This is a genomic window from Halioglobus sp. HI00S01, from assembly GCF_001635445.1.
Classification (GTDB): Bacteria; Pseudomonadota; Gammaproteobacteria; order Pseudomonadales; family Halieaceae; genus Halioglobus; species Halioglobus japonicus.
In genome coordinates this window covers 114012-168838 of record NZ_LWEE01000030.1, presented here as the reverse complement: position 1 = coordinate 168838, position 54827 = coordinate 114012, and the positions used below count along the sequence as shown (strand labels likewise).

62 protein-coding genes and 2 tRNA genes (2 of these 64 cut by a window edge) are annotated in these 54827 nt (G+C 57.8%); 37 read left to right on the top strand and 27 right to left on the bottom strand.

The features are described 5' to 3' along the window. A protein-coding gene (locus A3709_RS07485; protein ID WP_066052627.1) for a DMT family transporter crosses the window boundary here: on the bottom strand, window positions 1-420 show its beginning. 468 nt of this gene lie to the left of the window's left edge; only the first 420 of its 888 coding nucleotides appear in the window; the start codon lies at window positions 418-420; its stop codon lies off the left edge, out of view. Window positions 421-607: 187 nt separating this feature from the next. Here A3709_RS07485 and A3709_RS07480 point away from each other — a divergent pair, with 187 nt between their 5' ends. The 4 genes from A3709_RS07480 (at window position 608) to A3709_RS07460 (ending at window position 2858) form a co-directional block, all read left to right on the top strand. Then, a complete protein-coding gene (locus tag A3709_RS07480; protein WP_066052427.1) occupies window positions 608-1045 on the top strand; it encodes a DUF2141 domain-containing protein in 438 nt (145 codons plus the stop codon). A gap of 329 nt (window positions 1046-1374) precedes the next feature. Beyond that, the gene (locus tag A3709_RS07470) at window positions 1375-1833 is read left to right on the top strand and encodes a DUF3291 domain-containing protein (protein ID WP_066052422.1); all 459 of its coding nucleotides are present in this window, start codon (window positions 1375-1377) and stop codon (window positions 1831-1833) included. 64 nt (window positions 1834-1897) lie between these two features. Then, complete coding sequence (locus A3709_RS07465) at window positions 1898-2545, top strand: hypothetical protein (RefSeq protein WP_066052419.1); 648 nt, start codon at window positions 1898-1900, stop codon at window positions 2543-2545. A 4-nt stretch (window positions 2546-2549) separates the two neighbouring features. After that, the gene (locus A3709_RS07460) at window positions 2550-2858 is read left to right on the top strand and encodes a DUF1272 domain-containing protein (protein WP_066052416.1); all 309 of its coding nucleotides are present in this window, start codon (window positions 2550-2552) and stop codon (window positions 2856-2858) included. Between the two features lie 51 nt (window positions 2859-2909). On the opposite strand, the gene A3709_RS07455 is transcribed toward A3709_RS07460, so the two are convergent. After that, complete coding sequence (locus tag A3709_RS07455; protein ID WP_197484112.1) at window positions 2910-3920, bottom strand: AraC family transcriptional regulator; 1011 nt, start codon at window positions 3918-3920, stop codon at window positions 2910-2912. 116 nt (window positions 3921-4036) lie between these two features. On the opposite strand from A3709_RS07455, the gene A3709_RS07450 reads away from it, so the two are divergent. Next, complete coding sequence (locus tag A3709_RS07450; RefSeq protein WP_066052410.1) at window positions 4037-4951, top strand: fatty acid desaturase; 915 nt, start codon at window positions 4037-4039, stop codon at window positions 4949-4951. 6 nt (window positions 4952-4957) lie between these two features. Here the strand turns inward: A3709_RS07450 and A3709_RS07445 are convergent, their stop codons facing one another. The 7 genes from A3709_RS07445 to A3709_RS07420 form a co-directional block, all read right to left on the bottom strand. Further along, complete coding sequence (locus A3709_RS07445) at window positions 4958-5686, bottom strand: hypothetical protein (protein WP_066052407.1); 729 nt, start codon at window positions 5684-5686, stop codon at window positions 4958-4960. Between the two features lie 6 nt (window positions 5687-5692). After that, complete coding sequence (locus tag A3709_RS22520) at window positions 5693-5854, bottom strand: YqaE/Pmp3 family membrane protein (RefSeq protein ID WP_082849972.1); 162 nt, start codon at window positions 5852-5854, stop codon at window positions 5693-5695. Window positions 5855-5971: 117 nt separating this feature from the next. Next, a complete protein-coding gene (locus A3709_RS07440) occupies window positions 5972-6541 on the bottom strand; it encodes an NTP transferase domain-containing protein (RefSeq protein WP_066052404.1) in 570 nt (189 codons plus the stop codon). A gap of 52 nt (window positions 6542-6593) precedes the next feature. Continuing rightward, a complete protein-coding gene (gene fdxA, locus A3709_RS07435; protein ID WP_066052401.1) occupies window positions 6594-6917 on the bottom strand; it encodes a ferredoxin FdxA in 324 nt (107 codons plus the stop codon). A gap of 139 nt (window positions 6918-7056) precedes the next feature. Then, entirely contained in the window at window positions 7057-9597 is a 2541-nt protein-coding gene (gene mutS / locus A3709_RS07430; protein WP_066052398.1) for a DNA mismatch repair protein MutS, read from the bottom strand. 94 nt (window positions 9598-9691) lie between these two features. Further along, a complete protein-coding gene (locus A3709_RS23075) occupies window positions 9692-10030 on the bottom strand; it encodes a hypothetical protein (RefSeq protein WP_156507606.1) in 339 nt (112 codons plus the stop codon). A 30-nt stretch (window positions 10031-10060) separates the two neighbouring features. Beyond that, the gene (locus A3709_RS07420; protein ID WP_066052392.1) at window positions 10061-10393 is read right to left on the bottom strand and encodes a hypothetical protein; all 333 of its coding nucleotides are present in this window, start codon (window positions 10391-10393) and stop codon (window positions 10061-10063) included. Window positions 10394-10512: 119 nt separating this feature from the next. Between A3709_RS07420 and A3709_RS07415 the strand changes: the two genes are divergently transcribed. Further along, window positions 10513-11424 carry a sterol desaturase family protein gene (locus A3709_RS07415; protein WP_197484111.1) on the top strand — a complete coding sequence of 304 codons (912 nt, stop codon included), beginning with the start codon at window positions 10513-10515 and terminating at the stop codon, window positions 11422-11424. Window positions 11425-11430: 6 nt separating this feature from the next. Here A3709_RS07415 and A3709_RS07410 read toward each other — a convergent pair whose 3' ends face one another. Further along, window positions 11431-12003 carry a peroxiredoxin gene (locus tag A3709_RS07410; protein WP_066052385.1) on the bottom strand — a complete coding sequence of 191 codons (573 nt, stop codon included), beginning with the start codon at window positions 12001-12003 and terminating at the stop codon, window positions 11431-11433. 336 nt (window positions 12004-12339) lie between these two features. Between A3709_RS07410 and A3709_RS07405 the strand changes: the two genes are divergently transcribed. From A3709_RS07405 to A3709_RS07385, 5 genes are all read left to right on the top strand, one after another. Then, complete coding sequence (locus A3709_RS07405) at window positions 12340-12804, top strand: MaoC family dehydratase (protein ID WP_066052382.1); 465 nt, start codon at window positions 12340-12342, stop codon at window positions 12802-12804. Between the two features lie 35 nt (window positions 12805-12839). Beyond that, window positions 12840-13760, top strand: coding sequence for an SDR family NAD(P)-dependent oxidoreductase (locus A3709_RS07400; RefSeq protein WP_066052379.1), 921 nt, complete (start codon window positions 12840-12842; stop codon window positions 13758-13760). 5 nt (window positions 13761-13765) lie between these two features. Then, window positions 13766-14743, top strand: a complete 978-nt coding sequence (locus A3709_RS07395; protein ID WP_066052376.1) for an NADPH:quinone oxidoreductase family protein — start codon at window positions 13766-13768, stop codon at window positions 14741-14743. Between the two features lie 18 nt (window positions 14744-14761). Continuing rightward, window positions 14762-15241 (top strand): potassium channel family protein, encoded by a 480-nt coding sequence (locus A3709_RS07390; RefSeq protein WP_066052373.1) that lies wholly within the window; start codon window positions 14762-14764, stop codon window positions 15239-15241. A gap of 62 nt (window positions 15242-15303) precedes the next feature. Then, window positions 15304-15831: a DsrE family protein gene (locus tag A3709_RS07385; RefSeq protein ID WP_197484110.1), complete on the top strand. Its 528-nt coding sequence runs from the start codon at window positions 15304-15306 to the stop codon at window positions 15829-15831. Between the two features lie 41 nt (window positions 15832-15872). Here A3709_RS07385 and A3709_RS07380 read toward each other — a convergent pair whose 3' ends face one another. The 4 genes from A3709_RS07380 to A3709_RS07365 form a co-directional block, all read right to left on the bottom strand. Beyond that, on the bottom strand, window positions 15873-16397 hold the full coding sequence (locus A3709_RS07380; RefSeq protein WP_231871120.1) for a TIGR02281 family clan AA aspartic protease: 525 nt from the start codon (window positions 16395-16397) through the stop codon (window positions 15873-15875). Between the two features lie 14 nt (window positions 16398-16411). Further along, a complete protein-coding gene (gene yghU, locus A3709_RS07375; RefSeq protein WP_066052365.1) occupies window positions 16412-17245 on the bottom strand; it encodes a glutathione-dependent disulfide-bond oxidoreductase in 834 nt (277 codons plus the stop codon). Between the two features lie 69 nt (window positions 17246-17314). Next, complete coding sequence (locus tag A3709_RS07370) at window positions 17315-18478, bottom strand: tetratricopeptide repeat protein (RefSeq protein ID WP_066052363.1); 1164 nt, start codon at window positions 18476-18478, stop codon at window positions 17315-17317. A gap of 34 nt (window positions 18479-18512) precedes the next feature. After that, window positions 18513-19436 carry a LysR family transcriptional regulator gene (locus A3709_RS07365; RefSeq protein ID WP_066052360.1) on the bottom strand — a complete coding sequence of 308 codons (924 nt, stop codon included), beginning with the start codon at window positions 19434-19436 and terminating at the stop codon, window positions 18513-18515. Window positions 19437-19550: 114 nt separating this feature from the next. Between A3709_RS07365 and A3709_RS07360 the strand changes: the two genes are divergently transcribed. The 3 genes from A3709_RS07360 to A3709_RS07350 all read left to right on the top strand — a co-directional run bounded on the left by A3709_RS07360 (window position 19551) and on the right by A3709_RS07350 (window position 22350). Next, on the top strand, window positions 19551-20891 hold the full coding sequence (locus tag A3709_RS07360) for an aspartate aminotransferase family protein (RefSeq protein WP_066052357.1): 1341 nt from the start codon (window positions 19551-19553) through the stop codon (window positions 20889-20891). A 27-nt stretch (window positions 20892-20918) separates the two neighbouring features. Beyond that, the gene (locus tag A3709_RS07355; protein WP_066052622.1) at window positions 20919-21890 is read left to right on the top strand and encodes an AEC family transporter; all 972 of its coding nucleotides are present in this window, start codon (window positions 20919-20921) and stop codon (window positions 21888-21890) included. Between the two features lie 85 nt (window positions 21891-21975). Further along, complete coding sequence (locus tag A3709_RS07350) at window positions 21976-22350, top strand: PilZ domain-containing protein (protein ID WP_066052354.1); 375 nt, start codon at window positions 21976-21978, stop codon at window positions 22348-22350. A gap of 36 nt (window positions 22351-22386) precedes the next feature. Here the strand turns inward: A3709_RS07350 and A3709_RS07345 are convergent, their stop codons facing one another. Next, a complete protein-coding gene (locus A3709_RS07345; protein ID WP_066052350.1) occupies window positions 22387-23523 on the bottom strand; it encodes an acyl-CoA dehydrogenase family protein in 1137 nt (378 codons plus the stop codon). A gap of 135 nt (window positions 23524-23658) precedes the next feature. Here A3709_RS07345 and A3709_RS07340 point away from each other — a divergent pair, with 135 nt between their 5' ends. Genes A3709_RS07340 through A3709_RS07310 form a run of 7 tightly spaced genes read left to right on the top strand, consistent with a single transcriptional unit; the run spans window position 23659 to window position 30172 of the window. Further along, window positions 23659-25086: an aldehyde dehydrogenase family protein gene (locus tag A3709_RS07340; RefSeq protein ID WP_066052348.1), complete on the top strand. Its 1428-nt coding sequence runs from the start codon at window positions 23659-23661 to the stop codon at window positions 25084-25086. A 20-nt stretch (window positions 25087-25106) separates the two neighbouring features. Beyond that, entirely contained in the window at window positions 25107-26597 is a 1491-nt protein-coding gene (glpK, locus tag A3709_RS07335; RefSeq protein WP_066052345.1) for a glycerol kinase GlpK, read from the top strand. Window positions 26598-26599: 2 nt separating this feature from the next. Continuing rightward, window positions 26600-26785, top strand: a complete 186-nt coding sequence (locus A3709_RS24465) for a hypothetical protein (protein ID WP_082849970.1) — start codon at window positions 26600-26602, stop codon at window positions 26783-26785. A gap of 3 nt (window positions 26786-26788) precedes the next feature. After that, window positions 26789-27604, top strand: a complete 816-nt coding sequence (locus tag A3709_RS07325; protein WP_082849969.1) for an FkbM family methyltransferase — start codon at window positions 26789-26791, stop codon at window positions 27602-27604. Window positions 27605-27661: 57 nt separating this feature from the next. Further along, complete coding sequence (locus tag A3709_RS07320; protein WP_066052619.1) at window positions 27662-28219, top strand: nitroreductase; 558 nt, start codon at window positions 27662-27664, stop codon at window positions 28217-28219. A 19-nt stretch (window positions 28220-28238) separates the two neighbouring features. Next, window positions 28239-29171, top strand: a complete 933-nt coding sequence (locus A3709_RS07315; protein WP_066052336.1) for a peptidyl-prolyl cis-trans isomerase — start codon at window positions 28239-28241, stop codon at window positions 29169-29171. Beyond that, a complete protein-coding gene (locus A3709_RS07310; RefSeq protein ID WP_066052332.1) occupies window positions 29168-30172 on the top strand; it encodes a HupE/UreJ family protein in 1005 nt (334 codons plus the stop codon). The genes A3709_RS07315 and A3709_RS07310 overlap by 4 nt, the downstream gene beginning before the upstream one ends. A gap of 6 nt (window positions 30173-30178) precedes the next feature. On the opposite strand, the gene A3709_RS07305 is transcribed toward A3709_RS07310, so the two are convergent. Continuing rightward, window positions 30179-30958 carry a hypothetical protein gene (locus tag A3709_RS07305; RefSeq protein WP_066052616.1) on the bottom strand — a complete coding sequence of 260 codons (780 nt, stop codon included), beginning with the start codon at window positions 30956-30958 and terminating at the stop codon, window positions 30179-30181. A 30-nt stretch (window positions 30959-30988) separates the two neighbouring features. Here A3709_RS07305 and A3709_RS07300 point away from each other — a divergent pair, with 30 nt between their 5' ends. Then, window positions 30989-31792, top strand: coding sequence for an alpha/beta fold hydrolase (locus A3709_RS07300; RefSeq protein ID WP_156507605.1), 804 nt, complete (start codon window positions 30989-30991; stop codon window positions 31790-31792). Here A3709_RS07300 and A3709_RS07295 read toward each other — a convergent pair. Further along, a complete protein-coding gene (locus A3709_RS07295; protein ID WP_066052329.1) occupies window positions 31778-32407 on the bottom strand; it encodes a TetR/AcrR family transcriptional regulator in 630 nt (209 codons plus the stop codon). The two genes, A3709_RS07300 and A3709_RS07295, sit on opposite strands and share 15 nt — an antisense overlap. A 128-nt stretch (window positions 32408-32535) precedes the next feature. Here A3709_RS07295 and A3709_RS07290 point away from each other — a divergent pair, with 128 nt between their 5' ends. After that, window positions 32536-32862, top strand: a complete 327-nt coding sequence (locus A3709_RS07290) for a DUF3301 domain-containing protein (RefSeq protein ID WP_066052327.1) — start codon at window positions 32536-32538, stop codon at window positions 32860-32862. 4 nt (window positions 32863-32866) lie between these two features. Here A3709_RS07290 and A3709_RS07285 read toward each other — a convergent pair whose 3' ends face one another. Genes A3709_RS07285 through A3709_RS07275 form a run of 3 tightly spaced genes read right to left on the bottom strand, consistent with a single transcriptional unit; the run spans window position 32867 to window position 36657 of the window. After that, window positions 32867-33481 (bottom strand): LysE family translocator, encoded by a 615-nt coding sequence (locus tag A3709_RS07285; RefSeq protein WP_066052324.1) that lies wholly within the window; start codon window positions 33479-33481, stop codon window positions 32867-32869. Window positions 33482-33486: 5 nt separating this feature from the next. Further along, a complete protein-coding gene (locus A3709_RS07280; protein WP_066052321.1) occupies window positions 33487-34935 on the bottom strand; it encodes a coniferyl aldehyde dehydrogenase in 1449 nt (482 codons plus the stop codon). Between the two features lie 18 nt (window positions 34936-34953). Further along, window positions 34954-36657 carry a GMC family oxidoreductase gene (locus A3709_RS07275; RefSeq protein WP_066052318.1) on the bottom strand — a complete coding sequence of 568 codons (1704 nt, stop codon included), beginning with the start codon at window positions 36655-36657 and terminating at the stop codon, window positions 34954-34956. Between the two features lie 84 nt (window positions 36658-36741). Between A3709_RS07275 and A3709_RS07270 the strand changes: the two genes are divergently transcribed. Further along, on the top strand, window positions 36742-37341 hold the full coding sequence (locus A3709_RS07270; RefSeq protein ID WP_066052315.1) for a TetR/AcrR family transcriptional regulator: 600 nt from the start codon (window positions 36742-36744) through the stop codon (window positions 37339-37341). A 409-nt stretch (window positions 37342-37750) separates the two neighbouring features. Here the strand turns inward: A3709_RS07270 and queD are convergent, their stop codons facing one another. Beyond that, window positions 37751-38107: a 6-carboxytetrahydropterin synthase QueD gene (gene queD, locus A3709_RS07265; protein ID WP_066052312.1), complete on the bottom strand. Its 357-nt coding sequence runs from the start codon at window positions 38105-38107 to the stop codon at window positions 37751-37753. Between the two features lie 181 nt (window positions 38108-38288). Here queD and A3709_RS07260 point away from each other — a divergent pair. The 4 genes from A3709_RS07260 to A3709_RS07245 all read left to right on the top strand — a co-directional run bounded on the left by A3709_RS07260 (window position 38289) and on the right by A3709_RS07245 (window position 40209). Next, window positions 38289-38364, top strand: a tRNA-Val gene (locus A3709_RS07260). Between the two features lie 62 nt (window positions 38365-38426). Then, window positions 38427-38503 (top strand) — tRNA-Asp (locus A3709_RS07255). 431 nt (window positions 38504-38934) lie between these two features. Beyond that, complete coding sequence (locus A3709_RS07250) at window positions 38935-39405, top strand: TerB family tellurite resistance protein (protein WP_066052308.1); 471 nt, start codon at window positions 38935-38937, stop codon at window positions 39403-39405. Window positions 39406-39489: 84 nt separating this feature from the next. Beyond that, window positions 39490-40209, top strand: a complete 720-nt coding sequence (locus tag A3709_RS07245; protein WP_066052304.1) for an FHA domain-containing protein — start codon at window positions 39490-39492, stop codon at window positions 40207-40209. Between the two features lies 1 nt (window position 40210). Here the strand turns inward: A3709_RS07245 and A3709_RS07240 are convergent, their stop codons facing one another. Then, complete coding sequence (locus A3709_RS07240; protein ID WP_082849967.1) at window positions 40211-41056, bottom strand: PP2C family serine/threonine-protein phosphatase; 846 nt, start codon at window positions 41054-41056, stop codon at window positions 40211-40213. A 152-nt stretch (window positions 41057-41208) separates the two neighbouring features. On the opposite strand from A3709_RS07240, the gene A3709_RS07230 reads away from it, so the two are divergent. Together A3709_RS07230 and A3709_RS07225 are read left to right on the top strand one after the other, a co-directional pair. Further along, the gene (locus tag A3709_RS07230; protein ID WP_156507603.1) at window positions 41209-43512 is read left to right on the top strand and encodes a serine/threonine-protein kinase; all 2304 of its coding nucleotides are present in this window, start codon (window positions 41209-41211) and stop codon (window positions 43510-43512) included. A gap of 99 nt (window positions 43513-43611) precedes the next feature. Then, window positions 43612-44658 (top strand): energy transducer TonB, encoded by a 1047-nt coding sequence (locus tag A3709_RS07225; RefSeq protein ID WP_197484109.1) that lies wholly within the window; start codon window positions 43612-43614, stop codon window positions 44656-44658. 19 nt (window positions 44659-44677) lie between these two features. Here A3709_RS07225 and A3709_RS07220 read toward each other — a convergent pair whose 3' ends face one another. The 3 genes from A3709_RS07220 to A3709_RS07210 form a co-directional block, all read right to left on the bottom strand. Further along, window positions 44678-45487, bottom strand: a complete 810-nt coding sequence (locus tag A3709_RS07220) for a LytTR family DNA-binding domain-containing protein (protein ID WP_066052288.1) — start codon at window positions 45485-45487, stop codon at window positions 44678-44680. Further along, window positions 45487-46578, bottom strand: coding sequence for a sensor histidine kinase (locus A3709_RS07215; RefSeq protein WP_066052284.1), 1092 nt, complete (start codon window positions 46576-46578; stop codon window positions 45487-45489). The genes A3709_RS07220 and A3709_RS07215 overlap by 1 nt, the downstream gene beginning before the upstream one ends. 76 nt (window positions 46579-46654) lie before the next feature. Then, window positions 46655-48454, bottom strand: a complete 1800-nt coding sequence (locus A3709_RS07210) for an ABC transporter ATP-binding protein/permease (protein WP_066052611.1) — start codon at window positions 48452-48454, stop codon at window positions 46655-46657. 123 nt (window positions 48455-48577) lie between these two features. Here A3709_RS07210 and lipA point away from each other — a divergent pair, with 123 nt between their 5' ends. Continuing rightward, a complete protein-coding gene (lipA, locus tag A3709_RS07205) occupies window positions 48578-49567 on the top strand; it encodes a lipoyl synthase (protein WP_066052281.1) in 990 nt (329 codons plus the stop codon). Between the two features lie 41 nt (window positions 49568-49608). Here the strand turns inward: lipA and A3709_RS07200 are convergent, their stop codons facing one another. Further along, entirely contained in the window at window positions 49609-50295 is a 687-nt protein-coding gene (locus tag A3709_RS07200; protein ID WP_066052278.1) for a DUF3313 family protein, read from the bottom strand. Between the two features lie 60 nt (window positions 50296-50355). Here A3709_RS07200 and A3709_RS07195 point away from each other — a divergent pair, with 60 nt between their 5' ends. Beyond that, window positions 50356-51291 (top strand): 1-aminocyclopropane-1-carboxylate deaminase/D-cysteine desulfhydrase, encoded by a 936-nt coding sequence (locus tag A3709_RS07195; protein ID WP_066052275.1) that lies wholly within the window; start codon window positions 50356-50358, stop codon window positions 51289-51291. Here A3709_RS07195 and A3709_RS07190 read toward each other — a convergent pair. Continuing rightward, window positions 51258-52151, bottom strand: coding sequence for a DUF1853 family protein (locus A3709_RS07190; RefSeq protein WP_066052273.1), 894 nt, complete (start codon window positions 52149-52151; stop codon window positions 51258-51260). The two genes, A3709_RS07195 and A3709_RS07190, sit on opposite strands and share 34 nt — an antisense overlap. Window positions 52152-52192: 41 nt before the next feature. On the opposite strand from A3709_RS07190, the gene A3709_RS07185 reads away from it, so the two are divergent. The 5 genes from A3709_RS07185 to A3709_RS07165 form a co-directional block, all read left to right on the top strand. Then, window positions 52193-53068, top strand: a complete 876-nt coding sequence (locus A3709_RS07185) for an NAD(+) kinase (RefSeq protein WP_066052269.1) — start codon at window positions 52193-52195, stop codon at window positions 53066-53068. Further along, window positions 53068-53913, top strand: a complete 846-nt coding sequence (locus A3709_RS07180) for a rhomboid family intramembrane serine protease (protein WP_082849966.1) — start codon at window positions 53068-53070, stop codon at window positions 53911-53913. Before A3709_RS07185 ends, A3709_RS07180 begins: the two co-directional genes overlap by 1 nt. Before the next feature lie 63 nt (window positions 53914-53976). Continuing rightward, the gene (locus tag A3709_RS07175) at window positions 53977-54387 is read left to right on the top strand and encodes a zf-TFIIB domain-containing protein (protein ID WP_082849965.1); all 411 of its coding nucleotides are present in this window, start codon (window positions 53977-53979) and stop codon (window positions 54385-54387) included. 96 nt (window positions 54388-54483) lie between these two features. Beyond that, the gene (locus tag A3709_RS07170; RefSeq protein WP_066052262.1) at window positions 54484-54735 is read left to right on the top strand and encodes a YeaC family protein; all 252 of its coding nucleotides are present in this window, start codon (window positions 54484-54486) and stop codon (window positions 54733-54735) included. Between the two features lie 9 nt (window positions 54736-54744). Next, window positions 54745-54827: the 5' end (the start) of a DUF2797 domain-containing protein gene (locus A3709_RS07165; RefSeq protein ID WP_231871119.1), read on the top strand. Its footprint extends 751 nt past the window's final position; the window shows 83 of its 834 coding nt (coding positions 1-83); it begins with the start codon at window positions 54745-54747; the stop codon falls past the right edge of the window.

Genomic DNA, 54827 nt, shown 5'->3' with positions numbered 1-54827 from the left:
CAGAACACCGGCGCTGCCCACCAGTACTGCCAGCCAGCCGGCGCCAGTCAGAGTGGCGGAGAAGAACACAGCTCCCAGCACGGCTGTTAGAATGACCTCCGTCTTGGAAAACACTGTGCCAATGGCAAAGTTGCGCAGATTTAGCAGACGGATGAGCCAGTAAGTCGCCAATATCTGGGCCATGCCGGCCATGACCGCATAGCCAAGGAACGTGCTATTGGCCAGTGCCAAGCGGGTCGCCGCTCGTGGCTCAGCTGAGGCGATTGTGAACAGATAGAGCAGGGCGAACGGTAGGCCAAACAGATAGCGTGCGGTCGTGGCGGCCATGGGAGTCAGGCTGCCTGCCATACGTTTCTGGCCTGCAGTGCGGACGGTTTGCATTACCGCTGCGAGCAAGGTGAATCCTACCCATACATCCATGTACTGTTCCTCAGTGAAGAATAGGGTCATTCTGGCCAATTGGTCGCCGCTGTGACAATGAAAAGAAGTTATCTGGCGTATTCCGGTATCGACTGGCAGTGGGGTGCTGCGACACCATCATCCGTAGTCGTCCAGAACTCGTATACTTGCGCAGACGAATAACAATGCGAGAATCAGGGAGAGACCCATGAAAAGACTGGCTGCCACTTTAGCAATCGCTCTTGCTTTGCCACTGGCCGCAGAAGAAACCGGCATGATTAATCTAGAGTTCAACGGTTTGGCGAACGCATCTGGCTCACTCTATATCGGCTTTTACGATTCAAGGGACACCTGGCTCGGTGATGCCACCGTAACGAACCTGGTGCTGGATGTCGAGCAATCACGCGAGGGGGAGTTGGTGAAGGGCAACATTGAGCTACCCGTAGGCGAGTACGCATTTTCCCTCTATTTCGACGCCAATGGCAACGGCGAGATGGATACCAACTTTATTGGCATACCCAAGGAACCTGTGGCCATGTCTAACAACGCCAAGGTGCGCTTCGGGCCGCCCGATTACGAAGACGCCGTATTCATCCTCACCGCAGAGGGCGTTACTCAGAATATTATGGTCGTAACCTTAGACTGATCAGGCGTTAAGTGGGGCTATGCCCACCACGCACGCAGTCACCGGTAATGAACCCGATGGTATGATCTGCGCCTTCTTCTTCCAATCCTGATAGCTCCACTCAGGCACCGCGCGGCGGGCTGGCCCTGGCTGTTTCTTAGCGCTGTGGATTTTCCTGGTAAATGCTGCAACGGGCGCCCAGCCCTGGGGATTCTTGGTCGGCAACTTCGCTGAACTGGTCTTCGCAGTGTCGCTGCTGGCCACGCAGCGGTAGTTCTTCGCATTGCTGGCTTGATTCTCACTGCGCCCGCCCCATTAAGTAGTGCAGGCAGAAAAAGGGATGCAGACTTATGAGCACAGAATTTCACCTCGCACAGTTTAATATCGCTCGTGCCCTGGGCACCATGGACGAGCCGGTGATGCGCGAGTTTGCCGAGAACCTCGAGCGCATTAACGGCCTCGCCGATGCCAACCCGGAATTTGTCTGGCGCCTGCAGAGTGAGCAGGGCGATGCTACCGACATCCTCGCTTACGAGGATGAGTCTCTGCTGGTGAATATGTCTGTGTGGCAGTCTCTGGATGCATTGCGCGACTATGTTTATGCCAGTGAACACCTCGATTTCCTGAAGAAAAAGAAGCACTGGTTCGAGAAAGTGGAGGGTCCCAGCCTGGTGCTTTGGTGGATCCCGGCGGGCACTTTGCCCTGTATAGAGGACGGCAAACAAGCCCTGGAACATTTGCGCGTTCACGGCTCCTCGCCGCGTGGTTTTACCTTTGCCAATCCCGAACCGAAACCGACCGCTGATTGAAAGCGTTTCGTCGGTCACAGGTCTGTACTAAGCTTGCGGAGACACCGATAGCAGGAGATCCGTAATGCAGGCACAAGGGAATGAGGGGATTGGAGGCAGCGTCATTGCTGGTACGGTGCTGCTGTCTGTTGGCTATGCCGTCCTCCGCTACCATATCGCGGGTGATGTCCTCTGGGGCGAGTTCTCGATGTTCATTCTGAACAAGGGCCTGTGCCTGGCCGCATTTATACTGCTGGCATTCAATTTTGCGTTGGGGCCTGCACGCAACCTGGGCCTGCCCGTGCCGGACAAGTGGCTGGCCGCGCGCAAGGCCTTCGGCATGACCGGTTTCCTGCTGATACTGATACACACCTTGATCAGCTTTATGTTGTTTTCCACGGCCTACTACGGCAAGTTCTTCAGCCCCGACGGCACGCTGACGCCGGTGGCGAGCCTGAGTATGCTGGCGGGTGTTCTCGGCTTTGTGGTGCTGTGGGCCTATAACCTGAGTTTCCAGACCAAGTTGAGCGAGGATGTCGCGTTTATCGCGTTTATTACCTCGCGGCGCTTCCTGATTTACGCGTTGACGCTGGGCGGCTTGCACCTGCTGTTCATGGGCTATTCCGGTTGGCTCAATCCCTCGGGCTGGCACGGCGGCCTGCCGCCGATCAGTTTGGTTGCATTTGTCGTGTTCGTCATTGGATACACTCTGAATTTACTGGGTAGAGAATAGGCCAATGCTGGAACTGCGCCCCAACTGCGAATGCTGTGACAGGGACCTGCCGCCGGACTCGACCGAGGCAATGATCTGCACCTATGAATGCACATTCTGTCGCCGCTGTGTTGATGAGATACTCGACAACGTGTGTCCCAACTGCGGCGGTGGTTTCAGTGCCAGGCCGATCAGGCCGCAAACCGCAAGGCGGCCCGGTGTCAGCCTCGAGCATCAGCCTGCCTCGGCCAGGCGGGTGAGTACCCGTTACTCCATCGATGAACTTCGCGAATTCTCCGCCACGGCCAAGCACATCCCTCCCGAGTCGCGATGACCTCGCATTGTTCTTCGCGCCTATTTGAAGGGTGATTCGCTCAGTGACTTTCTAGCGANCGCCCCGCCGGTCCATCCTGTAGGTGTTGGGCGTTGTCCCTACGTTCCGTCGAAACGCGCGCCGAAAATTTGCCGCGTCCTGGTAGCCCAGTGCCGCAGCGATGCTCTCAACGCTGTCGTCGGTGTGCTCCAGGTAGAGTTTGCCCCAGTGGGCGAGCGCCGCTGATTTTAACTGGCGGTAGCTGCTGCCCTCCTGCAGTAGGCGTCGATTGAGGGTGCGTTGCGATACGTGCAGGCTAGCGGCCACTGCCTCGAGATCGGGAAGTGGCGGTTCCCCGCTGCGTAACTGGGCGCTGATATGGCGTGTGAAGGNGCCGTCAATGGATTTGCTTTGTTCTGCCAGCAGACGCGACAGGTCCAGTTGCGCCTGCTGCCACATCTCGGCGTGGAAGTAGGGCGAGGGCCTGTCCAGCCAGTAGCGGGGTAAGTGGACCTGGTTGCGCGCTGCGTCGAAACTCAGCTCACCGTGCAGCGCCGCCTGATAATCCTCGAGATTGTCGGGTGTGGGGTATGCGAATTCATAGTGCGCATCGACCAGCGTTTCGCCCACCGTGGTCTCTATATACTGCTGCAGCAGCATTACCGTTGTTTCGGTGTGGAAGTATTCCAGTGTGCCGGTGTCTTCGCGATAAATGATGCCCAGGGTCACGCCGGTCGGCGAAGTGCTGATATCGAAGTCGATATAGCTGATATGCACTCGCGTAAAACTCTCCAGCAATCGCAGGCCCTCGCGCACTGACGGTGCAATGTTCATGGCGGCCCCCAGTGGCCCGAGCACCGAGGTGTGGGCATTGCGGCCCAGCATCAATCCCAGGCGGTTGTCGGGTGCGAGCGCCTGACCGGTGCGCAGAATATGCAGAAAGTCGTCGAGCGAGATGTCACCGCCCTCAAGCAATGTCTGCCGACTCAGGCCCATGCCAATGAAGAGTGGGCTGGGGTCGATGTCGTGCTGCTCGAGGTCCCGCAGGACCAGGCGAGCATAAACGGGACTGATCGTATCCATTGTGCAAAACTCGATATTTTGGCGGATTATGACACCATAATGGCGATAACTGCACTGCTCAATTTTTATGCGAACAGCCATAGTGACACTTCGTTGAATACGGTCGGAGACGAGCGATGAGCAAGGCGGACACGCTGGACCAGCAGGCATTGCAAAGTGCCAAGCGCTACATGGGCGAGGTGGCCTGGCCCACGATAATCCTCGGGTTGAGCCTGGGGGCAGGGTACCTGGCGATTCTGGCCGGCAGCCTGACTGGACAACTGCCACTGTGGGCAGCGGTGCCGCTGATGGCGAGCGTGACTTACCTGAGCTACACCGTATTGCATGAGGCTGTTCACGGCTCGATTAGCGGCAGTCACCCCTCACTGCGTTGGATCAATGAGTCTCTGGGGTATATGGCCGCCTGGATTCTCATGACGCCGCTTACTGCCCATCGGCATGAGCATCTGGCTCATCATCGCCATACCAACAGCGCCGGGGAGGACCCTGACTTTGACGTCAGCAAGATACGCAACGCCCCGGTTGACGCTGCGCTGGCAGCGCTCAATGTTGCCAGGGGACAGTACACCTACTACGTCAGACACCGCTGGTCTCGTGCTCAGGGTAAGCAAAACCTGTACTTCTGCCTGGAGATAGCGGCCGCGGTGCTGCCGAGGCTTGGCCTATTGGTCGCCGGCTATTGGCAGGAAGTGGTGTTGCTCATGGGCATTGCCTGGCTGATTGGGTTTGCCATCGTGTTATACCTGTTCGCTTACCTGGTGCATCGGCCGCACCGCGATGTTGGTCGCTATGTCGACACCTCCACCATTCTGGTACCGGGGCGGCTACACAAACTGGTGACCTGGCTGTGGGTGTTCCAGAACTATCATTCGATTCACCATCTATTCTCGCGTGTGCCGTTTTATCACTACGTGCGCTTGTTCGACGAAATCGAGCCGATCATGCGCGCCAAGGGGGCACCCATTTATCAGCTTACGGTTCGGGGAATGGTGGCGTCCTCACGCGAGCCTGAAGCCGCTGCCGCCGGATAGGCCAACTCAGTCGGTCTGTGGAGAATCCTCAGCCGTTCGAGGGTCGCCGATCAGGCTGCCAATTTCCTCGTCGGCTTGAACGTGGAGTATGACGCGATAGAGAATGCCGGCAGCGGAACCATTGAGCAGTGCGTCGGCAATGATCTCATCGGTGTCGACGGCCTCGGCGTTGGTCAGTAGCTTGCAGAAGGCGCGGGAAAAGTTTGCGGAATGACGTGCGCGAATATCCGTGCCAAAAAAGATGTCCTGTAGCGCGCCGTCTACGTCCCGGTTCTCCACGGCCAGTCTAATCATTTTCCGTACGAACCAGCTGGGGTCAGAGGCGGCCGCGTGATTGCGTTGTTCGGCAAACTCCTCGCCGGTGATTTCGCCCGTCCCGGTGGGGCCACACACGGACATGTAGTGGAACCCCGCGATCGAGCCCAACTGTGATTGCACCATGTCATGCAGTTTGAAATAGGAATCGCGCTGGGAGTGTACTTCCAGCCGGCGGGCACTGCGCTCCTGAATCGAGATTGCCCGGGTATTTGCCGTAATCTCTTTCTGTTGCATGAAATGGCCGATCACCAGCCACAAAAAGGCCAGGGGCGCGAAGGCACCTTCCAGAAAGCTACCGATGTCTGCCGTGGGCAGGGTCAGGAAGTTATTCCAGCCAACAATGCCCAGCAGGTAGAACAGGCCGGCGGTGATCCAGGTGGTAGTGACACCCAGACCAAAGGCGATTCGCCAATCCATGCAGTGTTATAAAACGGTCAACCAGATCGCGTGGATGATGCCTGGCAGGTAGAGAAAGATGCAGAGGACAATGTTGATGATCAGGTCCGAGCCGGCGCCTTTTTTCAAGAACACGGCCAGGGGGGGAAGCAGGATAGAAACGATCAGGGCGACGATCTTGTTGTCCATGCGTAGGTCCTCATTGGTATTGTTATGGAACGCTGTCGTGTCACTATAGAAGATAGCGGTCTGCCTCGCCAGTGCAGTGCAGTTTATTGAGTCTGGGTCGACTCTCCCGCATTTGTTTCAGGTACTCAGAGGGCGCGGCGGCAGATCGGCTGGTGTGTCGATGTCGCGCACAATACCCGGGTCGTCCAGAGGTATTTTGATCAGCGCGGCAGCCTGCTGCTCGATAACTCTCCGCGCTCCGACATCGCCGCGTAGGGCCGTCAGGGCGGGGAAAAAATGCTTTGAGAAACCCACCGGGTGTCCCGGGCGCTCGTGATACATGGGCTGGCAAATCGTCTCAGGCATGATTGCCCGGGCGATGGTGCAAAAAGTTGCAGGCTGAATCTCAGGCATGTCTGCCAAGGCGATCAGCACCGCGTCCCAGGGCGGTAGCTGGACGATACCCTGGGCCAGACTGTGTCCCATGCCTAAGTCTGCTTCTGTGCAGACCAGCGCCTGTGCGCCATGCGCAGTAGCAAGGGATTCCTCTCCCGGGCGTACGCATACCGCCACCGGCAGGCCGCTGCCAAGGGCGTTTTGCAATGATTGCCGGAGCAAGGTATTGCCCGAGGGCAGCTGGGCTGTGCGTTTGTCCGAGCCGAAGCGGCGTGACTGGCCAGCGGCCAGCATTAAGATTCCGATACGCATCAACAAAAAAGCCCCGCATTGGCGGGGCTTTCAAGATGCGATTGCAGGGCGATCAACGCTCCAGCAGCTCCAACTTGTTGGGCTTGCCGGCCCATTCTTCGGCGTCGGCCGGGGCTTCTTTCATCTCGGTAATATTGGGCCACACCTCGGCGAGCTCGGCGTTGAGCTCCAGGAATACCTGCTGATCTTCGGGGAGTTCGTCCTCTGAGAAGATGGCATCGATTGGGCACTCGGGTTCACACAGAGCGCAGTCAATACACTCATCGGGGTGAATCACCAGAAAGTTGGGGCCTTCGTAGAAACAATCTACCGGGCAGACCTCCACACAGTCCGTGTGCTTACATTTAATACAATCTTCACCTACAACAAATGTCATTCCAAAAACGCCTCTTGATCCTGGGGGCTAACTAGCGGGCGTTAGTTTACCCGCAAGAATTGATGATTTGAAGGTGTATCTTGCCTTCGAATGTGACCGGGTTCCGGGATTCCGCCATGGGGCTAAGCTATTGTCATCACTACAGCTTTTTCTTCAGCTGGTAGAGCAATTCCAGGGCGGCCCGGGGGCTCAGATCGTCGATATCCAGATCCTGTAGGGACTCGACCACCGGATGGGGGCCGGCGCTGGCAAACAGGTCGACCTGGGGTGAGGGCGGAACAGGGCTGACTGTGCGAGCCACAGGTGCCTCCGGCGCCCCTTGTTCGAGTTCCTGCAGTTTGTGACTGGCGGCCTGCAGCACGGGGCCGGGAATACCCGCCAGCTTGGCGACCTGCAGGCCAAAACTGCGGTTGGCCGGGCCCTCCTGAATGTGGTGCAGGAACACCACGTGATCCTGGTGCTCGGTGGCATCCAGGTGCACATTGGCCATCGTCGGACAGGTGTCCGGCAGTGTCGTCAGCTCAAAGTAGTGGGTGGCAAAGAGTGTAAATGCCTGCACGCGTTGCGCCAGTTCAACAGCCGCCGCCCAGGCCAGGCTGAGGCCATCGAAGGTGCTGGTGCCGCGGCCAACCTCATCCATCAGCACCAGTGAACGCGGTGTGGCATTGTGCAGAATATTGGCGGTCTCGGTCATCTCCACCATAAAGGTCGAGCGCCCGGAGGCCAGGTCGTCCGAAGATCCGATGCGGGTAAAGATACGATCCATGGGCGCCAGCCGGGTCGTGGTTGCCGGCACAAAACTGCCGATGTGGGCGAGCAGGGCGATGACCGCATTCTGCCGCATGTACGTCGACTTACCGCCCATGTTCGGGCCGGTAATGAGCAGCATGCGGCGCTTGCTGTCGAGCAAGGTGTCGTTGGCGATGAACGGTTCCTCGAGGACTTGCTCGACGACCAGGTGACGTCCCTGGCTAACCTCGAACACCTGGTCCTCCACAAATTGTGGCCGGCACAGGCTGAGGTTCTCGGCGCGCTCGGCCAGGCAGGCCAGCACGTCTATTTCGGAGACCGCTGCAGCGGTGTCCTGCAGCTGCGCCAGCTGTTCGTTGAGGCGGTCAATAAGCGTGTCGTACAGTGCTTTTTCCCGGGCCAGGGCCCGGCTCTTGCTGGACAGCGCCTTGTCTTCAAATTCCTTGAGTTCGGGGGTGATAAAGCGCTCGGCGTTTTTCAGGGTCTGGCGTCGAACGTATTTGGCGGGTGCCTGGTCTGACTGGGAGCGACTGATCTCAATGTAGTAACCATGAACACGGTTATAGCCCACCTTGAGAGTGCTGATGCCAGTAGTCTCGCGCTCGCGCTGCTCAATTTCCAGCAGGTAATTGCCGGCCCCGGTACTGATTTCCCGCAGCTCGTCGAGCTCGGCGTCGTAGCCATCGGCAATAACCCCGCCGTCGCGGATGACTACCGGCGGGTTCTCAATGATGGCGCGGTCCAGTAGCTCCACCAGCTCTGGGTAGTCGCCCGCCTGAAGGCTTAGTTGTGCCAAAAGCGGGGCATCACAATGACCCAGTTCGGAGCGCAGCGGCGGCAGGGCCGCCAGGGAGCTGAGCAGTCGGGTCAGGTCCCTGGGGCGAGCTGAGCGCAGCGCAACACGGGCCAAAATACGTTCCATATCTCCGATGGGTTTGAGCTGCTCGCGGACGGTTTCGTAGTGATAGTTGGCGCACAGCGCTGCAATGGCATTCTGGCGCGCTTCAAGGGTAGTGATATCGGTCAGTGGGCGGTGCAGCCAGCGCCGCAGCAGGCGGCTGCCCATGGCGGTGACGCCTTTGTCCAGCACCGAAAACAAGGTGTTGGTCTCACTGCCACTCATGTTGATGTCGATCTCGAGATTGCGGCGGGTAGCGGCATCGAGAATGACACTCTCGGCGCGGCTCTCGTGGCTCATGCTGCGCAGGTGCGGCAGATTGGAGCGCTGGGTGTCTTTCACATACTGTAGTAGACAGCCCGCAGCCCCGATGGCCAGGTCCAGGCCATCGCAACCAAAGCCCTGCAGGTCATGGGTCTGGAACTGAGTGTTGAGGGCGCGCCGGGCACTTTCCGTGTCAAACTCCCAGGCCGGTTGGGCGCGGGCGCCACTGCGTTCACTGACCAGCGTATGGCCGATGGTGTCGCAGTAGAGGGTCTCGGCGGGGTTGAGGCGTTGCAGCTCTCCGGCGAGGGCCTCTTCGCCACTCACTTCCAACACGCGAAAGCGCCCGGTGCTCAGGTCGAGGTAGGCCAGGCCGTAGTCTTCGCCGCTGTGATTCAGCGCCAACAGCAGATTATCCACCCGCTCATCCAGCAGGGCTTCGTCGGAAACTGTGCCGGGCGTCACCACGCGCACAACTTTGCGTTCCACCGGCCCTTTACTGGTCGCGGGGTCGCCGATCTGCTCGGCAATGGCTACCGAAACGCCGGCTTTGACCAGACGCGCCAGGTAATTCTCGGCGGCGTGGAAGGGCACACCTGCCATGGGAATGGGTTCACCGGCAGACTTGCCCCGTGCCGTAAGGGTGATATCGAGAATCTCCGCCGCTTTCTTGGCATCGTCGTAGAACAATTCATAGAAGTCACCCATGCGATAAAACACCATGTCGCGAGGGTGTTCTGCCTTGATGGCCAGATACTGGACCATCATGGGTGTGTGGCCGGATTTGTCTTTTGTTTTGGTGGTGTTGCTCAAAATATGTACTGTAGGCGGGCAGGTGACACTAGCCGCCTACAGTACCAGCTTAGCGCCGACGCTGGAACTCCCGGCGCTGTACTGGCCGATTCGCCTCCATGCGCGAACCGTGGGCCCTGGCCTGGCGAGCCCGCTCCAGGTCGCGCTGGCGGTTCATGTTGCTCGGCCATTGGTGCGGTTGGTTAGTGGTTGGTCTATGCATATCCCGGGTAGTGGGTTTGTGCATATCCCTGCTGGCGTTATGGGAGCGGTCCTGGGTGGTCGGCTTCTGGTGGTCGCGTTGACCGACCTTACTGTAATCACGCTGAACCGGTTGGGTGGGCTTTTTGTTGAGCTCCTTGTCGGCCTTCCATTGTCCCTTGTCTAGAGACTCCCACTTGTTGTTCACGTCGCGCGAGATCTTGCCATCGCGGTCGGCCTAGACATTGTTCTTCAGGTTCTTGTTGGACCGGGCCTTTTTCACATCGCGCTGCGCTACGCCGGGATCCGCCAGGTTGTTGCGATTCTCTTTGCGGGTATAGAGGTTGTCGCGGCGCAGGCCGTCGCGATTTACTTTTACCTCATTGCGCTTGATCTTGTTGCCGATATTGGTGCTGTTACCGACGTTAACGCTGTTGCCGATATTGATGTTGCCCGTATTGATCACGACCGGGCCACGATAGCCCCCGCCGTACCAGCCGTGGCCGTGGTGATGGTGGTGATAACCACCGCGCCAGCGTGCGCCAAAGCTGAAAATGAGTATAGAAGTCAATCACTGTCCCGCCACTGTCGTGCCGCTTGCGCAGTGCTCTGTGTCCTTCGTGCCTAATATCGGTATAGTAAGTGTTTGTGTCCTCCCAACGGTAATAATTTGATATGGATTGGCAGGCAATGCTCACGGACTTTCGCAGCGATGACCTGATCTACTGGTTTGTGCCGCTATTCTTTGGCGCCCTCGCGCTTGAATATGCATACAGCCGCACGCAGCGTCTTGAGCTGTTCGAGACGCGCGATACCAAGGCATCGTTGTGGATGGCGGTATTCGTCGCATTCGTCGACATTCTGCCAAAGCTGTTTTTCTTTGTGGTGATCTACCAGCTGCACGAATGGTCACCGCTCAAGGATGTAGTCCAGCGCCAGTGGTGGGCCTGGGCGCTGTTGTTTGTACTCGATGACTTCACCTATTACTGGATGCATCGTGCCAACCATGAAGTGCGGCTGTTCTGGGCCGGACATGTCAGCCATCACTCCGCGGTCAAAATGAACTATGCGACAGCGCTGCGCCAGGGGGTGGGTGAGCGCATCCACAAGTACATGTTCTGGCTGCCGCTGCCATTGCTGGGCTTTGATGCCTTGATGGTATTTACCATGATGAGTATCAACCTGTTTTACCAGTTCTGGATTCACACGGAATTGGTCGGTCGTCTGCCGCGGGCGTTGGAATACGTGTTCAATACGCCTTCCCACCACCGCGTGCATCACGCCTCTAACGTTGCCTACCTCGACCGCAATCACGCCGGGGTGTTGATTGTTTGGGATCGCTTGTTTGGTTCGTTTACCGCCGAGCGCGAGGGCGAAGCGCCGGTATATGGGCTGACCAAAAATATTACGTCGTATCGACCTGTAGATGTGGCGACCCATGAGTATCGGGCGCTGTGGCATGACGTAAAGCGGGCTGAACGCTGGCGGGACAAACTGCGCTATGTGTTTTTCGCGCCGGGCTGGAGCCATGACGGCGAAGACCGGCGCAGCAATACGCTGCGCCGGCAGGCTCAGGACGCCGCAGCGGCGTCCGTCGTGTAACCAGGGTTAGCCTTCGAAGGCTTTGACTGGTGCAGAAACGCCCGGGGCATCGGTGCCCTTGAGGTGGGCGAGCATGGTGTCCGCGTCGGACACTTCAAACGGATCGGTGGGGCAGTTGTCACCGAAGTCCGGCTCGACAAACATTTTTTCGATAGTGCCGTCATTGACCAGCATGGAGTAGCGCCAGGAACGCATGCCAAAGCCGAGGTTGGATTTGTCTACCAGCATGCCCATCTTGCGGGTGAACTCACCGTTGCCGTCACCCAGCAGGGTGATCTTTTCGTTGCCGATGTGTTTGCCCCACTGGAACATGACGAAGGCATCGTTTACTGACACACAGATAATGTCGTCCACACCCTGGGCCTGAAACTCTTCGTACAGCTCCTCGTAGCGGGGCAGGTGGTTGGACGAGCAGGTCGGGGTGAACGCGCCAGGCAGCGAGAACACGACTACTTTTTTGCCGGCAAACAGGTCGGCGGTGCTCGTGTCCTGCCAGCGGAAAGGGTTAGGGCCTTCTACCGACTCGTCGCGTACGCGGGTCTTGAAGGTGACGTTGGGTACCTGAGTAATAGCTGCCATGGTGATCTCCTGTGATCAGTGAATGTATGTGTTTAATCTAGGCTATCAATCGGGGATATTCCAATTGCATTTGACAATGATGGTTCTCGGATTTAACTATGGCTCTCTGTGCCTGCCCGCCGAAGAACAGATCTGTCAGGAGTCGGTCTGGTCGGCGATGACAGCGTGGCGTTCGGTGCGACCAGCCGGTTGCAGTCAAGGTTATTCCTAGACGATAAATCAGACTTATTGGCGGCCATTCATGCAATTAATTGGCTCGATTACTGACAATAGTTTTTACTTGGGTACGCCACTGCTACTATGCAGTCCCTTTGGTCGAAACTATGGAGATAACACATGGCGAAAAGCACAGTCACTCTAGAGGAATTCCACGCTCTGGTAGGAACCAAATTCGAGCCCGGCCCCTGGATTACCATCGCCCAGGACCGCATCAATACCTTCGCTGACTGCACCGAAGACCACCAGTTTATTCACATCGATGAAGAGGCCGCCAAGCAGACTCCCTTTGGCGGCACCATCGCCCACGGCTTTCTGACCCTGTCGATGTTGGTGAAGATGATCGAAGAGGTCGGTGTCATGCCGGATAACATTGTCATGGGCATGAATTATGGCTTTGACAAGATTCGCTTCCTGTCGCCGGTGCGCGCGGGCAAGCGTGTTCGCGCCAATGTCGAACTGTTAAGCCTCACCGAAAAAGAAGGCGGACGATTGCTGATCAAGCAGGGCATTTCCGTGGAAATCGAAGGCGAGGAAACACCCGCCCTAGTTGCTGAATGGCTCAACATGGTGGTTTGTGCCTGATTGGCGCTCACCCCGATTCAAGAGGAAGTAGAAGTATGACAATTCGTTATGACGGCCAGGTGGCCATTGTTACCGGTTCTGGACAGGGCCTGGGTCGCTGCCATGCGATCGAGCTGGCGGCGCGCGGCGCCAAAGTGGTTGTGAACGACTTGGGCGGCGCGACCGACGGTACCGGCGGCTCCAGTGAAGCGGCGCTTGCCGTAGTGGCCGAAATCGAAGCGGCAGGTGGCGAAGCCATTGCCAACGGTGCCAACGTGGCCAAGTTCGACGAGGTGGAAGCCATGGTCCAGCAGGCCATGGACAAGTGGGGCCGGGTCGACATCCTGATCAACAATGCCGGTATCCTGCGTGACAAGAGTTTCGCCAAGGGGTCCCTGGACGATTTCAAGATGGTGGTAGACGTGCACCTGATGGGCACGATCAACTGCACCAAGGCCTGCTGGGACATTATGCGACAGCAGGAGTACGGCCGTATTGTTGTGACTACTTCTTCATCCGGGCTCTACGGTAACTTCGGGCAGACCAACTATGGCGCCGCCAAGCTGGGTGTTGTGGGTGCCATGAATACACTTGTTCAGGAAGGCGCGAAGTACAACATCAAGGTCAATGCTCTGGCGCCCACCGCGGCGACTCGCATGACCGAAGGCCTGATGCCCCAGGAGGCGCTGGATCTGCTGGTACCTGAGAAAGTGACTCCTGCGGTGTTGTATCTGGTGAGCGAAGAGGCTCCTACCCGCACCATCCTGTGTGCAGGTGCAGGTGGCTATTCAGTCGCTCGCATGATTGAGACCGAAGGTGTTTACCTGCCCGAGGGCCAGCAAACGCCAGAGGCGATTGCCGCCAACTGGGATGCGATTACCGATCCCGCAGGCGAACGCGCGCTGCAGGCAGGCGGAGAGCAGGGCTTCAAATTTGTCGCCAAGGCCGCAGAGGCGCTCGGCATCACCGGGGAGTAAGTGGCATGAGAGCAGTAATCTGCAGCGAACACGGTCTGCCTGAAAAATTAAACCTGGCACAGGATTGGCAGGCGCCAACACCCGGTGAGCACGAGATTCTGGTGGATGTGAAGGCCGCGGGCCTCAACTTCCCCGATGTACTGATGATCCAGGGCAAGTACCAGATGCAGCCCGATATGCCGTTTATTCCCGGCGGCGAGTGCGCGGGTATTGTGCGCGAAGTGGGCGACAAGGTGACCCGCTATCAGCCCGGTGACAAGGTCATCTTTGCGGGCGGCACTGGCGCGTTCTGTGAACAGGCTGTGGCGCATGAATTGGCTGCATTCCCCGTGCCGGAGACGCTCAGCTTTGAGCAGGCTGCCGGTGTCTGCATCACTTACTTCACGTCTTATTACGCGCTCAAGCAGCGAGCTGAGCTCAAGGCGGGTGAAACCTTGCTGGTGCTGGGCGCGGCTGGCGGCGTGGGTTCGACGGCGGTAGAGCTTGGCAAACTGATGGGCGCCAAGGTGATTGCGGCCGCCAGTTCCGAAGAAAAACTGGAGCTGTGCAAAAAACTGGGCGCCGGAGAGGTGATCAACTACTCCGAGGTGGACCTGAAGACTGCGGTCAAGGAACTCACTGGTGGCAAGGGCGTGGATGTGATCTACGACCCGGTCGGCGGCGACTACGCCGAACCAGCTGTGCGCAGCATGGGCTGGAATGGCCGCTATCTGGTGATTGGCTTTGCCAGCGGCCCGATTCCTGCGATTCCCCTCAACCTCACACTGCTCAAGGGCTGCTCTCTGGTAGGGGTGTTCTGGGGCCGGTTTGCAGGTGAGGAACCCGCGGTGCAGATGCAGAATGTGGAAGAACTCTGGAAACTGTTTGAAGAAGGTAAGCTGAACCCGGTAGTCACCGATTGCTTCCCTCTAGAGCAGTACGAAGATGCCTTCAACTGTCTGATTGATCGCAAGGCCCGTGGTAAAGTTATCCTCACGACATAAACCGTGTAGGAGAAAAGTGTGAGGCGTTATCGCGATGAACTGGTCCTGTTGGCAGGGCTGCTGACGGCCTTTGCCCTGACCGCGAGTATTTCGTTGCTCGGCAGATGGTCGCTGTGGAGTTCGATCGTGGTGCTATGCCTCACCACTTTTTATTACAGCTACACCTTTTTCCACAGCGATAACCGTGGCCTTAAACTGTTCCTTTTTCTGGTCCAGGCGATTCTGGTCATCTTCTATTTCGCGTTGATCTACCGTTCCTTCGGGATTATCGACAGCGCTACCGGGCAGACGATTAGCCCCGAGTGGCTGGACGCCATGTATTTCAGTGTCGTCACCTGGACGACCCTGGGCTATGGGGATTTCCGGCCTGTCCACGATGCCAAGATCTGGGTCATGGCCGAAGCTCTGCTGGGCTATGTGTTCATGGGTATTTTCGTCGCTAAAATTCTCTATATGCTCCGTGGCGACGAAGACACATTGGCGGTTGAAGAAGCCTAGGCTTTCCCTACCAGGTGCTTGATCGATGGAGTACCTGCAAACCGTTACAAGAGGTAATGCCTGTGACGACGATACACACATTCACGCTGTTTACTCTGATGGTATTCGGAATGCATGCTGTCGCCGGCCCGGAACAGTTTGTCGCTGGCGACCTGATTGAAGGCTACGGTCCCATTGCCCGGGTAGACGCTCCCAGACTGCCTGCGGGCGCCGCTATGAAGGTGATGTTTAACGTGACCCACGGCGCGGACGAGGGTCAATATAATCGCAGCTTCGATAACGGAGCCAGCTATATGAATCTGCAGTACTGGGCCGGTGTGCCGGTCGACAAGATTCATGTCGCCTTTATTGTTTCAGGGCCAGCGCATCGCGATATTCTCAATGATCAGGCCTTCGGTAGTACCAACCCAAGCGCGCCGCTGGTAAAAGCACTGTTGGCGAAGGGCGCGAAGTTCTATTTATGCGGCCAGTCTGCCGCCTACCGCGATGTGTCAGCTGATGATGTTATTAAGGGGGTGGAGATAGCGCTGTCAGGCAGTACCACCGCCACCTTGTTGCACCAGCAAGGGTATGCATTAAGCCCGTTTTAGTCTGCGAACGTACGCTGTTACGCACCGCATTGAGTGAGCGGTTATTGACGCAGAATCAGCGTGTCGCCGCGCTGGGTGAACTCAATGTGCTTCAGGAAAGACATACCCAATAGGATTTCTTCCATTTGTAGGCCGGTGGCAATGCCCGCCTGTACGCCCCGCAATTCGATATCGCCCACGGCCACACTGTCCAGTGTTGCGGCGTAGCTGGTGGACATGCCGTTAGCGGTCTGCGTGCGATAAGGACGTCCGCGGGGAATGCCCAGCCGTCGGGCAACTGGCTCGGGAATGGCTACGCCGGTAGCGCCCGTATCGAGCATAAATGTCACCGGCTGGCCGTTAATCGTGCCATTGGTGACGTAGTGGCCGAACCGATTGCGTTGCAGAACAACCTCGCGCGCGCCGCCTTCGCCAATGCGGGTGTCCACCCGTTGATTGGGATTGAATTGCTTTTCAAGTACATCGCCGAAGAACAACACCCCTAGGCCGAGCAAAACCACCCAGGCGAGGATCATCATGCCCGCGCCCATGCGTTTTTGCTCTTGAATGCCAGGGTGTTGGCTCACGACTGCGTCCGGGTTTACTTGAAGTCAGCGGCGCTATGGCGCTCGGGAACCTGGCGCGCTTCGTCGCCCCAGCGCACATTCACGCGCATGCCGCGGTCAACACCTGGGCGCGCTTCGAGTGCGTTCGCCCAGCGCATAACATGTGTGTACGACTCTACCTGCAGGAACTCCTGGGCGCTGTATAGCTCGCCTGTTACCAGCTTGCCGTACCAGGGGAGGATCGCCATATCCGCCAGGGTGTATTCGTTGCCAATCATGAATTCACGTTCGGCCAGATTGCGGTCTAGCAAGTCCAGTTGGCGCTTGACCTCCATGGTGTAGCGATTGATGGGATATTCGAATTTGGCCGGCGCGTAGGCGTAAAAGTGGCCGAAGCCGCCGCCGAGGAAGGGGGTGGCGCCCATCTGCCACATCAGCCAGGACATGGTCTCGGCGCGTGCCGCGCTGTCGGTCGGCAAAAACGCGCCGAATTTTTCTGCCAGATAGACCATGATGGCGCCTGATTCGAATACGCGCACCGGAGTGTCGCCACTGCGGTCGACCAGTGCCGGAATTTTGGAATTGGGATTGGCCGCCACAAAGCCTGAGCTAAACTGGCCGCCCTCGAGAATATTCACAATCCAGGCATCGTATTCCGCTTCGCTAATGCCTTTCTCCAGCAATTCTTCCAGCAGTACGGTGACCTTCTGGCCATTGGGTGTGCCCAGCGAGTAAAGCTGCAGAGTGTGTTCACCCACGGGCAGTTCCTTGTCGTGGGTAGCGCCTGCGATGGGGCGGTTGATCGAGGCAAACTTACCGCCGCTCTCGGCGTCGTGCGTCCATACTGTGGGTGGTACGTATTCGGTCATGTAATTTTCCTGCGTAGTAAACCGTGAAGGCCCGCTGCCTCCAGCGATAAAGTATTCAATGGGGGCAGACTAGTGTGAAGTCAACGCTGACAGCTTTCTTTCGTATAAGCGCTGTCGCTGGTCGTCGGTTGCGTATTCGCGCGCCCTGGAGAGCATGCGTTCTGCCTGGTCAATCTCTCCCAGCATATACGAGGAGCGCGCTTGACCAAAGTAGCCGTCGTGCATATAGGGGGCAAGACTGGAGGCACGCTTGTACAGGGCCCTGGCCTGGCGGTAGTCGCCCTGGTCAAATGCAGCGTTGCCAGCGGCCAGCCAGTTCACCGGGCTGGGATCCTCGAGGGCCAGTAATTGGCGCCCCAACTGCTCGGCTTCCTGTTCCCGGGCCTGGGCTGCCAGCAGTAGCTGGTAATTTTTCAGTAGCGAGACATTGTCCGGGTTGCCGGCAATGGCGTGAAGGTAGATTTTCTCGGCACGCAAAGTGTCACCCACCCGGCGATGTAATACGCCCATCATGTTGAGACCATCGGGATGTTCCGGTGCCAGTAGTAGCGATTGCTGCAGCAGGGCAAAGCTCCGATCATTCTCTTGCTCGACCAGCGCCTCTGCCGCGAGATTCCTGTAGAACATTGCCAGATACTGATTGCGGCTGATGTTGCCCACGAAGACCTCGTCGCCCGACGGGAAATAATCAATGGTGACCCCGGCGGGGCGCAGTATTAGTGACCCCACTTTTGCCCGGGTGGTGGGGGTGTAGATAAAACTACGGACATGCTGTTGTTTGAGCGCGGTGGCCCCTTCCAGGCTATAGACCGGAATCGATTCAACCTGCTGGAACTGTACTTCAACGTCGACCAGTTCAGCCAGGGCGGTAGTGAGAATAGCCAGCGACAAACAATTACCGCGCTGTTGGGCGAACGTATTGGTGGCGGTCAGCGTGTCGTCGTAGAAGGTAAACACTTCGCCAAAGGAGGTAATGAAATCCGCAACTCTGCGATGCCGCGACAGGTCAGCGCGTTGCGGGTCGTGAAAATAGCTTAGGAATTCGGTGCGCTGCCTTTCGTCGAGGGTATGGATGGCGGTGGTGTCGGGTATGTCTGCCACGGGGGTAAACAGGGCGTAGTCGGAATAGGGGGCCACCGAGGTAGATACCTGGTGCGATACGTCGCTAGAGGCACAGGCGCCCAGTAACAGCCCCAGACCGATTGGCATCAACATGCGGGTGATCAACTTCATCGCGCTTCCCCCTCTCAGGCGTGACAGAGTGAGCTTACACCTCGCGATGCGCCGCGACCAGTGCATCCAGCAGCGCCTGCACGACCTGTGACGGTGGTGGCGAGCGACGCACGATTGCACTGAATTCACAAACGTACTGGAACGTGTCTGGCAGCAGCGGACGCATCACACCCTTGGCGACAAAGGTGTCTGCATAATGTTCAGGTAAGTAACCAATGTAGCGGCCTGACAACACCAGGTGCGCTACCGCTTCCTGGTCATGGGCGGTGGCGTGGCGCTCCAGTCCGATACTGCGGCTGGCCTCCATGTTAGGTGAATGGTAGCCAATGCCCACATAGCGGCAGGCGCGTACCTCGGCAGCGGACAGATCGCCGCCGGCGCGTTCGAACAATGGGTGTTCACGCGCGCAGTACAGATACATTTGTTCCTCAAAGAGCTTGAAGTAATCCAGGCTGGAGGAGGGGCGATGGTTGGGGATAATGCCGAGTTGGTAGCGCCCTTCCATGACCCCGCGTTCAATGGCATTAATGGGCTCAACGCAGATTTCCGGCTCCACCTCCGGGGCGCGTCTGTCGAATGCGGCGAACGCGCGATGAATGTGGCAGTCGGGGTTGGACGCAGTCTTATCGAAAATGGCGATAGATAGATGCCCCGTCAGGGCCTGGTGAAGGCCTTTGACGTCCTGCTGGAATTCATCCATCGCAATCATGATTTTCTGGGCGCTTGCATACACCTGCTCACCCTCGGGCGTCAGCGAAAATCCGCCACGGCCGCGTCGGCACAGCGTGACCCCCAGGCGGGTTTCCAGATCCTTGATGTGTCGGGAGATAGTGGAGCGGTTGATGTTGAGTTCTAGCTCGGCTGCAGCAAATCCGCCGCAGCTGACCACAGCCCTGAATACACGTAACAATCGCAGGTCGTTATCGGTGACGTTTCCCAGTAGTGCTTTTCGCGCCATCAGTCCGCCTTTGACTAAAAGTTGCAATATACTGAAACTTTATATTTATAGTTAATGATTTATGCAACTTAAAGTGGCACGTAAACTGCGCGTTTTTACGTTGAGACCTACGCCATGACCAGTATGACCGATATCCAGCCGCCACTGACTCGAGAGGAACTCGAAGCGCACTGGATGGCCTACACCGGTAACCGTCAATTCAAAGACGATCCCCGCATGCTGGTGGGGGCGCAAGGCGCCTACTACTTCGACGACAAGGGTAGGCGTATTTTCGACGGTCTGTCTGGCCTGTGGACCTGCGGTCTGGGCCACAATCGGCCTGAAATCGCCGACGCTGTCAGCGAGCAGTTGCGCACGCTCGATTACACCCCGGCGTTTCAATATGGCCAGCCCAAATCCTTTGCCATGGCAAACCGATTGAAAGAGTTGACGCCGGAAGGACTCGATTACGTGTTCTTTACTAACTCTGGCTCTGAGAGTGCCGATACCTCGCTGAAAATGGCCCGGGCCTATTGGCGTCTGAAGGGGCAGGCTACCAAGACTAAATTGATCGGCCGGGCCAAGGGCTACCATGGCGTGAACTTCGGTGGAATTTCGGTGGGCGGCATTGGCGCCAACCGCAAGCTTTTCGGTACTGCGGTAGACGCTGATCATCTGTCGCACACCATGATTGCCGGCAATGAATTTACGCCCGGCATGCCCAGTAGTGGCTGGCAGTTGGCTGACGAGCTCAATGAGTTGATTGCACTGCATGATGCCTCGAATATCGCGGCGGTGATTGTCGAACCACTGGCGGGCTCTGCGGGGGTCATTCCTCCCCCGGCAGGTTACCTGCAGCGCCTGCGCGACATTTGCGATGCCAATGACATTCTGCTGATTTTTGATGAAGTGATTACTGCTTTTGGCCGCATGGGTGCAATGACCGGCGCTGAAGCGTTTGGCGTAACGCCTGATATCATGAATGTGGCCAAGCAGGTGACTAACGGCGCTATTCCGATGGGTGCCGTCATTGCCAGCAACGAGATTTACCAGACATTTATGGCCCAGGGCGGCCCTGAGTACATGCTGGAATTCCCACACGGCTATACCTATTCTGCCCACCCGGTGGCCTGCGCCGCCGGCCTGGCCGCACTGGATGTGCTTGAGAAAGAAAAACTGCCGCAGCGGGTGGCCGAACTGGCGCCATATTTTGAACAGACCCTGCATCAACTCAAGGGGCAGCCGCATCTGACGGATATCCGCAACTACGGCTTTGCCGGCGGCCTGACCTTCGCGGCCTATCCCGGCGAACCCGCCCGGCGTCCTTATGAGATCGCCATGCGCATGTGGGAGAAGGGGTTTTATGTGCGTTACGGTGGCGACACCATCCAGCTGGGTCTGCCGTTCATCACTGAGAAGGATGAGATCGACAGCCTGGTCAGCGCATTGGCTGATACCCTGACCGAACTGGCGTAAGCGAGCGGCTTGCGCCAGAATTGGCGCTTGAACCTTCACGACGCCTCATCACTCCTCTCTGCGTGCCTCGCGGTCTCATTGCCCACCTTTGGCTGGGTGGCCGCCGGCGCGCTACTCAATCGTATAGGTTGGTTTCCCCAGCCGCTGAATGGCTGGATCTCCTGGTGGTCCTTTAATCTCGGCTTGCCGCTGATGCTGTTTGCCGGAGCCGCCGGCGTTGATTTTCGCCACTTGAGTGGCACTGCCTATATGGCTGCGGGGCTGCTCAGCACTGCACTGGTAGTTGCTGCAGCCTGGCTATACAGCGCCTGGCGCGACCACCCCTTTGCGGAGCGGGGCATCTTTGTACAAGGGGCGTATCGCAGCAATCTGGCGATTGTCGGTGTCGCACTCTGTGTCTCCGCCTACGGGGATCAGGGCGCGCGTCTGGCAGCATTGGCCATTGCAGTGATGACCACCTTCTACAATATTCTCGCAGTGATTGTTCTTAATCTCACACTCGGCGGTAATGCCTCGGTCTGGGGTGCGGTGACGGACATTGCCCGTAACCCACTAATCATCGGCATCGCCGCCGGGGTCGCGTTGTCGCTGTCGCCGTTCCCAGTCCCTGCGTTCGTGCACGCCAGTGCCTCCTCGTTGTCTGCCTTCTTCCTCCCCGTGGTGTTGCTTTGCATCGGCGCAGCCATGCGCCTGGACGAGCTTCGCGGCTCGGGGGCCCTGGCCTGGGAGGCCTGCGCCTGGCGGCTGTTGGTGGCGCCATTGCTCACGGTAGTTTTGGCGCTTGCCCTGGGTGTGAGGGGCGAAGCGCTGGGGGTGTTATTCCTGCTGGTCGCCACACCCGCTGCGGCGTCGGGTTACATCATGGTGGCGGCGGCGCGGGGCAACGCCGCGTTGGCAGCGAATATCGTGGTGCTCACCACGGTATTGTCGGTGGTGACTTTGACCCTGGGCCTGTTCGCTCTCGCCATGTTCGATCTGGTGGGGGAATTCCGGTCCTAAAAAACTGGAGAAAACTGTAGTTCTCTGCTGACGGCTAAGGCTTGCTGTGGCTATATTTTCGGCTGTCAGTTACCAGGAGGAAGCAATGCCCGAAGCCATTGATTATGCCGAGCGCCGAGAACATCAACGAGTACCTGTTGTACAGGCACTTTTCCTCGAGGTCGAAGCGGGCGGGGGACGTCGTCAGACTGAAAGCGCCGTCATCCGCTGTGAGACCGTCGATGTCTCGGTAGCGGGGTTGCGCCTATTGGTATCACAGGAAATAGCGGCGGGCAGTGTGCTGCATATTGCCGTCCCCATGGGGGACTGGAAGGACAATCTAGAACTTGCAGGTGAGACGAAGTGGTGCCAGGAGGCTCGCGGTAAACCGGGCTACTGGGTGGGGATAGAGCTCAATGACACCACACGCGAAAACATGGAGAAGTGGTGCGTGGTGGTACAACAGTTGGGCGCCAAATAAATGAGAGGAGCGACCATTGGTCGCTCCTTTATGGCGTTATCGACCCAGAATAGAGCGCGCCACGAGTTCGCGCATGATTTCCGAGGTGCCACCGTAAATGCGCTGAATACGCGCATCGGTGTAGTAGCGCGAAATCGGATACTCAGCGGTGTAGCCGTAGCCACCGAACAATTGCAGACACTGGTCAATCGTGCTGCATTGCATCTCGGTGTTTGCATATTTCAGCATCGCGGCATCGTCCGCAGTCAACTCACCGCGGGCATAGTCGTCTGCACATTTTTCGTACAGCGCCCGGTTCAGGGCAATCTCGGTTTTGACTTCAGCCAGGGTGAAGCGCGTGTTCTGGAATGAGGCTACTGTCTGGCCGAAAGCCTTGCGTTCCAGCACGTAGTCCACGGTGATGTCCATGGCGCCCTCGGCGGCCGCCACTGCCTGTGCGGCAATACCCAGGCGCTCGCGAGGCAGTTCCGTCATCATAATGACGAACCCCTTGTTCTCTTCGCCAAGCAGGGCAGAGGCGGGCAGGCGTACATCCTGGAAGAACAGCTCTGCCGTGTCGGAGGCGTGCTGACCGATCTTCTCGATCTTGTTGCCTTTCTCAAAGCCGGGCAGGCTGGCGTCCACCAGAAACAGCGATGTGCCCTTGGCGCCTTTGCCCGGGTCGGTAATCGCCGCCACAATCACCAGATCGGCGTGAATGCCGTTGGTAATAAAGATTTTCGAGCCGTTCAGAACCCATTCTTCGCCATCGCGAACCGCCGTGGTGCGAATACCCTGCACGTCGGAACCCGCGCCGGGTTCGGTCATGGCAAGTGCGCCAACCGCTTCACCGGTAATCATTTTCGGCAGCCACTGCTGCTTTTGTTCTTCGGTTCCGAAGTGATTGATATAGGGCGCCACAATATTGCTGTGGATTCCGTAGCCGCTGGCCAGGCCACCGAAGCCCATGCGTGACATTTCCTCAATCATGGCCAGGCAGACCCGTGGCGAGGNGCCGGCACCGCCGTAGGCTTCAGGCATATCGGGGCACAACAGGCCCGCGGCGCCAAGGGTGTTCCAGAGTTCACGCGGTACGAGGTGTTGCTCTTCCCAGCTTTCGTAGTGGGGTTCAATCTCCTGTTCATAGGCGCGTCGCGCCATGTCGCGGAACAGGGTCAATTCTTCATTATCCATGGGGATCTCCGGATGTTTGATCTGTCTTGAGCTGGTTAAAAACCGCGCGAATTGTACACCCCTCTGGGGTGATACCCAAGGACGGGGGCACTGCTAGACTTGGGCTCTTTTTCAACATCAGAATGAGATACAAAGATGCGCGACTACCGTCAGTTTTACATCGATGGCCAGTGGGTTGATCCAGCGATACCCAATGATCTGGATGTGATTANCCCCGCCAATGAAGCCCCGTGCGCCGTCATCTCCATCGGCGGGCAGAGCGATGTCGATCGCGCCGTCGCCGCTGCCAGGGAGGCGTTTGAGAGCTACAGCCGTACAACGCGCCAGGAGCGGATTGAATTGCTGGAGGCCTGTGTGGCCGTGTACCGCGAACGCTATGATGATATCGCGGTGGCAATTCGCGAGGAGATGGGTTCCCCCCATACCTTTGCAGTGGAAGAACAGGCGGACTGTGGACTGGGGCATCTGGTGGAAGCGTTGCGCGTGCTGCGCGAGTTTGAGTTCGAGCAGGAGATGGGTAATACCCGGATTTTTCAGGAGCCTATCGGTGTTTGTGGCCTCATTACGCCCTGGAACTGGCCCGTAAACCAGATTGGTTGCAAGGTCGCTCCGGCCCTGGCCGTCGGCTGCACCATGGTGCTCAAGCCCAGTGAAGTGGCTCCCTTGTCGGCGTGGCTGTGGAGTGAAGTGATGCACGAAGCCGGTGTTCCGGCAGGTGTATACAACATGGTGAACGGCGATGGTCCTGGCGTTGGTACAGCGCTTTCCGTCCATCCGGATGTGGACATGATGTCATTTACAGGGTCGACGCGCGCTGGGGTCGCGGTCGCCCAGAACGCTGCGCCAACCGTAAAACGTGTCGCCCAGGAACTGGGAGGGAAGAGCCCCAATATTGTGCTTGATGACGCGGATCTAGAAGCGGCTGTGACCAGTGGCGCGCTGCACATGTTTGCCAACACCGGGCAGTCCTGTAACGCCCCGTCGCGTATGTTCGTGCCGGCTGCGAAGCTTGCTGAAGCCGAACAGATTGCGGCCAGGGCAGCGGCCTCAGTGGTTGTCGGTGACCCTGCAGACCCTGCCACCACAATGGGCCCGGTTGTTTCCAAGCTGCAGTTCGACAAAATCCAGGGGCTGATTCAGCAGGGAGTTGATGAAGGTGCTCGTCTGGTCGCCGGGGGCACGGGTCTGCCAGAGGGCTTAGAGAAAGGTTATTACGTACGTCCCACGGTGTTCTCCGGGGCGACCAACGAGATGGTTGTCGCGCGCGAAGAAATTTTCGGCCCGGTCCTCACCATGATTCCCTACGACAGTGAGGAAGAGGCCATCGCGATGGCTAACGATACCGTGTACGGCCTCGCCGGCTACGTCCAGAGCGAGGACCTGGAGCATGCGCGTCGAGTGGCTTCACGGATCCGCGCCGGCAATGTGAAAATCAATGGCCAGTGGGGCGGCTATGCCGTACCCTTTGGCGGGTACAAACAGTCCGGCAACGGGCGGGAATGGGGCGAACATGGGTTTGCCGATTTTCTGGAAATCAAGGCCGTAGAGGGCTACGGCGACTAAGCGAATCTCGGAGATGACATATGGCCGACTTTATTCTGGCGATCGACCAGGGCACCACGGGCAGCACGGTGGCTTTGATGGATTCGGCAGGCAAAGTCAGGGCCAGTGTTAATAACGAGTTCCCGCAGGTCTATCCCAAGCCTGGTTGGGTAGAGCACCGGCCCGACGAAATCTGGGGCTCGGTACTCAAGGGCATTCGCGCGGTGTTGCGCAAGAAAGTGTGCAAGGCCGCAGATATTGCCGCGATCGGCATTACCAATCAGCGCGAGACGAGCCTGCTGTGGGATCGCCAGAGCGGAGACCCACTGAACAACGCTATCGTCTGGCAGTGTCGACGCACCACTGATTTCTGTGAAAAGCTGAAATCTGCTGGCCATGAACGCGATGTACGGCGACGCACGGGGCTGGTGCTCGATCCTTACTTTTCGGCCAGCAAATTTCGCTGGCTGCTCAACAATACATCCGGTATTTCACGCCTGCGCAGAGCAGGGCGGGTGGCAGCTGGTACGGTCGACAGTTACCTGATCTGGCAGCTCAGTGGCGGCAAGAGCCATGTCACCGACGTGTCCAACGCGTCGCGTACCTCTCTCATGAATCTCAAGACCTGCGCCTGGGATCGCAAAATGCTCGATTTGTTTGAGGTGCCGGTCGATATATTGCCTCGCATCGCGCCTTCCAGTGCTGAACTGGGCCGAACCCAGGGTGTGCCAGGATTACCCGATGATATCCCGATTACCGGTGTGGCTGGCGACCAGCAGGCGGCGCTGTTTGGCCAGGCGTGCTTCGCCCCAGGCGACGCCAAGTGTACGTTCGGCACGGGCTCGTTCATTTTGATGAATACCGGTTCAGAGCCTTTGCAGTCTGATGCAGGCCTGTTGACCACGGTGGCCTGGCAGCTGGGGGAGCAAGGTAAGCCGGTGTTTGCCCTGGAGGGCGGCGCGTTCATTTGTGGCGCCGCTGTGCAGTGGTTGCGCGATGGCTTAAAGATCATAAAAAACGCTCCTGCAGTAGAAGCGCTGGCCCGTGAAGTGCCGGATCACGGCGGCGTTGAGTTCGTCCCTGCGTTGACCGGGCTCGGTGCTCCGCACTGGGCCCCCGAGGCTCGCGGCACGTTGACGGGACTGACCCGCGGTACCCAGTGGGGCCATATTGCCCGGGCTACCCTGGACGCGATGGCCCTGCAGAACGCAGATATTTTGCGGGCTATGGAGTCCGATCTTGGCAAGCGCATGAAGCCCCTGCGGGTTGACGGCGGCGCTGCTGCCAATAACCTGCTGATGCAAACCCAGGCCGATGTGCTGGGGCGCAAATTGATTCGCCCCCAGGTCATTGAAACGACGGTCGCCGGCGCCTGCTATCTGGCCGGGCTGGGAGTTGGCATGTGGCAAAGCCCGAAAGATATTCGCGATATCTGGCAGGTGGAGAGCGAATTTTCCGTGGCCATGAGTACCGGTGCCCGTCGCAAGCGTCAGGTATCCTGGAACAAGGCGCTGGAGCGCACCCTGCTCTAGTTATGGCTGACGTCATTCCGTTTCGCAAACCTACCCTCAAAGAAAAGCACAAGGGCAAGACGCTGTGTCGACACGGCCACCACAAATGGGAGGTCGACGTAGCGAAGCAATTCGACGTGAAGCAGGGCAGGCTGGTCACCCGCTATGTCTGTACGCGTTGTGGTAAACATAAAGTAAAAGCACATTAATTCATGACGACTTCTACCAGGCAGCGGGTAAATCTTGCTGCACCGGGGCTGCCCAGGCCACTGACAATTTATATCCACGATGAACACGACCAGCACGTATCGAGGCAATTGCGAGATACTGCCGTCTGGGAACCTTACGAGTCCAGCCTGGTATTACAGTGCCTGCGGCCCGGGCAGGTGTTTGTGGATGTGGGCGCGAACATTGGCTATTTCTCGCTGCTGGCAGCGGCCGTGGTCGGCGCCGAGGGGCATGTGTATGCGTTTGAGCCAGATCCGGACAACTTTGCCCTGTTGCAGGCGAGCATCGTCGACAATGGTCTCACCTGCATCGAATCCGTGCAGGCCGGACTCGCGGCGCAGCCCGGCCAGGCGCGCCTGTTTCTCAGCGAGAACAATCTTGGCGATCACCAGATATTTGATGCCGGGGGTTCGCGCCAGAGTGTGGCGATCGAGCTCCTCAACGGCAGTGACTATCTGGCGCCACGCATCGGGAATATCGACCTGTTGAAAATTGATACCCAGGGTTCCGAGCACGGTGTTGTTCTGGGTCTATTACCGCTGTTACAAGCTCAGTCAGTGCCCGCCAGGATCATTGTAGAGCTCACGCCGCGTTCCCTGCGCCAATGTGGTAGCAGTGGTCGTGAACTGATTGAGAGCCTGGCCACACTGGAAGCGCCGTTCTGGATCATTGATCACATTGAGCATCGGTTGGTTGGCAGCAGTGCCCAGGAGCTGGCGCAGTGGTGTGACAATGTAGACGCCGTGCCTGAAGATGAAGGCTTCATGAATATCCTGGTAGGGCCGGGCCTGGCGGGCTGAAGAAAATCACTGCCGCTACTGCTATGATGTGGCGGCTAAAATAATCGCGGTATGCTGATGAACGAACACCTCAAGTTTCTTGCGAGCAGGAATTCTGCTCCTAAGCTAACCTCGCCTGGGCCTGATGCCGATGAGCTGGCACAGATGATGTCCGCGGCATTACGCGCCCCAGATCACGCCAGACTGCGACCATGGCGCTTTCTCACAGTCTCCGGTGAACGCCGTGAAGCCCTGGGTGAGCTGCTGCTGCAGGCGCTGCTGGCCCGCAACCCGGATGCGGATGAAAGCGCCCAGACCAAGGCGCGCAATGCACCGTTGCGAGCGCCTGTCGTGGTGGTCGTGATTTGCAAACTCTCCGAGCACCCCAAGGTGCCGCATATCGAGCAGCGCCAATCCGCTGCCTGCGCAGCGCACGGTTTGCTCCTCGGTGCAGAGTCGCTGGGCTATTCCGGCATCTGGCGCACCGGTGATGTCGCGTTTGATCGCCCGTTTATGACCAGCCTGGGGCTGGCTGCCGATGAAGAGATAACGGGCTTTGTCTATCTCGGTACTCGCGACGGCAAGCCCAAGCCGCTTCCTGAGATGAATCCTGAGGAGTTCAACCAGTACTGGTGAACTAATCCCGGAGTTATATATGCGTTTACTGGCCAGGTTGAATCGGCCCTGGGTACATTTTTTATTGCTGGGCACTTTGCTGTTCTGGCTGCAGGGGCGGTTGTTCCCCGCGCCATTGCCGACTATCGGCCCTCTGCCTGAGGCCAGGATTGCAGCGCTCAAAGAGCAGTGGTTTACGGCGGTTGGCCGACCACCTTCAGACGAGCAGATGGCGAAACTCATCGACGCCGAGCTCGATCGGGATATGCTCTACCAGCGCGCTCTTGAACTCGAGCTGCATCTCTACGATCCCGTGGTATACCAGCGCTTACTGCGCAATATGTTTTTCCTTGGGTTGGGAGAGGGGATGACTGAGCAGGAGCGCTACGAGCAGGCATTGGAAATGCGCCTTCATCTGGGCGATGAAGTGGTCAAGCGCCGGATGATTCAGGTGGTCGAACAGCTGTTGTTGGCCGCCAACCCGCCAGCCGCTCCCAGCGAGGCTGAACTGGCAGTGGAGTTCAACGAACGGCAGGAAGAGTTGCGTCGTCCCCCTCGCTATACCGTTGAACACATTTACTTCAATCGCGATCGCGAAGCTGATGTTGCGTCGGTGATTGACCAGATTAATTCCACTGGGCTCACGCCCACTGAGGCCAGGGAGTTGAGTTCACCGTTTTTGCCTGGCTATCGCTTTGTGCGCCAGACGCCGGATCAGTTGGCGCGCCACTTTGGCAGTGCCTTTGTGTTAAATCTGCTGGAAGCACAGCCCGAGGCGAATGCCTGGGTGGGGCCGGTGCGTTCCACTTACGGCCAGCACTATGTATACGTGAGTGAGATTGTGCCGGCTCGCGCCGCTACGCTCGATGAAGTACGTCCGCTTTTGGAGCGTGACCTCAAGTCGCGTGCCCGCGCCACAGCGCTGGAAGACAGCATTGCCAGGATGCGCCAGGACTACGAGGTGTTGCGATGAGACGTTTGCTGGTCAGCATAGTGTTGCTGAGTGTCGGGTTGGGATTGACCAACGCAGCCAGTGCGCATCGCTTTGCTCCGTCGCTCCTGAAAATTAACCAGATTGACGCCAGCCAGTATCACCTGGTGTGGAAGACGCCGGTGCAGGCCACAAGCAATGTGCCATTGTTACCGACGTGGCCAGAGAGCTGTGCGGTCACCCAGAGCAGCCCGCCTCATGTCGAGGGAACAGGCAAGGTCACCAGCCTCCAGATCACCTGTGCTGATCTCGGCGAAGACGGATTGGTAGGCGATGCTATCGGGGTTTCGGGGCTGGGGGCCAATCAGGCTTCAGCGATGGTGATGCTGCGCATGGCAGATGGGCGGCAGTATCAGGAAGTGCTCAACGCTGAACAGGCGGAGTTTATCGTGCCTGCCGAGCCCAGTGCGGGTGAGGTGGTCACGGATTACAGTGTGCTCGGCATTGAACACATCTGGGGAGGCATCGACCACCTGCTGTTTGTGTTTGGACTGCTATTGCTGGTGGGTGGCGGGGCGCGCCTGTTGTGGACGATTACGGCTTTCACGGTTGGTCACAGCATTACGCTGTCACTGGTGACATTGGGTTTCTTCGATTACCCGGTGGCACTGGTGGAGTTCACCATTGCCCTGAGCATTTTTGTGCTGGCGGTAGAGCTCACCCGCAAGGGCAGTAACGATTTGCTCTGGCGTCACCCCTGGTGGTTAGCCGGTGGCTTTGGACTCCTTCATGGAATGGGGTTTGCCGGCGCGCTGGCCGAAACAGGGCTGCCACAGGACAACGTGCCGCTGGCGCTGCTGTTTTTTAATGTGGGTATTGAGTTGGGCCAGATCGCCTTCATTCTGGTGGTATTGCTACTCTGGTGGCTGCTGCGCAGGCCGTTGGCACCCTGGCAGGAACGTCTGCGTTGGGTGCCGGTGTACGTGCTTGGCAGCCTGTCGGCGATGTGGTGTATTGAGCGGGGCCTGGAAGCCCTGGCCTGAAGCCTGTCAGGGATTTCCCGGCCAGGCTTTCATCTCGATCAGTGGGTGGAAGGCCAGTTGAATGCCTTCGTTGAGATGCGTCTCGTTTTCCAGCATGTTGCGGCGACGGGTAAAGCGGCCGCTTGAGGAGCGAGTGTCGATAGCTTCGGTGGCATCCAGCCCGCCGCGACCGAAGTACACGCGTTGCAGTTGGGTGTCGAAGATCGCGATCTGAAGCGAAGCCACCGCCGCCAGCTGGTTCCAGTCGAAGCCTACTGAAACGCCGTCACCGGGTCCCTGCAGGGCGGGTTTGCGGCTGACACCGTCCCAGCGGGCCAGGTGTTTCATGCCGATGTTAAAGGCGACCTCCAGCTCCATCAGGTCGGTAAATACAAAAGCGTCCAGTTTGAACTCTTTCTGCATATCGTCACGGATACTTTCCATGATCTGGGCAAAGGTACGCATGTTGACCTTGCCTGTGGTCGGATCAATCGGATTACCAAAGGCGCGCACACCGGTACTCCAGCGCTGCTGGAATTCCCTTTGAGGAATAACCTTGTAACCGTTTTCCTTGAGGTAGCCGGCAATCATGCCGTCAATCCGAGGTGCTTCCTTCTCCAGATAATTGCGTGAAGGGGCGCCGAGATTTACGTGGGGAATGACCACAGTTTTTATCGGGTTGGCGGTGATTTTGGCCTGATCGATTTCAGCACTGAACGTGGTGGGATTGTAGGTGGGGGTGCTGGCGCAGGCAGCGAGTACACACAGAGACAGCAGAGCACCTAGGCGGGCCAGAACAATACGCATAGTGACATCCAATTGGTTATAGTGGGCCGCATGGTAGCAAAAACTCCAAACCAACACATTCATTTCAACGAGCGCGGCGATGGTCGGCCGGTGATCGTGCTGCACGGTTTATTCGGCAATAGCAATAATCTGGGCGCGCTATCGAGGTCGCTGGCCGAGCACTATCGCGTATACAGCCTGGATCTGCCCAACCATGGCCGCTCTGCCTGGACCAAGGACACCAGCCTGCGGGCCCAGGCTGACAGCCTGCTCGAATGGATGGCGAATAAGGGGCTGAATCAGGTAGCCATAGCGGGGCACTCACTCGGTGGCAAGGTCGCGATGGAGGTGGCCTTACAGGCGCCTGAGCTGGTCCACGCGCTGGTCGTCGCTGACATTGCACCGGTGGCCTATCCGCCCCACCACGACGAGGTCTTCGCGGCGCTGGATGCAGTGGCCGCAGGCGGTTGTACTTCGCGGGCACAGGCCCAGTCTGTCATGCAACAGTGTCTGCAGGAAGACGGCGTCATCGATTTTCTGCTGATGAGCCTCAAGCGCAGTGCGTCGGGCTGTTATGACTGGCGTTTCAATGTCGCTGGCCTCAAGCAAGGGTATGGCGCGGTTCGGGCGGCACCAGAGCAAGGGCGCACCTATGCTGGACCGGTGTTGTTTGTGAAAGGGGGGGACTCAGACTACATCTTGCCGGAGCATCGTGAACAGGTAACAGGTTTCTTTCCGTCGGCTGAGCTGAAAACTATGCCCGGCTGTGGTCATTGGCTGCACGCCCAGCAGCCGGCGCTGTTTAACAGCATTGTCGGCCGGTTCCTGATCCGCCACTATTCAGGGCGCGAGTAGTTCCTGCAGCAGACGAACCTGTTCGCGAATGGCTTCGGGGCTGGCGAGGTCGGTACCCGTGGCCACGAGCGTCGAGGGGGCTACCAGCAGATTATAGGTGAGCGCGCCGGAGATCAGATGTAACAGGTGCAGCGGTGACCCTGCCCGGATCAGCCCCTGACGCTGGAACTCAATCACAAACAGTTCACCGAGACGGTAGTCTTCCTGCATGCAGTGTTCAATGAGCCACTTCTGACGCTCGCCCTGGGCCGCTGCTTCGTGAAACATAAACCACAGCCAGTGGGGTTGCTCGCAGGTAAACTCCACCAGCGCGGTAAAGCCCTCGCGCATCCGGCTCGCCAATTCGCCGCCGGCAGCGTCACCCAGTTGCATGGCCAGGGCGTCATTGCGTTGCTGCCAGATCTGCAGGGCGGCTGCACGCCAGAGTTGCTCTTTGGTGGAAAAATGGTACTGCACCAGCGCTTTTTTAACGCCCGCCTGGGCGGCGATGTCGGCGAGAGAAGCTGCGTCGAAGCCGGCTCCGGCAAAGGCGTTGGCCGCAGCTTCGAGAATCTGGGCACGGGTCTGCTCGCGCTGCCGCTGACGACCGGTAAGGCCTGTTTCGGCCTGACTCATAACCTGAAATCCATGTCATAGAGAAGAAGGGTAGGCTGAAGTTTACACGTCAGGTTCAGTAGCGGCTATACGTTGCGCGCTGTCCTCGGTATGCTTGGCATTGTCTTTTTCATTGTGTTCCACGTTCGATGTATTTATCCCTTGGTGAAATCCTGACGTTGTTTATCGTCGGCGCCATTTGTCTCTATCTGTTCTCGTCCACCCGGATTCGAGAGATAGCGCTGGGCCATGTCGCCCGGGCCAGTACCCGTGATGATTTTCAGTTGCTCGACCAGTCAGTGCATATCCAGAGGGTATCCCTGAGTCGCGACGACGACGGTCGCTGGCGCGTGTGGCGCCAGTATCGTTTCGATTACACCTATGATGGTGTGGAGCGGCGCCAAGGCCATGTGATTATGCTGGGCAAGTCGCTGCAATCGGTGGTGGTCACCGAGCAGCCTCGAGTACTCCACTAGGCCTTCATGCCAGCGCCCTGAAGAGCACGGTCAGTGCCAGGGCAATCAAAATAACCCCGAACACCCGGTCGATATTCCGGCTGTTTTGCTGAAGCCGGTCGAAGAACAGTGGATGAGAAACCAGCAGTGCCATCAGACAGTACCAGGCGCCATCCACAGCGCCCACGGTGAATGCCATGATACCTTTTTCCAGTATCGGAGCCTCCGGGCGCAGAAACTGGGCAAACAGGGCCACCATGAAAATCGCTAGCTTGGGGTTGAGAAAGGCCACCAGAAAGCCGCTCAGCGCTGCGCCACGCGCATCCTGATCCTGTTGCTCGGTCAGTGGGCCTGCACCTTCGCTGCGCAGCGATTTCACGCCGAGGAAAATCAGGTACAGTCCGCCGGCAATCTGGAACAGCAGAAAGACTGTGGGCGAGCTGGCAATCAGTACGGCAAGGCCCGTCACAGTGAGTACGCCGTAAAGGCCGGTGGCAATGCCGTGACTTAGTGCAGCGATGATGCCGGCGTTGCGGCCGCCGCGCAGGGCCGCATTGATAACAACGGCCAAACTGGGGCCGGGCGACATGGCGCCCAGCAGACAGATACTGGCCAGGGACAGCCACTGGCCTAAGTCCATGGGAATTACTTCTTGATCTGGGAATCCAGCATCTTATCAAGCTTTTGGCCATAAGGGGGCAGGGTGCCGGCCAGTTTGGCCATATTCACCCAGCCTTCCCGATAGACACCGCGGGCGTGACTAAAGGTGCGGAATCCATCGAAGCCCCGGTAGTTGCCCGTACCGGAGTGGCCAATGCCGCCGAAGGGAAGATCGTCGCAGGCCACGTGCATGGCAATCTGGTTGATGGAGACACCGCCGGAGATGGTTTCGTTCAGTACTCGCGCCTGTTCCGTCTCGTCTTCGCCGAAGTAGTAGAGGGCCAGAGGCCGCTCTCGGTCGTTGATGAACTCGAGCACCGGGTCGAGATCATCGTAGGTCTTGATGTTGAGCACTGCGCCAAAAATTTCATCCTGCATACAGGCGAGGTCATTGTCCGGGTTCACGATCAGGTGCAGTGCCAGCTTGTGCTCCGCGGGTGCTGACATCTCCTCGCCGGGCGGGCACAGGGGAACGATTCTCATACCGCGCTCGGCGGCTTCATCAATATAGCCTTTGACACGTTCGTAATGACGTTCATTGATGCAGGCGACAAAGTCAGGGTTGCCCTGGATGCGTGGGAACTGCTCTGCAATCACGTCGCGGCAGCGCTTAATGAATGTCTCCAGTTTTGACTGGGGGACAAAACAATAGTCCGGGCTCACGCACAGCTGGCCGCCGTTCATGGATTTACCGGTAATAATGGTTTCCGCTGCCTTATTGATATCGGCAGACGGGGAAATGATGACGGGAGATTTGCCGCCAAGCTCCAGTGTGACGGGGACCATGTTGTCGGCCGCGGCCTTGCCCACGAGACGGCCGATGGATGTCGCGCCAGTAAAAATAACGTGGTCCAGTTTCAATGCGCTGAACGCGGCGCCAACTTCAGGGCCACCGGTGACGATGGAGATTTCGGTTTCCTCGAAGTACTGGGCAAAGAGCTTGCGCATCAGTTCGGCGGTGTGAGGTGTGAATTCGGAGGGTTTGATCATGGCTCGATTGCCCGCACCCAGGACATCCGCCAGTGGACTGAAGATCATGTTCACGGGAACATTCCATGGCGTCATGATGCCCACCACACCCTTGGGCTGGTATTTGACATAGGCTTTGGCGCCCAGGAAGTTCATTGGCATGAACGGACTGCGCTTTTCGGGCTTCATCCATTTCTTCAGGTTTTTCTTCACGAACTTGAGGCTGCCAATGGAATTCATGATATCCATCATCTGGGTGACATAGGGTGAGCGACCCTGGAAATCCTTGTCAACGGCATCGCAGATGGCCTGCTTGTTATCCACCAGCAAGGCGATACAGCGGTCGAGGCGGTCGATGCGCGTCGCCAGTTCAACGTGGCCTTCGGCACGGAAGGCCTGGCGCTGATTGTCGAGGATGAGTTGCAGTTCGGCGGCAACGCCCTGGTCGTTATAGGGTGCGTTCACAGTGAATCTCCTTGGTGATTAGTTGGCAACTGCTTTGAGTGGCGCGGGCGCGCGGTTGCCCGCCTCCTCGGCGTCGGTCATTCCTTCCGGCAGGGTGACTCGCACACCGGCGTCTTGCAGAAGCATGTCGGCGCATTTCTCGGCGATCATCACCGCCGGCGCATGGGTATTGCCGGATACGATATTGGGCATGATGGACGCATCGGCCACACGCAGGCCTTGAATACCGCGCACACGCAGGCGCTCATCAACGACAGCATCATCGCCCTGGCCCATTTTGCAGGTGCCCACGGGGTGGTAAACGGATTCTGCTTCGGCCCGCACGTAGGCCAGAATTTCTTCGTCGCTCTCTACCTGTGGGCCCGGACGAAACTCCGTGCCCAGATGGTTGGCCAGTGCCGGGGCTCGAAAGATTTCGCGGACCCGGCGAAATGCATCGATCATGACCTGGCGATCCTTCTCGGTATCCAGATAGTTCGCCCGGATCAACGGGTATTGGCTCGGATCCTTGCTGCGCACGTGAACGCTGCCGCGGCTTTCCGGCCGCAGGTTACACACGGTGGCGGTAGTGCCCGGCGTGGTTTTCAGATTGCCTTTGGCATCCGGTTCGCTGGCAGCGGGCGCGAAGTGGATCTGTGCATTGGGGGTTGGCTCGTCGTCGCTGCTGCGGAAAAACACGCCAATCTGGGCCGCGGGGTGAGCCAGCAAGCCCTTGCCTCGGGTGAAGTATTTGATGGCATTGCCAAGAATGGCCAGCGGCTTGGTCTCCTCGTAGAACGTTTTGAGGCCGTTGATACCCTGCTGGATGTTAACCGTGAGGTGATCCTGCAGGTTCTCGCCCACGCCTGGAAGCGCGTGCCTAACTTCGATGCCAGCCTTCTCCAGATGTTCGGGATTACCAATGCCGGAAAGTTCCAGCAACTGGGGTGAATTGATGACGCCGCCGCAGAGAATAATTTCGCCGCTGGCGCGCGCCTCGACTGTCGCCGCATGCTTCCCCGATGTCTGATAGCGAATGCCGACTGCACGGCCGTCTTCGAGGAGGATTTTTTGTGCCAGTGCGCCGGTGACAATCTGCAGGTTGGGGCGGTGTTCACAGGCTTTGAGGAAGGTGCGTGCGGCGCTCTGGCGTTTGCCAGCGCGGATGTTGGTCTGGTAATCCCCAGCCCCTTCCTGGCTGGCGCCGTTGAAATCTTCATTGAAGGGCAGTCCGGTCTGAACAGCGGCTTCCACAAAAATGTCTGCCAGCTCCAGCTTCTCTTCCAGCGGCGGATTTTCAACCCACAGTGGGCCGCCCTGGCCATGATAGTCATTGGCCCCCTCAGCGCGATGTTCCGAGCGCTTGAAGTAGGGCAGAACTTCTTCGTACGACCAGCCCTCATTACCCTGCGCAGCCCAGTTGTCATAGTCCTCGCGTTGGCCGCGGATATAGACCATGCCGTTGATGCAACTGGTACCCCCCAGGACTTTGCCCCTGGGCCAGGAAATGCGGCGATTGAACATGCCTGCCTCTGGCTCGGTCTCGTAGCACCAGTTGACCTTCGGGTTGTTCATCATGAAGGCAAATCCCAGTGGGATGTGAATGGCCGGGAGGGAGTCTTTGTTTCCCGCTTCGAGTAGCAGCACCTTGCGGCTCGCTTCCCGGGAGAGTCGATAGGCCAACGCGCAGCCTGCGGAGCCTGCGCCCACAATGATGTAGTCGTATTCCTGGCGGTCCGTCATGATGGAACCTCTGTCGTTGTTGGTTAGACAATTGAACAAAAAACGAATATTGTTCAATCGTAGCACAGCTGGAGAATACCGTTAGTGAATGACTTGAGCGGGCAGTTCAACCCATCAGACCAGGGCGACCCGATGGTCGGCCGAATTCTCGATGCCGCCGAGCGTTGCATCGAGCGTTTTGGTATCAGGCGCACGTCGATGGGCGAGGTGGCTCGCGTGGGTAAGCTGTCACGCGGTTCCATTTATCACCACTTCGGTGACAAGGACACGCTGGTGCAAGCGGTGCTGCATCGCCGTCAGCAGATCTTTCTCAATGAAACCGAAGCGGAGTTGGAGCAACAGCAGACGCTGGTGGACAAACTCATGCTGTCTGTCACCCGGGGGCGGGCCGCCGCGGCCGAGGGTCTGATCGCCAGCCTGGCAGAAACCGAACCGGAAACGGTGGCGATGATGTATTTGAGCCCTGGCTTTTACACCCGCAGCGTCTCTTTCTGGCCACCGCATGTGGAATTGGCGCGCCAGCAGGGCGAGATATCGTCGAGTGTGAGTGCTGAGACGGCGACAGACTTTCTGATGCGGTTGGCCGTGTCGCTGGTTATGTTTCCGGAGATGGGCCTAAAGCTGGACACACCTGCACGTCTGCGGGCTTACATCGAGCAGGCGATTTATCGCGGTCTGAGCTGAGTGTTGGGCCGGGTTACGAATCGTGAAGGGTTGTCCACAGTTTCTGTGGATAAGTCGGTGGGTAAAGTGTTCAACCTGCGGTTCAGCGCAGTATTAGCAGCCCTTATTACAGATTGGTTAAAAAGTGTACAAACGGTAAAAGTTTATAAAAAACATGTAGATATGGGCTTTACCTTATGTTGGTTTGTTAAAGTGATGGCTAAATATGTGAAACTTTTACTACCACTATTGTTGTGTGCATAACCTTTGCTGATGTGCTACCGCTCGTAACCAATCCTGCGCTTTTGGAAACATTTGAGGGTGATTCAAATGTTGGAGAGAGGATTAAAATTCGATTCAATCTTTATTTGTAGCTTCTGCGAATTCGTCAACTTTTTTTTGCCGTGTTACCGAAATGTTTCGCTGCCACTCATTGGCCGCGGTACACACAGCCGCTGGTACAGGTTTCGCGAATCTCTACAGTTGACAGCTGCGGGAGTCGCGGGCTGAGTCGGTCCCAAATCCAGCGAGCAATGTTTTCGCTGGTGGGGTTTTCCAGCCCCTCGATATCATTGAGGTAGTAGTGGTCCAGTTGGTCGAGTATCGGTTTGAAGGCGGCCTTCAGGTCGCTGAAGTCCATCACCCAGCCAGATTCATCGCCCACTGGCCCGGCGACTGTCAGCCTCACAATAAACGAGTGGCCGTGTAATCGTGCGCACTTGTGCCCCTCGGGCACGTTGGGCAGTCGGTGTGCGGCTTCGAAGTGGAATTCCTTGTAGATTTCCATGGCATCAGGCTCCAGAGAGTGTCGGTTGGGAGCTCGTATTGCGCAGATTTTGAACGATCGCTGCTTGCGAATTTTACTACTAAAATCAATAGCTTTTCAGGTTTTCAAAAAATTGAAATTTTTTTCGCCGGAACGTTTGACACCCCTCGAAGAATCCCTATAATGCGCATCTCCGGTTCGGGGGTGATTAGCTCAGCTGGGAGAGCATCTGCCTTACAAGCAGAGGGTCGGCGGTTCGATCCCGTCATCACCCACCAATACCGAAAGGCTTTCGAAGCGCCTGACAACGCTTCACCAACAAGAAAGCCGCTACCGTTTTGGACCGGTAGTTCAGTTGGTTAGAATGCCGGCCTGTCACGCCGGAGGTCGCGGGTTCGAGTCCCGTCCGGTCCGCCATATACGAAAAAGGCCACCCATAAGGGTGGCCTTTTTCGTATATGCGGTACCGGAATGCGGCCTCGAACCAACCTTCGAAAAAATGCGACCGCAGGAGCATTTTTCACTGAGGCGCTTAGCGCCGAAGCCCCTTAGGGGCGGTAACACACCCGAAGGGTGTTGACGGTCATCCCGTCCTTCCCACCCCTAGACCAGATCCTTTACCAGGATGGCCTTTTCCGAATACACGTATCCGGAATGCGCAGAGAACCCGCAGGTTCGACAAACGCGCTAGCGTTTGAGATGCCGCAGGCACCCCGCAGGGGCCGCAGCAGCCCCAAGGCTGTTCTGGTCTAATCCCGTCCGATCAGGCGCTCGGTCGTTTTGTTCATCAGGATGGCCTTTTTCACCTATACTTCACTGACACCCAGATCGTCCCTGAGGGTGCCACCATGACCTTACCGTCACGCCATTATGGCCTCGAATTAACGGGCGACGCCCTGTCGATCGTCACCAGCAGCAAAAATGGCTTCTTTGATCCGCGCTTTCTGGTCGTCGCACTGCTGGAGCATGTCGCGCGCGGCGACGGTGAGGTCAGCGAAGAGGAGGCCGCGACCATGCTGGAACTGGTCGCTCGGCACTTTTCTCTGGACGTAACCGCGGCAAAGTCGCGGCTTGCTCACGCGCTAAATATATATGCCGGCGATATGGATCTCGCGGCCGTCGGGGCGGTGTTGATTGATGTGTTGGNGCCCGCCGATCGTGAAGACATGATGGTGATGATGCTCAAGGTGGTAGCCGCCGACAGTCGCCAGGGTGCCGATGAGCTGCGCGCCATCGATGAGGTGGCGGCCCATTTGCAGTTGACGGACGAGGAGCGGCACGCCGCATTCCAGCGATATTTCGCCTGGCGAGATGGCTGACACACGATTACAGAGTCATTCACATGCCCTCGGCAAAGGACTATATTAGGCGGGTCCTTCGAATAATAAGGCGGTGTTTGCATCATGGATGAGCGCGGCAAGGCTACCGGTTCATTTTTTGGCGAATTGCGCAGGCGTAAAGTTATTCGCACCTGCCTACTGTATGTGTTGGTCTGCTGGGGTGCCCTGCAGGTCTTCGATATTGTCGTTCCCGCTATGGGTTACGACGCAGATCTCGTCTCACGCTACTTCATCTACGCGGCTGTGCTGGGCTTTCCGGTAACGTTCGCGCTGACCTGGTTTTTTCAGTTCACTTCACACGGGATTGTTCGCACTCAGTCATTCGTAGAACGGCGTGTGCTGGACAACGTGTCACCGGTTAATGACCGGCGTCGGTCCGGTGTCTCCAATTTTCTGCGCAAGGGCGAAGAGGCCGAAGAGCATCAGTGGATTGTGTCGGCTGAAACCGGTCCGCTCAGTGGGCTTAGTTATCCGGTGCATGGTGAGTTGGTTTTAGGCCGTTCCCTGGATTGCGATCTGGCCATTGTGACCCCGCATGTGTCGCGCCAACACGCGCGCCTGGAAGAGGCTGAGGACGGTTTGTACATCGAGGACCTGGGTTCTTCCAACGGCACCGTCGTCAATGGCAAGCGAGCTTCCGGGCGGGTCCGGTTGCGCCACGATGACGAGCTGCGCTTTCACGATATTATTTTCAGAGTGACCGAAACGCTGACACGCGGCCATAGCGAGCGCCAGGCTTCCAGCCAGACTACCTTTATTCAGGCGCCAGGCGCCGGCGATTAATCTAGAAGATTCTCAGGGCCACCCAGGCGACCGCGACTGCCGCCATAATGCCCAATAGCAGGAGCACCTTGCTGTCGTGCTCTGTGTTGTCTTCGCTTTCCACCTCTACTGCAGGGAGCCCGCCGAGGGTGCCATTGGTCGCGCAGTGGTTGCCATCGCCTTTCTCGCCGATCACCACGACAGTCACGTTGTCCCGGCCGCCAGCTTTAAGGGCTGCGTTAATCAAGCCCTTAACCTGGGACTGAACTGTAGTCTCCCGTGCCATGATCTGGGCGATCTGGGTGTCGCTGACTTCGTCAGTTAATCCGTCACTGCACAGAATCAGTTGGTCGCCGCTGTTGAAGTCGCCACGAATACGTCCGGGTGCCACGTTGATCGTGTCGGATACGCCGAGTGACTGCGACAGTACGTTGCGCTCGGGGTGAGCTGCGGCTTGTTCCGCCGTAATAGCACCTCGGGCGAGCATTTCACTGACCGGGTTATGGTCGCGCGAAATCTGTCTCAATTCACCGTTAAAAAGATAGGCGCGGCTGTCGCCGACCCAGGCAATGTCGTACTCACTTTCGCTGATGAGAGCGGCGACAACGGTAGAGCCCATGTTGCTGTCAATGCGGCGATTGATTTCATCCAGTACCGCTCGGTGTGAGCGGTGAATTGCTTCGATCAGAGGCAGGCCTTTGGCAACATCTTCCTGCAGAGTGTCGCGCACAATTGCCGCGGCTACTTCGCCGTCTGCATGTCCGCCAACGCCATCGGCTACGAGGTAAAGACGCAGTTCGGGGTCAATGACATAGCAGTCCTCGTTGTGGCTGCGTTTGTGCCCTGGGTGGGTTTCTCCGAAGCTTATTGTTATTTCGTTCTCGATGATCGTCTTTCTCGACAGCTCAGCGTTACAGGAGTGTATACCAATAATCGTGCCTTCAACGCGGAATTTTTACAATCGCAGTGTAATTGTGTGTAGTCGAATTAGTGGCTACTCTTAGCGGCTATTGGAATAGCGTGACACACAATATAAGCATGGCGGACTTCGAGTTACCCGGTTACGAGATCTACGAGCGTTTGGGGCGGGGCGGCATGGCCTCGGTCTATCGTGCGTTGCATCTCAACCTCGATCGTGAAGTGGCGATCAAGGTCATGGAACCGTCGATGAATGTCGATGAAAGTTTCTCCGAGCGCTTTATTCGCGAGGCGCGAATTTCCGCGCGACTGACTCATCCGCATATTCTGCAAATCTACGACGTCAACGCCTTCGAAGGTCTGAACTACATTGCCATGGAGCTTTTGCCCGGTGGTGAGCTGGCAGATTTTATTCACGGTGAGATGACTCAGAAACTCATCTACGAAATCACCCAGCAGATGACCGACGCGCTCGACTACGCGGCGGGACGCGGCTACGTCCACCGTGACATCAAGCCCAGCAATATCATGCTGCGCGCTGAGCGCGATTTCGTACTTGCGGATTTCGGTATTGCCCGTGCTGCCAATTCGGGAACGCAAATGACGCAAACCGGGCTCATGGTCGGAACCCCCAGCTATATGAGCCCTGAGCAGGCCAAGGGGCACGAAGTGGACGGTCGCTCTGACCTCTACGCACTCGCCGTACTCATTTACGAGATGCTGACCAAGACGCTGCCGTATGAGTCAGACTCGGCCCTCACCACGGCGGTAAAGCATCTGACAGAAGATATCCCCACGCTCCCCGAGTATCTTGCGGCATACCAGGAGTTCATCAACAAGGGGCTGGCCAAGGCAGCCGATGAACGCTTCCAGACCGGTCGTGAGCTGTACGAAGCGTTCATGGCGGCCAGCAGTGAGTTTGCGGATGACGATGTGCTCACAGAGGCCGAGGAGCCGCGGCAGGAAAGTGAGTCACTGTCAGCGGTTGACGAAAATGACCGCACGTCATTGGCGGGGTTCGAAGCCACTCGATTGAGCCAGGCGTCTGGCGCTGCTGTGTCCAGTTCGAGTTCACAGTCACGGCCTTATCGCCTGGAGAACAGCCTGCAGCGGGAGCGTCTCGTCAGCGGCACTTACAGCGAAGCCAAAGCGGGCAAGAAGTCCGGTGGGGCCCTCAAGTGGGTGGCTGGCCTGGCGGTGGTCGCAGGTCTCGGTGTTGGCGGCTATCTGTGGATGCAGGGACAGCAGGGCGATTCGGCGCGAGATTTACGCAACGTCACTGCGGAGTTGGCTACGGCCTACAGTGCCATGAATGCCAACGATTTGAAGGGTGCTGCCAGCGCCTTCTTCAAAGTGCTGAGCCAGGATCGCAATAACGCCGCCGCCAGCCAGGGGATGTCTCAGGTGGGAACGTTGTACGTAGAGCAGCTGGAGACGGCCATCGCCGAGCGCGATGTCGATCTGGCCAGTGACCTGCTCGAGGGCTTTACCGGCTATTTTTCCGCCAATCTCAGTATTGAACGACTGACTGCAGAAGTGGCATTGCTTGAGGAAGAGCAGAAGCTGGCTGCGCAGCAGGCGGCATTCGCCAATGCACAGGCGGAATCCGCAGCCGAAGCTGAACGCTGGGCGCCCTTTACGGCCGAGCAGAAGGAGAGCTTTCTGACCAGCCTGGCAGCGGCAGAACAGGCGCTGGCCGACGGTGACCTGGATCAGGCAGAAGTTTTACTCGCGGAAGCCCAGACTATAGACGAAAATGCCCAGGAGCTTTCACCCCTGCTGGGGCAGCTTGAAATCGCCCAGGAGGAGGCGGCCCTTGCCGCGGCGGAGTTACAGCAACAGGTGGACGACTTTATGGCCGAGGCCCAGGCCGCTGCACAGCAGGGCGATTTCCCAGCAGCGCGTTCTGCCGTTGATGCTGCGTTGGATGTGATGCCGGATAGCTCCGCCGCATTGACGCTGGACAGTGCACTGCCGGGGATGGAGGCGGATTGGCAGGAACAGCAGCTTGCCGCCGAGCAGGCGGCGCGCGCCAAAGCCGAGCAGGAACAGCACCAGCGCGAAGAGCAGGAGCGCGCGCGTGAAGCGGTGGCCGCAGCAGAGGATGCCGCCCGTCACGGTCTGCGTGCGGTTGAGAGCGGCTCCCTGGACGTGGCCCAGGCAGCGTATGATGAGCTTAGCCCCAGCTATGCCGAGAATGACACTGTGCAAGGCCTCGGCCAGGCGTTGGTGCAGGGCTATGCGTCTGCGGCTCGCGAACAGATTGATCTGAAAGAGTTTGATGCTGCCCAGACGCTGGTGGGACAGGGACAGACCGGTTTCCCGAACGATGCCTTGTGGATGGAGCTTGAGGCCGAGATTGAAGCGGGCCGGGCCAACTCCCGTCGCCGCCTGGGTGCATACTAGGCCTCACCGTCCCACGAATTCAGTTTGTTCGTAGCGTCCACAGCGATCATTGGCTCTGCTACACTGCAGCTCTTTATCGAATTCGCTGGAGATAAAATGATGCGTAATCGCGCTCTGCCGCTGATCGCAGTTCTGCTGTTGGGCCTTGCCTCGCCTGCCTGGAGCACTTTCGTGCCGCCAAGCAATTTGGACCCGGCCAATGCGTCTATCCAGATGAACAAAAATTTCCAGCAGGATGCCTGGCTCGTCTACACCTATGACATCGACCAAACGGGCACCGTAATCAACGCCAAGATCCAGAGTTCCAACGGCGTCACGGCCGTGGAGCAGGCAGTACTTGCCCAGGTTAATGCCATGCGCTTCGAGCCCGCCTCGCGTAATGGGAAGCCGGTAAAAGTCTCCGCAGACCCGGTCATCTATACCTGGATTCTCGACAAACCTCGCATCATGTCCGCTGCTTTCGCCGAAAAGTACCGCGCCGCCTGGAACCTCTATGCAGAAGAAAACTACGACGCCGCCTTCGATATTGCGGTAGAACTCAAGAACTATCCCGGCCGCAATGCCCTGGAAGAGGTGAAGTTCCAGATTCTCGCCGCGTCGCTGTTCAGCCGCTGGAAGGATGAAGCAGCGGAGTTACAGCACCTGTCACGGGTGCGCGAATTCCAGAATCTGGCGATTAGCAATAACTTCAAGAACACCTACATGCCCACCGACCAGTACCTGCAGGTATTGAATAGGGTGGTTACCCTGCAACTGAATGCCGGTATGCTGGCCGACGCAGGCCGCACGCTCGACCAGATGCAAAGTCTAGGGCGTGGTACCGATACGGTGAACGACGCCGCCCAGCGCTACAGTAAGTCCATAGCGTCGCTGCAGAATGTGGCTGACATCACGGTGCGCGGTGAGTTACTGCCGCTGTTTCGCGACGGACCTGGATCGCTGAAAATAGGCCTGTCGCGTCAGCGATTTTCCATTTCTGATGTGCGCGGCCGTATAGGTGGCGTATTCCTGGTATGTGGTAGTTCCGAGATGCCTCTGCGTCATCCAGCGCAAGAGCTCTGGAGTATTCCGGCAGGCTGGAATAATTGCGAGATCGATATTACCGGAAGGGCGGGGACCAGCCTGGTATTGCACCAGTTGAACTAGTCCCTTCTGCTCTGCAGGGTCAGGCGCTTAGCAGCTCTTTAACCCGATCGCGAAAACCTCGGCTGACTTTCAGCTGGGCACCGCCTTCCAGGCCCAGCATGTATTCGCCGTTGCCCAAAGTCTGTGCGCCGCTGATATAGCGGGTATTGATAATCGTGGAGCGGTGGATGCGCAGGAACTGTGCCGGATTCAGCATGGCTTCCAGTTCTTTCATGGTAATGCGCATGATGTGGGTATCGCCGCCGGCGTGGATGCACATGTAGTCACCTGCCGCATCAATCCAGTGAATGTCGTCTGCCTTGATCAGATGAATGTCGCTGCCATCCTTGATGACCAGTTTTTCAGGCCACTGCTGGGCCGGCGTTTCGTTTTGCGCCATTTGCTCTATCGAGTTGGCACTGGCACCGGTCATGCCCATCATCAGTTCCACCAGACGCTGCTTGGTCAGTTCGGACTGCTCCTTGCTGTGATGGGCAACTGCCCGATCGATGGCCTCATGCAGGCGATCGTCGTCAATCGGTTTTAGGACATAGTCGACAGCATGGACCTTAAAGGCCTCGACCGCATACTGGTCGAATGCCGTGACAAAAATCACCATGGGCATGTTGTCCGTCTGTAGCTGGCGAACCACTTCAAAACCGTCAATGCCGGGCATCTGGATGTCGAGAAATACCAGGTCGGGGCTGTTGGCGGCAATGGCTTCCAGGGCCTCGGCGCCGTTAGCGCACTCGGCGATAACGTCGACCTGGGGAATCTGCTGTAATCGCAGTGACAGGCCGCGACGGGCCAGAGACTCGTCGTCGACAATAATCGCGCGGAGATTGTTCATTAGCCTTCCTTGCTGTACTCCAGAGGAATTCTGATAGTAATAGTGAGCCCGTGCGGATCGGTGGTGCTGAGCCGGAATGACTGCCGCTCGTTGTAAATTTCGTTGAGGCGCTCGCGGCAGTTGGACAGGCCTACGCCACCGCCATTGCTGGGGATCTCCCGGCTCAGGTCGATGCCGGGGCCGTCATCGGCAACCTGCAGAACCAGAGTATCTGGTTCGATGCTTGCACTGACGCTGATGTAGCCGCCATTAATCGCATGGGCAATAGCGTATTTGATCGAGTTCTCAACCAGCGGCTGCAGTAACAGCGAAGGCATCAGGGCGCGGCTGGCCTCATCCTGAATGTCAAAGCGCAGTTCGAGGCGATCGTCGAAACGGACCTTTTCAATATCCAGGTAGAGCTGCAGCGCGGTGACTTCTTCCGCGACAGTGACCTTTTGCATGGGGTCGTTATCGAGGGTGTAGCGCAGGAATCGGCTCAGGCGTGTCACCATGATATTCGCCAACTCGTTGTTCTTGTCCAGCACCAGGGTGGAGATCGCGTTCAGTGTGTTGAACAGAAAGTGGGGGTTGAGCTGATACTGCAGCATCTTCAACTGGGCCTCGTGGGCCATTGAAATAGCCTTGAGGCTGCGCTCGCGGTCTTCCTGCGCCTGCAGGTAGTTCTTAATGCCGAAGTACAGGGCGCTCCATACCAACATCACCCAGAACGCGGAAATGGCGCCGTCGAAGTAGGACAGAAAGCTCATGCCGTCCCGCTCGGTGATTTTTCGCTGTGCCGGGAACATGTTGTAGAAGATCGTGCCGCGGCAGGCCATCCACACCAGGCCCGCGCCGTAGGAGCCGGCGGCAATCGCCACGATTCTGCGGGGCAGGTCCATCTCCCACATGTAGCGGTAAATGCCGCGCAGTATGAGGCTCAGGGCCATGCCAATCGTCGCGATTAGCGGCAGGTACCAGAGGTAGTGGTCAGGTGGGCTGCCCCACATGATAACGCCGAGATAGAACGACATCGCCCAGCCGCTCCAGCCCACAAACTGCAGGGTCCAGAACAGCGAGCGCTTGTCTTTGAGAATTGCATTCATATTCATAGGGTGATTATACGGGCAATGTGCGTCTCAACGCTGCAATTCATCTCAGGTGACCTGCAGTTCACCGCAACAGGGGCTATTGAGCGGTGCTGGCATCCTGCCGGCTCCGCTGCACCCGCCATAGTCGGGCATAGCGGCCATCCAGGGCCAGCAGGGCTTCGTGGGTACCGCTTTCGGTAATCTTGCCGTGGTGCAGCACGATAATTCGGTCGGCGTCCACGATGGTCGACAGACGGTGGGCGATTACCAGACTGGTGTGGCCTTTGGAAATTTGCGCCAGCGCTTCCAGAATGGCCTGCTCGGAGCGCGAATCCAGGGAGGAGGTGGCCTCGTCAAAGACCAGCACAGGCGGCCGTTTGAGAATGGTCCTGGCAATGGATACCCGCTGTTTTTCGCCCCCGGAGAGTTTCAGTCCACGCTCTCCGACAAGCGTATCTCCGCCTTCAGGTAGCTGCCCGATAAACGTTTCGAGGTGAGCGAGACGAATAGCCTCATCGATGTCAGCCTCGCTGGCATCGGGGTTTCCGTAGCGAATATTCTCGCGGATAGTGTCGTTAAACAGCACCGTATCCTGAGGCACAATGCCAATCTCCCGGCGCAGACTGGCCTGGGTGACGTCGCTGATATCCTGGCCGTCGATGGTGATGGTGCCGCTGTCAGGGTCGTAGAATCGGAACAACAATTTGACGAGGGTGGATTTGCCCGAGCCGCTGGCACCGACCACGGCGACTTTTTCGCCGGGGTGGATATCGAAGCTCACGTTCTTGAGTATTTGTCGCTCTTCATCGTAACTGAACGCAACCTGGTCGAAGCGAATTAGGCCGCGCTGGAAATCCAATGCCTTTGCGCCGGGGCGATCGGTGATTCCGGGCTGGATGGCCAAAAGCTCAAACATCTTTTCGATGTTGGCCATTGAGCCCTTGATCTCGCGGAAGACGAAGCCAAGAAAGCCCAGTGGCATGAACAATTGAATCATGAACTGGTTAATGAGAATGAAGTCGCCCAGGGTTAGAATGCCATCGCTGACCTGCCAGGCGGCCAGGCCGATCATGGCAGTCTGGGCGACAGCAATAATAAATGCCTGACCACCATTGAGGCCAAATAGCGACAATCGGTTGCGCCGCCGGGCCTGCTCCCAGGCGGCCAGCTCCTTGTCGTAGCGATTGGCTTCAAAGTCTTCGTTGGTAAAGTATTTGACCGTCTCAAAGTTGAGCAGGCTGTCCACAGCTCGGGTATTGCTGGCGGAGTCGGCGGCGTTCATTTCGCGCACAAACTGGGTTCGCCAGTCTGTTGCCCGTACGGTAAACAGGCCATAGCTTATTACCGCTGCCAGGGTAATTACGGCGAATCCCGCGCCGTAGTTAAACAGCAGAATACCGACCACCATGGCGATCTCGAACAGGGTAGGTGCGATGTTGAACACGAAAAAGCGCATCAGGAAGCTAATCCCGGTGGTGCCACGTTCTATGTCCCTGGCCAGGCCGCCCGTGCGCCTTTCCGTGTGATACTTGAGATCCAGTGAGTGGACGTGGCGAAACACCTGCAGGCCGATTTTGCGCATGGCGTTCTCAGTGACGCGGCCAAAAATTGTGTCTCTCAATTCACCGAAGAACACGTTGGCGAACCGGGCACCACCGTAGGCGAGCACCAGTCCGAGCAATAGTGACAGGGTCAGCTCCGGGCCGCCTTGCTCGAGGGCGTCTACCAGGTGTTTGAGCAGAAACGGGATGTAAAGAATGGCGCCTTTTGCGGCGACCAGACAGGCCAACGCCAGCCCGACCCGATACTTGGATTCGAGCAGGTAAGGTATGAGGTGTTTGATGATACGCCAGTTAATCGCCGTATCCGGAGGTACTACAGTATTGTGTCCACGCATGGCGCGCATTCTACGGGTTTCTGTGCCGCTGGGCCATGGACGGAAAATGGGCACCCAAGCTGGCTTGTAGGGCGGACTATTCAGGTATAATCGGGGGTCATTCTCCAGCCCAAAGTGGTCCCGATGTCAGAGAAAGAAAACCTTATTCCCGTCACTCAGGTCAGTAGTGGAGAGAAGTTCGTGAATGCCCGTGGCGTTCGCGCTATTAAGGATGGTGTTAAAGCCAGCGCGGCCCCTGCCGAGCGGCTGGCGAAACCTGACTGGCTGAGAATAAAGGTCAAGGGCGGGCAGACTTACGATCGGGTCACTTCGATTGTTCACGAACACAAGCTGGCGACGGTGTGTGAAGAGGCAAAGTGCCCCAACATGAGCGAGTGCTGGAGTTCGGGTACCGCCACTATTATGTTAATGGGTGATGTGTGTACCCGAGCCTGCCAGTTCTGCTCGGTGAATACGGGTAACCCGCGAGGCTGGCTCGACCCTGAAGAGCCGGCCAATACGGCAAATTCTGTTTCCCTGATGGGCCTTAAGTATGTGGTGCTCACCTCGGTCAACCGCGATGACCTGGACGATGGCGGGGCAGGGCACTACGCCGCCTGTGTTCGCGAGGTGAAGTCCCGTAATCCCGATACGGCCGTGGAAGCGTTGACGCCGGATTTCCTCGGCGTGCTGGCGGATGTGGAGACCGTGGTGGATTCCGGCATTGAGGTGTTTGCCCAGAACGTTGAGACCGTCAAGCGCCTCACACATCCGGTGCGCGATCCTCGCGCGACCTACGAACAGACGCTGGAAGTTCTGGCCCACGCCAAGGCTTATCGGTCTGATGTGCTGACCAAGACCAGCCTGATGCTGGGCCTGGGCGAAACAGAGGAAGAAATCCTGGCCTGTATGGATGATTTACGTGAGGCCAATGTCGATATTCTCACTTTTGGCCAGTATCTGCAGCCGACGCCAAATCACTATCCCATTGATCGCTATGTGTCTCCCGAGGAGTTTGAGACCTATCGCCAGTGGGGGCTTGAGAAGGGGTTCCTGGAGGTGGTGTCCGGAGTCTTTGTGCGCTCCAGTTACCGTGCTGAGCAGGTGTTGGCAAAGAATAACGTGGGTTTATGAGGTAGCCCTGCAAGAGGGCTACCTGAATGACATTGGCATGGTCAGTCGGCCTGCCCGGTAATCTTGCCCAGTGAGGTGTTGATCTGCATGGCCCAGCTGGTGAAGACACGTTGTACGTCTGCGCGATTGCTCACGCTGTTGTTCAGTCCCCAGTGGTCATTGCTGGTGCGTGAGTCCTTGACCAGCGCCAGTACTTCCCCGGTCTCTGAGTCGCCAAACGCAACCGCCACGGCAATAGCGCCCGCACCCTCGGTGATGACATAGGAACGACCCACCGAACGTGAACGATTGTCGTCTTTGGCGGCAGAAGGAGCCAGACCGGTGATCATGGCCGCAATCTCCAGCACATCATCATCGGCGGTGTCGACGATCTCGAAGTCGCCTTTGTCACCCAACTGTTTGACCATGGCGTCATGGTAAATCTGCTGCAGGGTCTGCTTGTCGCTGTCAGTCAGCTCCCAGTCGCGACGCATATTGACGCTGGTCGACCGATCAGGTTGCACGATTTCTACGTTATCCACGCCCAGCGGCCGCAGCATGACTTTGCGGTACTTGGAAAAGTCGGCGTTCGGATCGATATAGGCCATGTCAGCCCGGGTATTGTCGACCCGGTGAAGGTTCTCGCCAATGACCTCGGCGTCATCGCCAGTCTGGACAGTGGGAGGCGCACTGGAGCAGGCGCTGATCAGTGCGACAGCCGCTACCGGCAATAGAAGTTTGTGTAACATGGTTGCTCCTTAACGGATTTTGCTTTTCTCAGGTACCTTAATCACTAGACAATACTATAGATGGAAACGACATCACCACTACCTTTTTCTTCTCTCTCTGAAGCCCCTGTACTGGGGCAGACGCTTGGCAATATCGATGTGCTGCGCCTGGATCAGGTGGGGGCCAGGGCACCGGGGAACAAGCTATTCAAACTGCGTCTGAATCTGCAGCGTTTGCGCGAGCAGGGACAAACCCGGGTGCTCAGCTTTGGTGGTGGCTGGTCAAATCATCTGCATGCACTGGCCGCGGTAGGGGCGGAGCAGGGCTTGGAAACGATTGGCATTGTCCGCGGTGGCGAGACGGAAACAGCGATGCTCAGGGATGCTCGGGCGTGGGGCATGCAACTGGTCGCAGTAGATCGCACGGAGTATCGCCGCCGCAATGAACCTGAATACCAGCAGGTACTGCGTCGCCGCTTCGGCTCTTGTGTGGTATTGCCGGAGGGCGGGGCGAATGCCGAAGCGGTACTGGGTTGTCGAGCCATCGCCGATGCGATCAATCAGCGCCCCGAGTCTATAGATCGGGTATTTGTCCCTGTTGGTAGTGGCGCAACGCTTGCTGGATTGGCGGCAGCGCTGGCGCCGGATATCCAGCTGCACGGTATATCTGCCCTTCGCGGGGCACAGGATCTGGAGGCGCGTGTGCAGATGTTGCTAACTGAAGTGGGCCAGGTCGCCAACGTGCCCTGGCGCATACATCACGAATTCCATTGTGGCGGTTTCGCTCGGGTCAATGGTGCGCTGCGGGAATTCATGCTCGACTTTGAAGCCGTTCACGCCATCCCCCTTGAGCCGGTTTACACTGCCAAAATGTTCTATGCGGTTGCGCAATTGCTGCGGGATAAGGGAGTGTCACCCCATGAGCGGCTTGTATTGGTCCATACCGGAGGTCTGCAGGGGCGCCGTGGCTTTGCCTGGCTCAATCAGGCGGGCGACGGCCAGGTCTCAGGTACCTGAAAGTAGCGGCGCAGTTCCGCGCCGCAGGTATCCAGCTCTGCCACCAGTTGCGGTCGATGGGCATGGGGTTCGCCACGGTTGTCGCGAGCGGGGCGCTCGAGCAGGGGGGCTAGCCAGAACTCTCTTTCAAGCAGTGTTGCACCCTCAGGAGGCATGTCGGGGCTGGCGCAATGCTGATAGGTATCGAGCGGCGCTGTGACTGGCCAGCCAGGGGGAGGCTCGCCAGGCTGATCGCAGGGAGCAAATAGTCGCCCTTTCACTTCCATTTCCCGATCGAGTGCTGTGACACCCAGAGCGGTTAGCACAGCTGCGGCCTCCTCGCGGTCGGACAGCGCCAGTTGATGGTCACGCATACGCTTCACTTTGAGATCCAGCCGGTCACGGGTGTTGGGCCCTAACCAATGCTCCCAGGCGCTGCCAGTGACGTTTGGCCCGCGCAGGTAGAATTTGACCGCCAGTTCCAGATGAATATGGCGGCGACGTTGGCGGCAAAAATAGATCACATCAAATTCGCCGAGGGTGCGGCCTTCGTGGCGCACCGCCAGATTCGTGGCCAGCAGATCAACTTGGGGATCCTGTTCAAGAAAAAAATGCCAGAGTTTCTCAAAGTACAGGCCGAGGCGGCCGCCACGAGTGGTTTCGATATAGGCTTCAAGTGGTGCCGGTTGCTGATCCAATCCATCCAGCCAGTCGCGACGCTGGCGGCTGAGCCGCAGTTGGCAATTGGTGGTTGTGGCCGGCAGCATCTGCGCGGGCAACGTGGCGCAGTCGATCATGGGTGTGGAGAAACAGGACCAGGCCAGATCGCGCACGGCGCGATTACGCCAGGGTAGCGCCAGCTTGTGAGAGGGGGCAGTCATGTGGCTATAATAACAGCCCTCGTAAAAATGGACCTTCGGCAATGTTTGACAAGGTTGGGCTGGTAGGCCGCAGCCAGCAGGATGGGCTAGGCCCGGTTCTGCAGGAATTGTTGGAACTGTTAGGCGTACGTGGCCATCAGGTCATGCTGCAGGACCGTCTGGAAGAACTGGTGCCGGGCCACGGCGTCAGTGTGGGTACGCCCGATGAGATCGGCGAGTGGGCTGATCTGGTTATTGTCTCGGGTGGCGATGGCAGTCTGCTGGGCGCAGCTCGCACCCTCGCTAAATATGGCACAGCCGTGCTCGGTGTGAACCGGGGGCGGTTGGGATTCCTTACCGATATCACGCCGGATTTGATTGCCGACCAGATTCCCCATGTGCTCGACGGTAAGTTCGATGAGGAGCACCGATTCCTGCTCGACGCTCATGTCGTGCGTGACGGTGAGGTTGTCGCCAAAGCAGATGCCCTCAATGACGTGGTCGTCAACTCGGGTGCGTCGGCACAGATGATCGAGATCGAACTGAGTATCGACGACACCTTTGTCTATCGCCAGCGCGCCGATGGCCTGATCGTGTCTACCCCGACCGGTTCAACGGCTTACTCACTGTCCGGCGGTGGCCCGATCATGCATCCCTCGCTCGACGCGATCGTGCTGGTACCTATGTTCCCTCACGCCCTGAGCAGCCGGCCTATTGTCGTCGATGGTTCCAGCGAAATCCGGGTTGATATTCTGGCCCGCAATCGTATTCATCCGCCAGTAACCTGTGACGGTCAGGAGAACATGACGGCGCGGCCCGGTGATTCGGTGCTGATTCGCAAGAAACCCCATGCGCTGCGTCTGCTGCATCCAGTGGGGCACAGTTTTTATGCCAGTTGCCGCGACAAGCTGCGCTGGAGTAACGCGCTGGTCGATTAGTGTCTGCCCCTATTGTCGTGCTCGACGTACCGGTCGAGGAAAACCTGCTGCCGCTTACTGCGTTACTGCGCACTCGTGGCCTGCCACATCGAATATTCGAGGAAGAGGGCCGGCAGGTGCTGGTCGTTTATGCCGAGGAACATGTGGCACCGGTGCGCGAGCTGTACCGGGCCTGGCGGGCGGACGAGGTCACTATCAGTGTCGCCAGCGGGGGCAGGGCCAATGCCACAACGCCGTCGCTGAATTGGCGGCAGTGGCCGGTCACCGCCGCTTTCTGTGTGGTGGCGATCGGTATGTTCCTGGTCATCGAAGTATTCGGGCAGCAACAGCTGATCCCCTGGCTCACTTTTCAGCCGGTAGATATCGTCGGTAGGCAGCTGGTGTTTTATGAGATGGGGCAGCAGTACTGGCGCCTGGTCAGCCCGATATTTCTGCACTTTGGCTGGTTACATATCATCTTCAACTGTCTCTGGCTGTGGGAGTTCGGTCGGCGCACTGAGGGCGTGTTGGGCGAGCTCAACCAGCTCGGGCTGATAGTTGTTATTGCCGTGGTGTCCAACGGTGTCCAGTTTGCCAGTGGGGGACCGTCGATATTCGGTGGGTTGTCCGGCGTTGTCTACGGCTTACTGGGATTTGCCTGGGTGGCACCACTGCTGCAGCCAGCTTGGGCCATTCAGCCACCGCCGGCCCTTATGGTGTTTATGGTCGGCTGGCTGGTGGCCGGTTATCTGGGGGTGCTGGAAGGCCTGGGCATGGGTGCGATTGCCAACGCGGCACACCTGGGCGGCCTGTTGGCGGGCGCGGCGCTCGGCGGCCTGTTTGGTGCCATGTCACGCCGTACCTGAGAGGCTTGCCGATAGCGGCGCGGTGACTATACTGGATGCGGAACACTGATAAGAGGCAGCGCCATGGAGTTCAATGAATCAGTTCATAGTCTGAAGTGCCCCAAGTGTGGACACGGCATGGAGGAAGTGACTCACGAAGGGATAACGATTGATCGCTGCACCAACTGCCGTGGACTGTGGTTCGACGCCGATGAAGCCCAGCAACTTAAAAGCCTGCCCGACAGCGCCATGGTCGACTCCGGCAGTGTCAAAGAGGGTTGGAAGTGGGATAGCCGGGTAGACATTAATTGTCCCCGGTGTAACAAGCCCATGGAGCTGACCTCTGACGTCAAGCAGAAGCACATCTGGTATGAAGTGTGTCCCGAGCACGGGATATTCATGGACGCGGGTGAGTTCTCTGACTTTAAGGACGAGAACCTGCTGGACTGGTTCCGGGGGGTCATCAAAGGGAGTAGGGAAACCGTTTGTCCCTGATCTGATGGAATATCGACGCCCCGCATCTGCGGGGCGTTTTTCTATGGGCCCGCGGGGAGTATAATCGCCTGCCTTTATTGTCCCTGCGGAAGCCCTATGAACTACCAGCAATTAATCGAAAATATGACCCCGGAGATTTATACGAGTCTGCGCAAGGCTGTGGAACTGGGCAAGTGGCCTGATGGTAAACCGGTAACCCCTGAACAGCGTGAACACGCCATGCAGGCGATTATCGCCTGGGGCGAACAGCATCTTCCCGCTGAGCAGCGTATTGGCTACATCGATAAGGGTCACAAGGAAGGCGACAACTGTGACGACCCCGTAGAAACACCCCTTAACTGGAAGTAGGAGAAAACGGTGCCTGAGATTCTGGCGAGCGGCGCGGTGCGCAAAATGACAACAGAGCTCGGTGATGAAGTGCAATACCAGCTGCCACTGGG

Bases quoted from the DNA above. Each gene is read 5' to 3' on its own strand.
- A3709_RS07480 (WP_066052427.1), top strand. From the start codon at position 608: ATGAAAAGACTGGCTGCCACTTTAGCAATCGCTCTTGCTTTGCCACTG.
- A3709_RS07470 (WP_066052422.1), top strand. From the start codon at position 1,375: ATGAGCACAGAATTTCACCTCGCACAGTTTAATATCGCTCGTGCCCTG.
- A3709_RS07465 (WP_066052419.1), top strand. From the start codon at position 1,898: ATGCAGGCACAAGGGAATGAGGGGATTGGAGGCAGCGTCATTGCTGGT.
- A3709_RS07460 (WP_066052416.1), top strand. From the start codon at position 2,550: ATGCTGGAACTGCGCCCCAACTGCGAATGCTGTGACAGGGACCTGCCG.
- A3709_RS07450 (WP_066052410.1), top strand. From the start codon at position 4,037: ATGAGCAAGGCGGACACGCTGGACCAGCAGGCATTGCAAAGTGCCAAG.
- A3709_RS07445 (WP_066052407.1), bottom strand. From the start codon at position 5,686: ATGGATTGGCGAATCGCCTTTGGTCTGGGTGTCACTACCACCTGGATC.
- A3709_RS22520 (WP_082849972.1), bottom strand. From the start codon at position 5,854: ATGGACAACAAGATCGTCGCCCTGATCGTTTCTATCCTGCTTCCCCCC.
- A3709_RS07440 (WP_066052404.1), bottom strand. From the start codon at position 6,541: ATGCGTATCGGAATCTTAATGCTGGCCGCTGGCCAGTCACGCCGCTTC.
- fdxA (WP_066052401.1), bottom strand. From the start codon at position 6,917: ATGACATTTGTTGTAGGTGAAGATTGTATTAAATGTAAGCACACGGAC.
- mutS (WP_066052398.1), bottom strand. From the start codon at position 9,597: ATGATGGTCCAGTATCTGGCCATCAAGGCAGAACACCCTCGCGACATG.
- A3709_RS07415 (WP_197484111.1), top strand. From the start codon at position 10,513: ATGCTCACGGACTTTCGCAGCGATGACCTGATCTACTGGTTTGTGCCG.
- A3709_RS07410 (WP_066052385.1), bottom strand. From the start codon at position 12,003: ATGGCAGCTATTACTCAGGTACCCAACGTCACCTTCAAGACCCGCGTA.
- A3709_RS07405 (WP_066052382.1), top strand. From the start codon at position 12,340: ATGGCGAAAAGCACAGTCACTCTAGAGGAATTCCACGCTCTGGTAGGA.
- A3709_RS07400 (WP_066052379.1), top strand. From the start codon at position 12,840: ATGACAATTCGTTATGACGGCCAGGTGGCCATTGTTACCGGTTCTGGA.
- A3709_RS07395 (WP_066052376.1), top strand. From the start codon at position 13,766: ATGAGAGCAGTAATCTGCAGCGAACACGGTCTGCCTGAAAAATTAAAC.
- yghU (WP_066052365.1), bottom strand. From the start codon at position 17,245: ATGACCGAATACGTACCACCCACAGTATGGACGCACGACGCCGAGAGC.
- A3709_RS07370 (WP_066052363.1), bottom strand. From the start codon at position 18,478: ATGAAGTTGATCACCCGCATGTTGATGCCAATCGGTCTGGGGCTGTTA.
- A3709_RS07365 (WP_066052360.1), bottom strand. From the start codon at position 19,436: ATGGCGCGAAAAGCACTACTGGGAAACGTCACCGATAACGACCTGCGA.
- A3709_RS07360 (WP_066052357.1), top strand. From the start codon at position 19,551: ATGACCAGTATGACCGATATCCAGCCGCCACTGACTCGAGAGGAACTC.
- A3709_RS07350 (WP_066052354.1), top strand. From the start codon at position 21,976: ATGCCCGAAGCCATTGATTATGCCGAGCGCCGAGAACATCAACGAGTA.
- glpK (WP_066052345.1), top strand. From the start codon at position 25,107: ATGGCCGACTTTATTCTGGCGATCGACCAGGGCACCACGGGCAGCACG.
- A3709_RS24465 (WP_082849970.1), top strand. From the start codon at position 26,600: ATGGCTGACGTCATTCCGTTTCGCAAACCTACCCTCAAAGAAAAGCAC.
- A3709_RS07325 (WP_082849969.1), top strand. From the start codon at position 26,789: ATGACGACTTCTACCAGGCAGCGGGTAAATCTTGCTGCACCGGGGCTG.
- A3709_RS07320 (WP_066052619.1), top strand. From the start codon at position 27,662: ATGAACGAACACCTCAAGTTTCTTGCGAGCAGGAATTCTGCTCCTAAG.
- A3709_RS07315 (WP_066052336.1), top strand. From the start codon at position 28,239: ATGCGTTTACTGGCCAGGTTGAATCGGCCCTGGGTACATTTTTTATTG.
- A3709_RS07310 (WP_066052332.1), top strand. From the start codon at position 29,168: ATGAGACGTTTGCTGGTCAGCATAGTGTTGCTGAGTGTCGGGTTGGGA.
- A3709_RS07305 (WP_066052616.1), bottom strand. From the start codon at position 30,958: ATGCGTATTGTTCTGGCCCGCCTAGGTGCTCTGCTGTCTCTGTGTGTA.
- A3709_RS07300 (WP_156507605.1), top strand. From the start codon at position 30,989: ATGGTAGCAAAAACTCCAAACCAACACATTCATTTCAACGAGCGCGGC.
- A3709_RS07295 (WP_066052329.1), bottom strand. From the start codon at position 32,407: ATGAGTCAGGCCGAAACAGGCCTTACCGGTCGTCAGCGGCAGCGCGAG.
- A3709_RS07290 (WP_066052327.1), top strand. From the start codon at position 32,536: ATGTATTTATCCCTTGGTGAAATCCTGACGTTGTTTATCGTCGGCGCC.
- A3709_RS07285 (WP_066052324.1), bottom strand. From the start codon at position 33,481: ATGGACTTAGGCCAGTGGCTGTCCCTGGCCAGTATCTGTCTGCTGGGC.
- A3709_RS07275 (WP_066052318.1), bottom strand. From the start codon at position 36,657: ATGACGGACCGCCAGGAATACGACTACATCATTGTGGGCGCAGGCTCC.
- queD (WP_066052312.1), bottom strand. From the start codon at position 38,107: ATGGAAATCTACAAGGAATTCCACTTCGAAGCCGCACACCGACTGCCC.
- A3709_RS07245 (WP_066052304.1), top strand. From the start codon at position 39,490: ATGGATGAGCGCGGCAAGGCTACCGGTTCATTTTTTGGCGAATTGCGC.
- A3709_RS07225 (WP_197484109.1), top strand. From the start codon at position 43,612: ATGCGTAATCGCGCTCTGCCGCTGATCGCAGTTCTGCTGTTGGGCCTT.
- A3709_RS07220 (WP_066052288.1), bottom strand. From the start codon at position 45,487: ATGAACAATCTCCGCGCGATTATTGTCGACGACGAGTCTCTGGCCCGT.
- A3709_RS07215 (WP_066052284.1), bottom strand. From the start codon at position 46,578: ATGAATATGAATGCAATTCTCAAAGACAAGCGCTCGCTGTTCTGGACC.
- A3709_RS07210 (WP_066052611.1), bottom strand. From the start codon at position 48,454: ATGCGTGGACACAATACTGTAGTACCTCCGGATACGGCGATTAACTGG.
- lipA (WP_066052281.1), top strand. From the start codon at position 48,578: ATGTCAGAGAAAGAAAACCTTATTCCCGTCACTCAGGTCAGTAGTGGA.
- A3709_RS07200 (WP_066052278.1), bottom strand. From the start codon at position 50,295: ATGTTACACAAACTTCTATTGCCGGTAGCGGCTGTCGCACTGATCAGC.
- A3709_RS07195 (WP_066052275.1), top strand. From the start codon at position 50,356: ATGGAAACGACATCACCACTACCTTTTTCTTCTCTCTCTGAAGCCCCT.
- A3709_RS07190 (WP_066052273.1), bottom strand. From the start codon at position 52,151: ATGACTGCCCCCTCTCACAAGCTGGCGCTACCCTGGCGTAATCGCGCC.
- A3709_RS07185 (WP_066052269.1), top strand. From the start codon at position 52,193: ATGTTTGACAAGGTTGGGCTGGTAGGCCGCAGCCAGCAGGATGGGCTA.
- A3709_RS07175 (WP_082849965.1), top strand. From the start codon at position 53,977: ATGGAGTTCAATGAATCAGTTCATAGTCTGAAGTGCCCCAAGTGTGGA.
- A3709_RS07170 (WP_066052262.1), top strand. From the start codon at position 54,484: ATGAACTACCAGCAATTAATCGAAAATATGACCCCGGAGATTTATACG.